Genomic DNA, 57,671 nt, shown 5'->3' with positions numbered 1-57,671 from the left:
CGACCTGGGTGCGCTCCAGCACCTCAGCCAGTCGACGCGCGTCCAGCACGTCCTCGTCGGCGATCATCACGCAGCAACCGCCATTGAGCAGCGGCGCCCACAGTTCGAAACTGCACGCATCGAACGCCGGGTTGGACAGGCAGGCGAAGCGGTCCGTCGGGCGAATCTCGATATAGCCGTCGGTGTGCGCCAACCGCAACAAGCCACGCTCGCCAACCTCGACCGCTTTTGGCGTGCCGGTGGTGCCCGAGGTGTAGAACAGGAACATCACCTCGGCAAAGTCTTCGGCCAGTGTTTGCGGCGGAGCGTCCGGCTGATCGAGCAAGGCCTCGACGCTGGTTTGCCACAGTGAAGGCGACCACGCCGATTCTTCGCCCAGGGTAATCAGACCGACACACGCCGCATCCGCCAGCATCAGTTCCCGGCGTTTGCGTGGGCTGGCGCGATCCAGCGGCACCACCACCGCGCCGACTTTCAGGGCGCCGATAATCGCTGCCAGCCACTGCCAGCAGCGCGGCATGCACAACGCCAGCGACTGGCCGGGCTCGACGCCGCGCGCCAGCAACCCTCGGGCGATGCGCTCGCTGGCGCTGGCCAGTTCGGCGTAAGTCAGCGTGACCGATTGATCGATCACCGCCGAGGCTTGCGGATTACCCGCCACTTGCTCGGCAAAACGCGCGAGCAATGGCCTGTCATTGGACGCACTCATCATTTCGCCTCCTGCGCGTCGAAGCGTTGCAGCTCCCGACGGATGATTTGCGAGACCCGGTGGATTTCCGCGCTTTCAAGCATGTCCCAGTGCCCGCCGCTGACCAGTTTCGCCAGATAGCCGCTGCCCGCGCGGCGACGCCAGAAGCCACGCAGTTCATGCAAATGATGGCGGCTGAAATCTTCCCGCGCCTGGATCAGCACCACGCGACCGGCGCGCGGCGCGCACTCATAGGCGGCCATGGCCAGGCGGTTGTGGTTGTAGATGTTGAAGTAGCGCTCGACCTGCGCGTCCTCGATGCCGGGGTACATGCCATTGAAACGCACCAGTTTGTCGCGAAACTCGGCCATGTCCACGGTGCCGATCTGTTCGCGGAAACCCGGATCGTCGCTGCCCTGGGTGTCGAGCAGCACCACCGTCACCTGACGATGTCCCGCCGCCGTCAACCGCCGCGCCATTTCATAGGCCACCAGGCCGCCGAACGACAGTCCGGTGAGGATCAGCGGTTGCTCCGTCAGCGGTTCGATCTGGCGCAAGTAGGCTTCGGCCATCGCTTCGACCGTCGGCTCGGTGCTTTCCCCCGGATTCAGCCCCGGCGATTGCACCCCGTACACGCCGGTTTCATCCGGCAGCACCTTGGCCAGCGACAGGTAACAGAACGCCGTGCCGCCCGCCGGGTGAATGCACACCACGTTGTGCTGGCCGCTGCCGCGACGGAATTCGATCAGGTTGCTCTGGGCCAACGCCGGATTCGCCCCGACCCGCAGCCAGCCGCCCAGCGCCTCGATGGTCGGGTAGCTGAGCACCACGCGCACCGGCACTTCGACCGCGAACTGCTGGCTGATTTCATGAGCCATCTTGATCGCGGCGATCGAGGTGCCGCCGACGTTGAAGAAGTTGTCACGAATGCCGATCTGCGGCGCCAGCAACAGGCTTTTCCAGATCTGGTACAGCGCCAGTTCGATGTGATCGCGCGGGCTGCTCAGGTTGACCTGACGATTGACCAATTCCTCGTCCGCCAATGCCGTCAGCGCAGTGCGATCGACCTTGCCGTTGGCAGTCAGCGGCAACACGTCGAGCCACAGATAGCTGCCGGGGATCACCGCTCTGGGCAAGGTTGTCGCCAGATGGGCGTGCACCGCTGCTTCGTCCACGGGTTCGGCCAGCACGCAACAGGCCACCAATCGTTGATCCTGCGCCGCTTCGCCGACCATCAGCACCACGGCGCTGCGGATGCCGGGAAATGCTTCGAGCCGGGCTTCGATCTCGCCCAGTTCCAGGCGCACGCCGCGCAACTTGACCTGAAAATCGTTGCGACCGAGAAATTCCAGCTGACCGTCCGGGCGGTAGCGCGCCAGATCGCCGCTGCGATAGAGCCGATCCCCCACGACAAAGGGGTTGTCGATAAAGCGCTCGGCACTGAGCTGCGCCAGCCCCAGATAACCGCGGGCCACACCGACGCCGCCTATGTGCAGATGCCCGCTCACACCCACCGGCACCGGCTGGTCGTGGTCATCGAGCACGTAAAAACGGTTGTTGGCAATCGGCCGACCGATCGGCAGTTGCCGGGCCGGCACCTCGGCGCCGGGCTCCAGGGTCCAGATGCTGTTGATCACCGTGGTTTCGGTCGGGCCATAGACGTTGTGCAGCCGCGCATGGGGCAGGCGCTCCTGAAAGCGCCGGGCCAGGGCTGGCGGCAGCTCACCGCCGCCGCTGAACACATCCGTCAGCGAAGTACACAGGCTGACTTCCTCGACCTCCAGAAACAGCTGCAACATCGCCGGCACGAACACCAGCGCCGTGACCTTCCGTTCGCGCACCTCGCGCGCCAGATAGGCTGGTTCGTAATGCCCGCCGGGTCGCGCAATAACCAATCGCCCGCCGGTTGCCAACGGCCAGAAGGTCTCCCAGGCCGAGGCATCGAAACCGAACGGGATCTTGTGCAGCATCGCCCCTGCTTCGCCGCAGACCTGCAAACACCACAGCAGCAGATTGCTCAAGCCACAGTGGGCGACCATCGCGCCCTTGGGCAACCCGGTAGTGCCGGAGGTGTAGATCACGTAGGCGAGATGGTCCGGGGTGACGCCGACATGGCGCGGATCAAGATTGTCGGCCGGCAACGACGCCCAGCTCGCGGCATCTTGTTCGAGGTCGAGGATCGGCGCTTCCCAGGTCGAGCCTTGCACGGCTTGGCGCAAAATCCCGTGCGCCGGGCCGAGGGTCAGCAGCACCGCCGGCGTGCTGTCGCCGAGCATATGACTCAGGCGCCCCAGCGGATAATCCGGATCCAGCGGCACGTAAGCGCCGCCGGCCTTGAGCACCGCCAGCAACGCAACCGGCAACTCCAGCGAGCGCTCGATGCACACCGCCACGCGCACGTCCGGGCCAACGCCCAAGGTGCGCAAGTGCCGCGCCAGCCGATTGGCCTGGGCATTGAGCTCGGCGTAGCTCAGGGATTCGCCCTCGAAGACCACTGCGCAGGCCTGAGGGTTGCTCGCGGCCTGCGCTTCAACCAGTTGATGCACGCAGGGCGCCGTTTGCGTCAGCGGCGCGGCGCGGTTGAAGTCGACCAGCACCTGCTGACGCTCCGCCTCGTTCATCAACGGCAAGGCATTGATCGGTTGCTTGGCGTCGGCGGCGATCTGTTCGAGCAAATGACGGTAGTGCCCGCTCAGGCGTTGGATGGTCGCGACGTCGTAGAGGTCGGTGTTGTATTCCACCAGCAAGTCCAGCCGCCCTTCCCGCTCGACCCATTCGAATGCCAGATCGAACTTGGCCGTGGCACTGCTGGTGCCGTACGGCGCCAGTTCCAGGCCGGGCATCTGCACTGCGTTGCCCGGGGTGTTCTGCAGCACCAGCATCACCTGGAACAACGGCGAATGACCGGGATCGCGCGGCGGGTTGACTGCCTCGACCACGCGGTCGAACGGCACGTCCTGATGGGCGTGGACGTCGAGCATCTGGCCCCGGACTTCACGCAACAGCTCGGCGAAGGTCTGCTGCGGATTCAGGCGCTGACGTAGCACCAGCGTATTGACGAAATGGCCGATCAGCGGCTCGACTTCCGGGCGATTGCGGTTGGCGAACGGCGTGCCGATGCACAGATCCTGCTGACCGCTGTGGCGCCACAGCAGCACCGCCAATGCGCCCAGCAGCACGTTGAACAGCGTGCCCTGGGTCTGCCGGCTCAGCGCCGTGAGTTCGCGCAAGGTGCCGCCATCGACCGAGGAACTGAACGTGGCGCCGACATAACGCTGCACCAGCGGTCGTGGCCGGTCGGCGGGCAACGTCGACAACAGCGGCGCGTCGTCCAGGGTGCGCCGCCAGTAATCGAGCTGAGCGTCCAGCGCCGCACCGCCGACGCGCTGTTGCTGCCAACAGGCGTAGTCAGCGTATTGCACCGGCAACGGCGCAAGCGTCGGGGTTTCGCCACGCAGATAATCGCCGTACAGCGTGGCGACTTCGTGCAGGATCACGCCCATCGACCAGCCGTCGGCGATGATGTGATGCACGCTGTAAAGCCACAGGTATTCATCGTCGGCCACGCGCAGTAACGACGCCCGCAGCAGCGGCCCGCTGGCCAGATCGAACGGCGCCCGGGCATCCTGTTCGACGGCGAATCGCACCTGTTGCTCACGCTCGTCGGCAGGCAATTGGCGCAGATCCGTCACCGACAACGACAGCGGCATCGACGGGTGCACCACCTGACGCGGTTCACCGTCGACGCGGCAAAACGTCGTGCGCAGGACTTCGTGGCGGGCCACCAGTTGGTTCAGCGCCCGCTCCAGCTGCACGACGTCCAACTGCCCTTTCAGCGTTACCGCCGTCGGCACGTTGTAGAACGGGCTGCCGGGTTCCAGTTGATCGAGAAACCACAGTTGCCGCTGCGAGAAGGACAACGGCCAGGACGTGTGCGTGCCGGATCGGCGGGGAATCGCCGCGTCATCGTGCCCGCCGAGCAAGGCGATCAGTTCCTGTTTGTGACGTTTGAGCGCCAGGGTCAGTTCTTCGGTGAGAAACCCGCGCGGCGCCTTGCAGCGCAGCCTGTCACCGTCCACCTCGAGCACCACGCCATGGCGAGCGAACAACGCCAGCAATTGATCGGCATTCATACTTCGAACTCCTCCATGTCTTCATCGTCCAGGCTGGCGGTCGCAGGCTCGCTGGCAAACACCTCGACTGGCGCGCGGTGTTGTTCATCGGCCGTGCGCAGGCCGCCGATCATCGAGTAGATCAATTCATGGCTCGGCCCGAGATCGAACAGCGTCTTCAGTTGTTGTTCCTCGACCGAACCGATGCCGCACAGGCCCAGGCCGTGCTCGACGGCGGTCATGCTCAGCAACTGGGCCATGGCGCCGCTTTCGATGTGGCAGAAGTCGCGGCTGCGCTCGCCGTACAACGGACGAATCGCCGCCATGTCGGCGATGAAAAACAGCGAGAACGCGGCGTTCTCATACACCGGACGGTTGACGAAATAGTCGTAGGTGTCCGGGTCGAGCGCTCCGCTCTGGAGCGCCAGCAGACGATGCTGGCGGGGATCGTAGTAATACGCGCCGCCGGGCACGCCGAGCACGCGATCCGCTTTGATGTAGAGGTAGGCCTGAATCGGGTACAGCCCGCCCGCCGACGGGAACTGGTATTTCACTTCGCCGTCGAGTTGCCCCTGGGCCAGCGCTGCCAGTACGTGCGCGAAGGCCTGGGTGGCGATCGGTTGCCGATCGTATTGACGCACCGAGCGGTAATCGCTCAAACGTCGGGCGAAGGCCGGGTCTTGCGGCAGGTCCAGCGCCAGCGCCGGCAGGGTCTGAGCGAAGTCGCGGCGTCCGCGCTGTTCAGCCTTGAACTGCGCCCGCTGCTGGGGATCTTCGATCATGTCCTGCGCGGGCTCCGGAGCCTGCTGCACGTTGCCGAGCAGATCCTGACGCGCCCGGTTCTGGCGGTACATGCCAAGCAGATGCAGCAACGTCGGTTGGGCCAGCAATTGCGCCACGTGCGGGCGGAACTTCAAGGCGCCGGACAACGCGTTGCTGATCCTGACGATATCGATCGACGTTGCGCCGAGGTTCAGCAGATTGGCGTTGGCGGCAATGGAATCGCGCTTGAGCACGTCCTGCACGATTTCCACCAGCCGTTGCTCCTGCGGGCCCTCGACTTCGAGCGCCGGCCCTTGTTCCTCGATCTGCTCCGGTTCCGGCAGGCGTTTCTTGTCGACCTTGCCGTTGGACGACAACGGCCACGCTTCAACAAAGGTGAACGACGGCGGAATCATGTAGGCCGGCAGTTTGTCGCTCAGGTACGCGCTGAAATCGCTGGCCTGCAACGCCGGATCGGCCTTGAGCACATAACCCGCCAGGCGCTTCTCGCCCAGCGTGCTGCCCAGAATCCGCACCACCGCGCTCTGCACGCCGGGATGGCGATTGAGCGCGGCCTCGATCTCACCCAGCTCGATGCGATAACCCTGGACCTTGACCTGATTGTCTTCGCGACCGAGGAATTCGATGTTGCCGTCCGGCAGCAAGCGTCCCAGGTCGCCCGTGCGATACAGCCGCTCGCCGGTCAGTGGATGATCGAAGAAACTGCCGGCGCTGAGTTTTTCATCGCGCCAGTAACCTTTCGCCAGGCCGATACCGCCGATGTACAGCTGCCCCGCGACCCAGGTCGGGCGCACTTGCAGCGCTTCGTCCAGCACATAGAAACGCTGATGATCGAGGGCCTTGCCGTAGGGAATGCTGCGCCACGCCGGGTCGACGTGCTGTACCGGGTAACAGATCGACCAGATCGACGCTTCGGTGGCACCGCCCAAGCTGATCAGTTGCAAATCCGGCTGCAAGGCCCAGGCCCGCTCGGGCAGGGTCAATGGAATCCAGTCACCGGACAGCATCACCACCCGCAGGCTGGCGGGCAACGTGCCGCCCTCGCCCTCTACGTACTCGACCAGCATGCCGAGCAGCGCCGGCACCGAGTTCCACAGGCTGACCTGATGACGCTTGATCAATTCGAGCCAGTGCGCCGGATCGAGTGACAGTTGCGGTTCGAGGATGACCACCGCCGCGCCCACCGCCAACGTGCCGAAGAAGTCGTAGACCGACAGGTCGAAACTCAGCGACGAGATCGCCAATACCCGGTCAGTCGGGCCTACGGCAAAGCGCCGATTGATGTCGAGCAAAGTGTTGACCGCACCGCGATGGTCGATCACCACGCCTTTCGGCTGGCCGGTGGAGCCCGAGGTGTAGATCACGTAAGCGAGGTCGCTTTCGCTCACCTGCACCGGTTGCAGCAGTCCATCGTTTGAAACTTCATCGGTCACGGCAATGGTCGTGACTTGCGCCGGCCATTCGATTTTTTCGAGCAGCGCCGGTTGGGTCAGGGCCAGACTCGCCTCGGCCCGTTCCAGAATATGCCGCAGCCGTTCCGCCGGTTGCGTCGGCTCGATAGGCAGGTAAGCGCCGCCGGCATACAGAATCGCCAGCGTTGCGACCACCTGCTCCCAGCCGCGCTCCATCACCACCGCGACCAAGCGGTTCGGCAGCACGCCCTGCGCTTGCAGTCGGGCGCCGAGTTGTCGGGCCTCAAAACGAAGCTGGGCGTACGTCAGTTGCCGCGTACCAATCACCGCCAGTGCATCCGGTGTGGCGAGGGCCTGACGTTCGAACAGTTCGTGCATCAGCGGCAGGGTTTGCTGATTGTCGACCGGTGCCGGCAAGCGTGCCTGCGGCAGCAGTTGCGGCGTGTTTGCGCCCCAGGCTGCCGGCTCGCAGAGGCTGTCGAGCAGGGTGTTATAGGCGACGAACATCTGCTCGATCATGCCTTGCGGGAACAGTTCGTCGATGCTGTCCCAGTTGAACAGCAGGCGCCCTTCCAGCTCCAGCAACGTGTGGTCGAGCCACACTTGCGGGGTCTGGGTGATGCTGTGCATGTGCTTGGCATTCAATGCGTCGGCCAGGTTGAATTCGGCCAGTTCCGGCGCCGCTTCCGACAGCGTGCTGTTGAACACGATCGGCATCGCCGTCTGCTGCACGCCCCGGGCCTGGGACAATTCGCGCAGTACCCGCACACCGCTGACCACCGAATGGTCGATGTCGCGCCACAGTTGCGCCTGCACCGCGCGGGCCTTGTCGGTGAAACTCTGCGAACCGTCGATACCGACCTCCAGCAGCACCAGCGAGGTGAAGTCGCCAATGATTTCATCGACATCCGGGTGCAGCGGCATGCGGTTGAACAGCGGCAGGCTCAGGGTGAAACGTGGGGTGCGGCTCCACAGCGCCAGCACTTCGCTGAACGCGGTCAGCAGCATCACCGATGGCGTCACGGCAAACTGTTTGGCCACGGCTTTGAGCCGCGTCCACTGCGCCGCCGACATGTCGCGGTCGCGGCGGGTGAAGTGCGGGTTGGCGATGCTTTCCGGCTGGCGTACCAGCGGCAGGTCCGGCGCCGGGGCCAGAGTGGTCACCCGCTCACGCCAGTAGCCCAGCGCCTGCTCGTAACGGCGGCCATTGCGCAGCTGTTGTTCGGCCAGCACATAGTCGCGGAAAGTCAGGCCAGGTGCCGCCAGTTCCAGGTTCGGATCGACGTAGAACGCCATCAGTTCGCGGGCGAGAATCTGCGTGCTCGCGGCGTCGACGATCAGCGCGTCGAGGCTGATGTGCAAATGGGTGATGCCGTCATCGAGCAACGACAGGCTGAACTCGAACAGCGGCCAGCGACTGGCATCCAGCACCTGATGGGACTGGCGTTCGCGGGTCGCTTCCAGCGTGCGCTGCGCCTCTTCGGCGGGTAAACCGCGCAGATCGCTGCGAGGCATGCGATAGGTCGGCACCTGCGCCAGCACTTGTTGCGTGCCGTCGCTGAGGAACACCACGCGCAGCATGTCGTGGCGCTGGATCATGCGATTCAAGGCGTGTTCGAAACGTTCGGCGTCGAACTCGGGAATGCGCAGTTCTTCGTAGCCGTGAGCGCTGACGCCACCGAGGCTGACCGTGGCCTCGCGCCCGAACCAGTAGGCTTGCTGGATATCGGTCAGGGGGAACGGTTCATGTCGATTAGCGCGATCCGGTTCGATCTGAATGAACGCCGGTTCAACGCTCTGATCTTCACGCGAGACCTGCGCCGCCAGATCCAGCAACACCGGAGTCTGGAACAGACTGCTCAGGGACAGTTGCGCGCCCATGCGCTGGTTGATCGCGTAGATCATCCGCGTCGCCAGCAGCGAATGGCCGCCGAGGTCGAAGAAGTTGTCGTGGATGCCAACCCGCTCGCACTTGAGCACTTCGGCCCAGATCTCGGCCATTTGCCGTTCAATGTCGTTGCGCGGCGCTTCGTAAGTCGCGCCGGCGCTGCGTTCCGGTGCCGGCAGCGCCTGGCGGTCGAGCTTGCCGTTGCGGGTCAGCGGCAATTGCGACAGGCGAACCCAGGCACTCGGGATCATGTGTTCGGGCAACTGGCGTTGCAGTTCGGCACGCAGGCATTCAGGGGTCGCGGTGCCGACCACATAGGCCACCAGACGCTTGTCCCCGGCCACGTCTTCGCGCAGCAACACGGCGGCTTCCTGCACGCCGGGTTGTTGGTGCAACAGGCTGTCGATCTCACCGAGTTCGATGCGGAAGCCGCGCACTTTCACCTGTTGGTCGATGCGTCCCAGGTACTGCACGTTGCCGTCGGCCTGGAATTTCGCGAGGTCGCCGCTGCGGTACATCCGTGCGCCCGGCTCGGCACTGAACGGGTCCGGCAGGAAGCGTTCGGCGGTCAGGTCCGGGCGGTTCAGGTAGCCCCGGGCCAGGCAGGCGCCGGCGATGTACAACTCACCCGCCACGCCGACCGGCACCGGATTCAGATATTGGTCCAGCACATACAGCCGCGCGTTGGCGATGGGACGGCCGATGGGCGGCGCGTCCGGCCAGGATTCGGCCTCGTTGCAATCGAGGCTGAACTGGCTGACCACATGGGTTTCGGTCGGCCCGTACTGATTGTGCAGTTGCGCGCCACCGAGCCCACGGACAAAACCACGCAGCTCGTCATTGATTTGCAGGGCTTCACCGGCGGTGATGATTTCGCAACCACCGGCCGGCATCGGTGCATCGGCCTCGGTCAGGCCGGCGAGTTGCTGCAACACGGCGAACGGCAGGAATGCCCGCTGCACGCCTTCGGCCACCAGGGTCGGGCACAACGCGGCGAGGTCCTTGCGGCTGTCTTCGGTCATCAGCAACAGGCTGCCGCCCTGACACAGCGTGCTGCAGATTTCCTGGAACGAGACGTCGAAGTTCAGCGAGGCGAATTGCAGGACGCGCTGCGGTGCGATGCCCTGATCGAGTTGCCAGGCGATCAGGTTGTCCAACGCGCGACGGTTGTGGGCCACGCCTTTCGGGCGTCCGGTGGAGCCGGAGGTGTAGAGCACGTAGCCGAGGTGGTCCGGGCTCACCGTGACCTGCGGATCATCCGTCGGGTGTTGTGCCCATTGCGCTGCGTCGGTGTCCAGGCAGCAGATTTTCGCCTCGTTGGCCGGCAGCCCGGCCATCAGGCTCGATTGCGTCAGCAGCAAGGTCGGCGCCGCATCGCTGAACATGAACGCCAGACGCTCGCTCGGGTAAGCCGGGTCGAACGGTACGTACGCCGCGCCGGCCTTGAGGATCGCCAGCAGGCCGATGACCATTTGTGGCGAGCGTTCCAGGCACAGGCCGACGCGATGCTCTGGGCCTACACCTTGGTCGATCAGGTAATGCGCTAGGCGGTTGGCCGCGCGATTCAGTTCGCCGTAACTAATTTGCTCACGATCGGCGAGCAGCGCCACGGCGTGGGGCGTTTGCCGGGCAAGGGTTTCAAAACGCGCCACGCAACCGGGCAACGACACGGTATCCCGCGCGGTGCGGTTCCAGTCGTGAACGATCTGCTGGTGTTGCTCGGCGTTCAGCAGCTTGATCGCGGCCAGCGACTGCTCGCTGCCCTCGACCATCTGCGTCAGCACCCGGCGCAGGTACTCGCCGAACTGCTCGACGGTGCCGCGCTCGAACAGCCCCGAGGCATATTCCAGACCGCCGACGATCTGCCCGTCACGCTCACTGAGCGCCAGTTGCAGATCGAACTTGGCCACGTGGTGGCTGCTCTCGACCGGCGTAATGTCGAGCCCGGACAGCAGCAGGTCGGAATCCTGATCCTGCTCCCAGGCAAACAGCACCTGGAACAAAGGACTGTGGGCCAGGCTGCGCGGCGGGTTGAGCAATTCCACCACTTGCTCGAACGGCAGGTCCTGATGTTCCTGAGCCTCCAGCGCCACTCGCCGTGCCTGTTGCAGCCATTGCGCCACGGACGGCGTCCCGGACTGAGTCATGCGCAGCGCGAGGGTGTTGACGAAGAAACCGATCAGCCCTTCCAGTTCCTGCTGCGGGCGGTTGGCCGATGGCACGCCGATCACCACGTCGCTTTGCCCGGAAAGACGCGACAGCAGCAGTGAAAAACCGGCCAGCAAATTCATGAACAACGTGGTGCCTTGCTGCATGCCCAGGGCTTTCAGGCGTGCGGTCAGGGCGGCATCGAAGACCAACGGAACAAAGCCGCCGAGGTAATCCTGCACGGGCGGGCGCTTGTGATCGGTCGGCAACTCCAGCAGCACCGGCGCGCCGCTGAGGGTTTCGCGCCAGTAACGGCTTTGCTGCTCCAGCACGTCGCCGGACAGCCATTGCTTTTGCCACACCGCGTAATCCACGTACTGCACCGGCAAGGGCGGCAGCGGATCGTCGCGATCCTGCAACGCCGCTGCGTACAGCTGACCGAGCTCGCGGGTGAGCACACCCATCGACCAGCCGTCAGAAATGATGTGATGCTGGGTCAGCAGCAAGACATGGTCATCCGCCGCCAGCCGCAGCAGGCTGACCCGCATCAGCGGGCCCCGGCTCAGGTCGAAGGGTCTGGCGCCTTCCTCGTCGATCAAGCGGCTCAGGCGTTCTTGCGCATCGAGCCCCTGCACGTCAGTCACCGTCAGCCGGACACTGTGCGCAGGCGGCGAAACCAACTGCCGCCCTTCCCCTTCAACGGCGATGAACGTCGTGCGTAACGCCGCATGGCGCGCCACCAGTTGATTGAAGCTGCGTTCCAGTGCCGGCACGTCCAGCGAACCGCGCAAACGCAGGTTCAACGGCATGTGATAGGCAGCGTTGCCACCCTCCATTTGTGCCAGAAACCACAGGCGCTGCTGAGCAGACGACAACGTTTGCGCGCCCGCGCGTTCAAGGGCCGTGATGGCCGGGCGAGCCGCCGCCTGACTGGCTTGCAGCCGTTCGGCGAACGCCGCCAGAACCGGTGCGGCAAACAGCGCCGAGGGCGCCACTTCCAGCCCCAGCGCATGACGAACCTGCGCCAGCACGCGCATCACCAGCAGCGAGTGACCGCCGAGGGCGAAGAACTGATCCTCACGCCCTACCCGCTCCACGCCGAGCACGTCGGCCCAGATTGCGGCGAGCGCGGTTTCCAGCGGGCCTTGTGGTGCCTGGTACTCCTGCTGATCGAACGCCTCGACGTCCGGCGCCGGCAGATTTGGCCGATCGACCTTGCCGTTGGCGGTCAGCGGCAGTGCATCGAGACGCACAAACGCGGTCGGCACCATGTAGTCCGGCAGGCTGATTTGCAGTTGTTCGCGCAGTGAGCGCGGGCTCAGCGTTGAGTCTGGTTTTTCGCAGTAGTAAGCGACCAATCGCGGTTCACCGGGACTGTCCTGGCGCAGCGACACCACGCTTTCGCGCACGCCCGGAATGTCCGCCAACCGGGTTTCGATTTCCCCCAGTTCCAGACGCAGGCCGCGCAATTTGGCCTGGGAATCGTTGCGGCCAAGGAATTCCAGTTGGCCGTCGGTCCGGTAACGCGCCAGATCGCCGGTGCGATACAGACGCTCGCCCGCCACGAACGGGCTGTCGATGAAACGCTCGGCGGTCAGTTGCGGCAGGTTCAGATAACCGCGCGCCACGCCGACGCCACCGATGTACAGCTCACCGGCGACACCCTCGGCAACTGGTGCGCCGTCAACGTCGAGCAGGTAAATCCGGGTGTTGGGCAGTGCCCGGCCGATGGGCAGCACTGGGTCGATCTGGCTGTTTTCGGTGAGCTCGAAACAGGTGCTGTCGATGCTCGCTTCGGTCACGCCGTAGGCCTGGACGATCTGCACGCGATCACCGCAAAGCCTGCGCAATTGCCGGGCGCTGTGGGCGGTCCAGATGTCGGAGCCGCAGACCACGGTGCGCAGGAACGACAGGTCGTGGCCGGTCTCTTCGACCCACGCCAACAGTGGATTGAGCAGCGCCGGGACGAAGTCGGCAAAGCCGATGCGCGCGTCACGCATCAGGCGATAGAGGGCCGGCGGGTCCATCAGGGTGTCCCGTGGGCAGAGCACCAGCGTGCCGCCAAAACCCAGTGCACGGATCAGGTCGGCGCTGAACACGTCGAAGGAAAAACCGGCCATTTGCAGGTGGTTGATCGGCTCGCCCAACTCATAGAGTTGCGCCCAGTCAGCGCTCACCGCAACCAGCCCGCGATGCTCGACCATCACGCCTTTCGGGGTGCCGGTGGAACCGGAGGTGTAGATCACGTAAGCCAGGTGACGGGGTGTCAGGCCGATCGCATGCGCGTCGGGGTTGTCAGCCGACAGCGCAGCCCAATCGCGGGCGTCGGCCAGATCCAGCAGCGTCGGGGTGGTCGCCGACTGTTCGAGCGCTGCCCGCAAAACACCGCGCGCCTGGCCGTGGGTCAGCACCACCGGCGGTGCGCTGTCGGCCAGCATGTGCGCCAGCCGCGCCTGCGGATAGGCCGGGTCCAGCGGCACATAGGCGCCGCCGGCCTTGAGCACCGCGAGTACGCCGATGAGCATCTCCAGCGAACGCTCCAGACACAGCCCGACCCGCACGTCTGGCCCGACCCCGAGTTTGCGCAGCTGATGGGCCAACCGATTGGCGCGGGTGTTCAGTTCACGATAACTGAGCGCCTTCTGCTGCCAGCGTGCGGCGATGGCCTCGGGGTTGCGCAGCACCTGCGCCTCAAACAGGCCGTGCACGCACAGGTCTGCATGGAACGATTTCAAGGAGCAAACGTCGGGCTGCGCGGAATTCGTCCCACGCAAGGAAGTGTTATCGAGCATCGGAGGCTACCGTCCATGACTACTTTATTTTTGTGATCAGGCCGGGACAGAAATGCCCCGCCAGTCAGGCCCCGGCATCAGATGCCGGCACGGTCATTCGAATTCAGGAGGATGGCGCGGCGCGCGCGTGCAGACTCGCGTTGAACGCGGGCACACGGAGAAATTCGGGGGGAGACAGGCTGGAGAAAAACGCCACCGCGCGGTCGGCGCAGGCAACTGGAAAGTGGGCCGGATCGTTGGCGACAGACGTCGCCCCGTTCATTGCATCGACGATTGCAAACCGCGTGACCAATTGAAACCTCGACTTCCATTTGAGGGTCAACGACGAGGAACAACCTGCGCGGGGATGACAGCGCCAGGGTGGTCCCGATCGGCTGCGACTGCCGGGTCTGTAGACACACGGCAATCTTCTGGCGCCGGGTTTGTGACCCGAAGCGCCGGCGGATAATAACCACGTTTTTTGTTAGGGAGGCAAACAAAATGTAGGAATTCGGTGAAATAAATATCAGCTGTTTCCTACGTCATTGTGACGGTGGCAAAGAGACAGGGATGTCAAAAATGCTCGTACACCGCCCCGCCATTTCTTACAGGCAAAGGGCATGAAAAACCCGCGCAGAGCCTTGATCGGCCAGCGGAAAAACCACCCTTTCAAGCACTGCAACAGACGGGCGCTAACAAGCGCTAACAACGCATAACTGGCAGTCATTCGGCTGTGAAGGCAGGCTTGAACCTCACCGCTGAACGCCGGCCCACCCGCAAATCTTTCCGGCAGCCGCGCTCAGTCGAACGATGGTTTTGCGAGGGATTCGACCATGGCTGAAGGTTATCGCCACACTTGCCTGTGCGAGTCAGACCGGCTCGGCAACGACGAATTGTATGCCTTGGTCGCGGGCGCCGTCCGGCATGGCCGGGGTGAGGCGCAACAGCTGTTCGCGACGGTGACACCGTTGCTTATCGCCTTCTACGAAGGTCAGGTGCAGGCCGGGCGGATCCGTCGCGAAGACACCGGCAGCCTCGTTCAGCAAGCCTTCAGGGCGCTCTATCAGGAACAGGCCGCCCATGACCCGAGCTTTCCGTTTCGCGCCTGGCTGATCGAGATCGCCCGCTCGACCCTGCTCGACAATCTTGGCCATCGCGGCGCTGAAGTCGTGCCCACGGCCGACGGGCTGGCGGGTGCATCTGCACGCGAATGTCATGAACCCACGCGGGCCACATGAACCGCCCTCCACGCTGTGAAATGCTTTTCAGGGAATGCCCATGATCGATATCGAAAAAACCCTCTACTCCGCGCATACCTGCACCACAGGCGGCCGCGAGGGCACAGGACGCAGTGACGATGGCCGACTGGATCTCAAGCTGTCGCCCCCGGGTGCGCCCGGCTCCGGAACCAACCCCGAGCAATTGTTCGCCGTGTGCTGGTCAGCCTGTTTCCTCGGCTCGCTGCGCCACGCCTGCAATGCGCGCAAGATCGTTTTTCCGGCCATGGCCGGGGTGGATGCTCAAATCGACCTGGTCCACGGCGAGCACGGGTTCTTCCTGCAAGCGAAACTGGCGGTGTCACTGCCGGAGATCGAACCGCAAGTGGCGCAGCAACTGATCGACGCGGCACACCAGAACTGCCCCTACTCCAAGGCCACGCGCAACAACATCAAGGTCAGCATCACCCTCGCCTGATCTGTCCCCCGCCGACACCAGAACGCACCGTCTTCCAACCACACCTTCGTACTATCCGGCGACACCATGGTGCAATAGATCGCGCCCGGGGCTTTTGATGTGATGGCGGGAAACCGACAAAAGCCAGGAGTTGCGCATGAACAAGCTGACGACTGCCGCGGGCGCGCCCGTGGTTGATAACAACAACGTACAGACCGCCGGCCCCAGAGGCCCGATGCTGTTGCAGGACGTATGGTTGCTGGAAAAACTGGCGCACTTCGATCGGGAGGTCATTCCGGAGCGGCGCATGCACGCCAAGGGTTCCGGTGCGTTTGGCACCTTCACCGTCACCCACGACATCAGCCATTTCACCAAGGCCAGACTGTTTTCCAGCGTGGGCAAGACCACCGATGTGTTCGTCCGCTTCTCGACCGTGGCCGGTGAGCGTGGCGCGGCAGATGCCGAGCGCGATATCCGTGGATTCGCCATCAAGTTCTACACCGAACAAGGCAACTGGGATCTGGTGGGCAACAACACGCCGGTGTTCTTTCTGCGCGACCCGTTGAAATTCCCCGACCTCAACCATGCGGTCAAACGCGACCCGCGCACCAATATGCGCAGCGCCCGCAACAACTGGGATTTCTGGACGTTACTGCCGGAAGCGCTGCATCAGGTCACGATTGTCATGAGCGATCGTGGCCTGCCGCGCACCTACCGCCACATGCACGGTTTCGGCAGCCACACCTTCAGTTTCATCAGCCCGGCGAACGAACGTTTCTGGGTGAAGTTCACCTGGAAAACCCAACAAGGCATCGAGAACCTGACCGATCAACAAGCCGCGACACTGATCGGCGATGACCGCGAAAGCGCCCAGCGCGACCTGTACAACGCCATCGAAGAAGGCCACTTCCCGCAATGGAAGCTCTACGTACAAGTGATGCCGGAGCTGGACGCCGAGACCTACCCGATCAATCCGTTCGACCTGACCAAAGTCTGGCCTCACGCGGATTACCCGCTGATCGAAGTCGGCGTGCTCGAACTCAACCGCAACCCGGACAACTACTTCGCCGACGTCGAACAGGCGGCCTTCAACCCGGCCAACGTGGTGCCCGGCATCAGCTTCTCACCGGACAAAATGCTCCAGGCCCGGCTGTTCTCCTATGGCGATGCCCAGCGCTATCGCGTTGGCGTCAATCATCACCAGATTCCGGTGAACGCGCCGCGCTGCCCGGTCAACAGCTATCACCGGGACGGCCAGATGCGCACCGATGCGAATGCGGGCAGCACAATCGGCTACGAGCCCAACAGCTATGGCGAGTGGGCCGAGCAACCGGATTTCAGCGAACCACCGCTGGCCCTGAAAGGCAGCGCCGGGCACTGGAACCACCGCGAGGACGACGACTACTTCTCGCAACCTGGCACGCTGTTCCGGGCCATGTCGCCCGCCCAGCAACAGGTTTTGTTCGAGAACACCGCGCGCTCGATCCATGGCGCCAGCGCCCAGACCCGGCAACGCCACATCGATAACTGCACCCAGGCTGATCCGGCGTACGGTGCGGGTGTTGCACAGGCCATCGAAGCACTGGGCTGATCCGCAATGACGTAAGCAGGGCAAGCAGGATTGATCCTGTTTGCCCTGCTGCCGTGGTCAGTCCTCGACGATGCTTTTCGCCTCAAGAAACGCTTCCAGCCCCGACACCCCGAATTCCCTGCCGATCCCCGACTGCTTGACCCCGCCAAACGGTGCCAGCAGCTCCGGTGCGATCCGGTTGATCAACACCGAACCGGCCTCCAGGCGCGCAGCGATGCGTCGGCCCCGTCCCGCCTCGCGGGTGAACACATACGCCTGCAAACCGTAGACGCTGGCATTGGCGATGCGGATGGCGTGTTCTTCATCGTCATAGGCGATGATCGACAGCACCGGGCCGAAGATCTCTTCCCGGGCAATGTCCATGTCATTGCTGACGTCGGCAAACACCGTGGGCTTGACGAAATAGCCCTGGCTCAGCCCGACAGGCCGGCCCTCCCCGCCGACGATCAATCGCGCGCCCTGCTCCAGCCCGCGCCGGATAAAACCCTGCACGCGATCAAACTGCGCCTGGTTGAACAACGGGCCGATGGCGGTCGCCGGATCATGGGGATTACCGACCACTATGGCGTCGACCAAGGCTCTTACCCGCTCGATCACCTGCGGCAAGAACGCGCGCGGCACCAACAGCCGCGTGCCGGCGACACAGGCCTGACCGTTATTCATGAAGGCGGCATTCAGGGCCATGGGGATGGCCGCTTCGAGATCCGCGTCGTCGAGCACGATGGACGCCGACTTGCCGGTGAGCGACAGGCTCAACCGCTTCATGGTCTCGATACCCGCGCGGGCAATGAGTTTTCCGGTGGCGGTGGAACCGGTGAACGAAATCTTCGCGATGTGCGGGCTGGTGCTGATCTCGTCGCCCACTTCGCCGCCACGGCCCGAGACAATATTGATCACCCCGTTTGGCAGTTCCGCACGGTGCAAGGCGAGCGCGAGCACCTGGGTCTGTAACGGGCTGAGTTCGCTCGGCTTGATGACCGAGGCGCAGCCGCCGGCAATCGCCGCCGCCAGTTTGCTGCACACCGTACCGGCGGTGCTGTTCCAGGGCGCGAACAATGCCGATACCCCAACCGGTTCCATCACGACGCTTGCACGACCCACAGGCCGCACCAGCTCGTAGTTTTCGAGAATCTGCGCCGCGTTGGCGAAGGATTGCGAGGCGTACTGGCTGACCCATTGCGCACGGGCCAACGGTGCGCCGTATTCCTCGATGGCGGTGTCGCGTATCTCCTCGGTGCTCTCCAGCACCGCCGCCTGCAGGCGCTTGAGCATGTCGATGCGCTCGGCTTTCGAGGTGCGGCCCATCGTGACTTGCGCACGCTGGGCGGCGGCGATGGCTTGCCTGGCATCGTCGCGATTGGCCAGGGTGACCGTTCCGATGACGGACTCCGTCGCCGGGTTGATGCATTCGATCGTTTCGCGGCCCTGAACGGGCACGAACGCACCATCGATGTAGCTGTGCTTGATAGTCCACATGGCGATTTTCCCAAGGGTTGAAACAGCAACGCCCGGAACATCCGGGCGTTGGTCAGGGCGACGGCTCAGTCAGGTAGTGATTCGCGGCTGAAGGCTTGCACCTCCTGCACCAGACCACGAGCGGCCATTTCCACCAGTTGCCGACCCTTTTCCGGCGAAGCCTGGGCCGGGTCCGAGCCCATGCGGCCGTCCGGATGACGGGCACGGAAATCCGCCGCTTCCCGGATCGGCCCCCAATTGGCGATCTGCGGCGAGTAGTCGGCCGACTTGATGGAATCGGGGTAGGCCCATTGGGTCACGGCGATTTCCGAAGGCGTGGCATGAATGCCGTGGCCGGTCGGGAACTGCTCGCGCGCCAGCTCGTTCACCCCTTCCAGGTCCCACCAGTTGCACAGCTTCAGGGCGAACCCGGCCTTGCGTCGGGCGAAACTCGCTTCGGCGTACAGCTCCGAAAACGCCGCTTCGATTGACGCGATGTTGCCGCCGTGGCCATTGAGGAAAAAGATCTTTTCAAAGCCGTGGGCGGCCAGCGAACGGGTCCAGTCGGCGATGGCGGCGATGAACGTCGAGGGCCTGAGCGAGATGGTGCCGGGGAAGCCGAGGTGATGTTGCGCCATGCCGATGTTGAAGGTCGGGGCAATCAGGATGTCGGCGTTTTTCTGCGCTTCATGGGCGATGATTTCCGGGCACATCCAGTCGGTGCCCAGCAGGCCGGTCGGCCCGTGCTGTTCGTTGGAACCGATCGGGATGACGATGGTGCGGCTGCGTTCGAGGAATTGGGCGATTTCGGACCAGGTCGATAGGTATAAAAGCATCAGGATTCTCACTCTTCGAAGGTTCCTCGCGGAACGAGGCTGGGTGTTCAGTGCACCTGCAACAGCAGTGTCATTGATACCACCCGCCTCCCTTCGACGACAGAATACGAAGGTATCGGAATCGCCGGAACGCGCTAATCGCGGACGAGAAATTCACGGGGCGATTCGCCCATCACCCGTCTGAACATGGCACTGAAGGCACTCTGGCTGGCGTAGCCCAGATCCCGGGCAATCACCCCGACGGATTGCCCCTTGTCGAGCCGGTCGATGGCGGTCGCCAGCCGCACCTGCTGCAGCCAGTGGCGGAAATTCAGGCCGGTTTCATTGACGAACAGACGTATCAGCGTGCGCGAACTGGCACCGACCCGGTCTGCCCAATAGCCGATCGAATGGTCTTGTCCGGGGTCTTGCAGAATCGCCTCGCACACCGTGACCAGTCGCCGGTCGACCGGCCATGGCACTTCGATCGGCAACGTCCGCGCCGCCTGCAACTCACTGAGTATCAATGCCACGATGTGCGCGTTGCGGCCTTCCTGCGGGTATTCGATCGGCTGCTCGGCCAGGGCCAGAATCAACTCGCGCAGCAGTCCGGGGATCTCCAGTACTTTGCAGTGATGGCCCAGCCCTGCGCAGACCTGCGGCTCGATGTAGATCGAGCGCATCTTGACCGCGCTGAGCATCAACTGGTCGTGGATCATTCCGGGCGGAATCCACAGCGCGCGCTTCGGCGGCAGGATCCACAAACCGCGCTCGGTGGCTACCCGCATCACGCCGTTCGAGGCATACAGCAACTGCCCGTGCCGATGCACGTGCGGCTCGTTGTATTCGCCGGTGGCCTGATCGCGGACCAGCACGGTCATCACTCGCGGCACGTCCTGATAATCGGGATAACGTTCGCTGCGCGGCGCGGAATCACGCTGGGCGATGATCTTGCGCACCTCCTGTTTCATCGCTGGAGTCTCCTGAAAACAGACCTTGATCGTGTTAAAGCGGCGATTGTCACTTTGGCGACAAACCCTGGCATTTGCCATGGCCGGCCCATTGTTAGCCTTGCGCTCATTGTTCATCAATGAGGCCTTTCCCATGGCAATCACCCGCAATCTCTCCGGCCACCAGCAGAGCGTCACGGCGGTGATCGGCCTGCTGATCCTGTCCATCGCCCTGCGGCCGCCGATCATTTCGGTGGGGCCGATTCTGCTGTTGATCCAGCAGCACTTTCAGTTGAGCTACACCCAGGCCGCGCTGCTGACTTCGATTCCCGACATCTGCATGGGCGTTTTCGCGCTGGTGGTTCCGAGCCTGGCCAGACGCTTCGGGATCGATCGCAGCGTGGTTGTCGCCCTGACGTTGTTGGGTGCCTCGACCTTGTTGCGGGCAATCTCGCCGAATGCATTCTTCCTGCTCGGCAGTACGTTCTTTGCCAGCATCGGCATCGCGGTTGCCGGCGCGATGACCGGCGCGTGGATCAAGACTCACTTTGCGCAACGCCCGGCGCTGTTCATGGGCATCTATGCCGGCGGCTTGAGTCTGGGCGCGACCCTCGCGGCGGTGCTCAGCGCACCGATTGCCGAGCTGGCGCAAGACTGGCGAGTCAGCGCCGGAGTCTGGAGCGTGCTGTGCCTCACCGCCATCGCCAGTTGGGTGTGGATGGCACGCCGTTTTGCGACACCGGCGCCCACCGTGAAATCGCCATCGAGCCCGAGCAAACGCCTGCCCTGGCGCAATCCGCAGGCGTGGCTGATCGCGTTGAATTTCGGGGCCGGGCAATTCGTGGTCTACGCCCTCTTCGCCTGGATGGCACCAGCGTCGGTGGAAGCGGCCACATCCAGTGTTTCCCCGGGCGTCCTGCTGGGCATTTTTACTGCAGTGTTCGCCGTGGCCAGCGTGGGTGCGGGCCTGATTCCGGGCAAGGCCCACGACCGGCGCGGTTTGCTTGGGCTGTCGGCGTTGCTGGCCCTGCTCGGGGTGGGCGGCATGGCGTTCCTGCCGGCGTACTGGCCGATGCTGTATGTGGTGCTCGCGGCCATCGGGCTGGGCATGGGCTTTACCGTGGCCATGACCTTGCCGCTGGATCACGCCCGCACCAGCGAACAGGCCGGATTGTGGACGGTGTTCATGTTGTTCATCGGTTACCTGATCGCCGCGCTCGGGCCGCTGCTGTTCGGTGCCCTGCGCGAATACACCGGACACTATGGCCCGGCGTACACCTTGCTGTTCGCGGTACTGCTGTTGATGCTCGGCATCACCCCCCTGCTCAGACTGGCACCGGCAACTTCGCCGCAGGTGTCCGTTGCCTGAGCGGGGGGTGACAGACCTGCGACGCGCCTCGGCACGTCGCAGGGTTTCAGTTGGCCGCCGCGGCTTTTTCAATCAGCCGGGCCACCGGTGCCGGATTCGACACCATCACCACGTGCGACGCGCCCTTGACCACCTCAACCGCCCTGGCATCTGCACGCTTGGCCATGAACGCCATCGCCTGGGGCGGGATGTTCTTGTCCTTGTCGCCGTAGATGTACCACGACGGAATGTGCTTCCAGGCCGGCGTTCCGGCCTGCTCGTTCAGCGCCGCTTCGGTGACCGGACGTTGAGTAGCCGCCATCAGCGCCGCTTGTGCAGCCGGGACGTCGGCGGCGAATTGATCGTGGAACTTGCTCTGCTGGATGTACAGGTCCTTGCCGCCGTCGGCCAGCGCAACCGGTGGCGCAAGCGTTGGTCCGAGGGTGCTGCCGGGAAACTTGCCGGCCAGCCCGGCAACGGTTTCACCGGCCTCGGGGGCAAAGGCGCTGACGTAGACCAGCGCTTTGACATTGGCATGATCGTTGGCCGCATCACTGATGACGTTGCCGCCATAGGAGTGACCGACCAGCACCACCGGCGACTGGATGCTGCTGAGCAACGCCGATACCGCTGCGCCATCGCTCTTGACGCCGCGCAGCGGATTGGCGGCGGCGATCACCGTGTAGCCATCCTTCTCGAGAATCTTCGCCACGCCGTTCCAGCTCGACGCGTCGGCAAATGCGCCGTGCACCAGCACCACCGTGGGTTTGGCGGTTTGGGCGAAGGCATTGGCGCCCAGGCACAGGCCCGCAGCGATGCTCAGTGCAATCAGTGTTTTTTTCATCGGGATGTTCCTCGTATGACGGATTCAGGGAGCGTATCGAGTGAAGACAAAATCGTGGTTCTGCACCCGCGCCTGATGGCAGGCAAAGCAGGTCTGGTGCTGGGCTTCGTCGGCGGGTTTGCCGTTGATGAAACGGCCGAATCCCCAGCCACCGGTCGAGGCGTATTTGCGCGAGTCCTTGACCATCACCTGAACGGTGGTGGCCGCTCCCGGAATCGAGGCCGGCTCGAACTCCGGCGACTGCACGTGTTTCCACGCCAGCTTCACCAGCACCGTGCCGTCGGGAAACGGCAGCGTCTTGCTCTGGTAAGCCTTGATCGCCCGGTCATTGCCCAACACCGCGCGCAGTTCATCCAGCGGCGCGGCTTCCTGGGCCGGGGCAATCAGCGCCCACTGCCGATAGTTTTTCGGCAGCTTCACGCCGTAGATCGGCGAGGCGTCGCCGTCATCGGCCTCGCCCAACGCGATACCGGTGGCCGCCAGTGCCGCGAGCGCAATGGCCGCTGGCAACACGGCCCAATGGTTGAATTTCATGGTCGGATCCCCTTCGGCCGGCAATCAGAGATGATCGGCATCGATCACCGCCTGAGCGAACGCTTGCGGCGCTTCCTGCGGCAGGTTGTGGCCGATGCCGCCGCTGATCAGCCGGTACTCGTACTTGCCGGTAAAGCGTTTGGCGTAGGCCTCGGCCGGTGGGTGCGGCGCACCATTGGCGTCGCCCTCCAGAGTGATGGTCGGCACGCTGATCGAGGGGAATGCCGCGAGTTTTTTCTCCAGCGAATCGTATTGCGCTTCCCCTTTGATCAGCCCCAGGCGCCAGCGGTAGTTGAAGATCGACACCGCGACGTGATCCGGATTCTGCAACGCGGCGGCGCTGCGCTCGTAAGTCGCGTCGTCGAAGGTCCACTTCGGCGAGGCCAGCTGCCAGATCAGTTTGGCGAAGTCGTGGGTGTTCTTTTCATAGCCCAGACGGCCACGCTCGGTCGCAAAGTAGAACTGATACCACCACTGCAACTCCGCCGCCGGCGGCAGCGGCGTCTTGCCCGCCTCCTGGCTGCCGATCAGGTAACCGCTCACCGCCACCAGCGCTTTCACCCGCTCGGGCCAGAGCGCTGCAACGATGTCGGCGGTGCGCGCGCCCCAGTCATAGCCGCCAAGCACGGCCTGTTTGATCTTCAGGGCGTCCATGAAGTCGATCAGGTCTTTGGCCAGCGCCGCCGGCTGGCCGTTGCGCACGGTTTTGGCGGACAGGAAACGCGTGTCGCCATAACCGCGCGCGTAGGGGATCAGCACCCGATAGCCCTTCTGCGCCAGCGCCGGGGCGACGTCGGTGTAGCTGTGAATGTCGTAGGGCCAGCCGTGCAGCAGGATGACCACCGGACCGTCGGCCGGACCGACTTCGGCGTAGGACACGTCCAGCAGTCCGGCCTTGACGTGTTTCAGCGCGCCGAACGAAACATTCGTGCCGGCGGTAATGGCGTCAATCTTGCCGGCGGGCACTTCGGCGGCGCTGGCGTATGCCGAAGCGATGCCCAGCGCAAGCGCCAGGATCGAACCGGCGAGCACGCGCCGGGATGGGGTTACAGCGTTAGAGTCAGTCATGCCGGGTCTCCCTCGTGAACCGCCGGGCGGCGGTTCCGGGCTTTGGATTGAAGGGCTTGCGGATTGCAGGGCTAGCGGGCTGCCTGCGCAGCGGTTTTCTGCGCGGCGGCGCGCAGTGGCCGGAAGGCTTCGCGCAGTTCTTCGCTGAACAGTTGCGGTTGCTCCCATGCCGCGAAGTGACCGCCCTTGCTGACTTCACTGAAGTAGGCCAGCGACGGATAGGCGCGCTGCGACCAGACTTTCGGCGCCCGGTAGATTTCGTGGGGGAACACGGTGATCGCCACCGGCACCTTGATGTCGGCAGTCTTCTGCGCGGCGGCGCTGAAGTTATTGTTGTTGTTCTCCCAGTAGAAACGGGAGGACGACGCCCCGCTGTCGGTCAGCCAGTACAGGCTGATGTCGTCGAGCATTTCATCGCGGCTCAGGACCTTCTCGGGCTGACCGTCGCTGTCGGTCCACGCGGCGAATTTTTCATACATCCACGCGGCCGTGCCGGCGGGCGAGTCGGCCAGCAGATAACCGATGGTCTGCGGCCGGGTCACCATCATTGCGCCATAAGCGGCGTTGCGACCGAAGAACTGGCTGAGCGAGTTGAAAGCCGTCACCTCCGGCGCGGTCAGCCCCGCCGGGGCCGGGTCGCCGCTGTTGATCGGCTTGACCAGTTCCGGCGGCACGGTGGCCGGCATGTTCAGGTGGATGCCCAACAAACCGGGCGGTGCCAGGCGACCCAGCGCATCGGAAATCACCGAGCCGTGATCGCCGCCCTGGGACACGTAATGGCTGTAGCCCAGACGTTTCATCAACACATCCCAGGCCTTCGCCACCCGGTCAGGGCCCCAGCCGAGCTCGGTCGGTTTGCCGGAGAAACCATGGCCGGGAATCGACGGGATCACCACATCGAACGAGTCCTCGACCTTGCCGCCATAGGCCACGGGATCGGTCAGCGGGCCGATGGTCTTGAGGAATTCGAACTGCGAACCCGGCCAGCCGTGGGTGAGGATCAATGGCATCGCATTGGGGTTGCGCGAACGCACATGGATGAACTGGATGTCGACGCCGTCGATGGTGGTCACGAACTCCGGCAGGGCGTTGAGCCTCGCTTCGGCCTTGCGCCAGTCATAACCGTCGCCCCAATACTTCACCAACGCCTGGACCTGCGCCAGTTGCACTCCCTGGGACACGTCGCCGACCGTTTCCTTGTCCGGCCAGCGAGTGTCGGCGATGCGTTTGCGCAGATCGCTCAACTTCGCTTCGTCCACATGGATGGTGTACGGGCGGATGGTTTGCGACGGATCCGCGGCCCAGACGCCGCTACTGCCCGCGAGTACGGCAAGGCCGAGCACGCCGCCCCTGATGGATGACGCCAGGCAATGGCGCCAGGTAAGACCGGACGAAACCGCAACCATGATGGATCTCCTTGTAGTCATTATTCGAAAGGCATCGCCAATCGGATCAGACCACTGCGTTGGCACCGGGGCGATTACACGATGGTGTCGGTCGATACCTTGGTATGACGCGCAGGCCTGGCGCACAAAATCGCGCTCGAATTCAGCAGCGGTTAACGGGCAGAATGCGGCGGGGAAACGGCCCAATTGAATGACAGACCTGAACAAGGATTGCGGATGCGTGGGGAAACAGCGCTCGAACGCCTGAGCAGTACGCCATCGACCACTTCGCCGTGGTGGGTGATCGGGCTGTGCATGCTGTTCAACGTGATTGACGGACTCGACGTGATGGCCATGGCCTTCACCGCCAGCCGGGTTGCGGCCGAATGGGCGTTGAGCGGCGCGCAACTGGGCCTGTTGTTGAGCGCAAGCCTGGTCGGGATGGCGCTCGGTTCGCTGCTGGCCGCGCCCAGGGCCGACCGCTTCGGGCGCAGGCCTTTATTGCTCGCTGGCCTGCTGCTCAGCGGCCTGAGCATGTTGCTGTCGTTCTGGAGCCCGGATCATCACGTGTTGATGCTTTTGCGACTGCTGACCGGTATCGGCACGGGGGCGGTGCTGGTGGGGGCAAACGTGCTGACGTTCGAACACGCTAGCCCGCAGCGGCGCAATCTGGCCATCGCCCTGCAATCCCTCGCCTTCGCCATGGGCGCCAGCCTGGGCGGGGTGCTGGCGCATGTATTGAATGATTTGATGGGCTGGCGGTATGTCTTTCTGGCGGGGGGTTGCATCACGCTGGCGGCGGCATTGGTCGGTGTCTTCTGGCTGCGAGAATCGCCGTCATTTCTGGCACTTGAACACCGCGCGCCTATTCCTCCCTTGTCGCCTGACGACGTCAGCCGGCCGTTTTCGCCCGGTCAATGGCAACAGACTCTATCGCTGGCACTGGCACTCTTTCTGTTGATGTTCTGCTTTTACTTCGTGATGAGCTGGACGCCGGCCCTGTTGGTCGACAATGGCTTTACCGACCAACAAGGCGCCCGGATCGGGATGCTGTTGGCGCTGGGGGGCATGCTCGGCGCCCTGCTTCTGGGTCTGGCGGCCAATCGTTACGGCTGCCGACGTTTGCTATCGGCTTTTCTGCTGCTCAACGCCGCCCTGCTGCCATTGATGCTGCCGGCCACTCGCGTCCCCGGTCTGGCGACGCTCGTGGCGGTCACGCTGGGGCTGATGCTCAATGGTGCAGTCGCGGCTCTGTATGTCCTGGCCCCTCAAGCGTTCTGCACATCGGTCCGTACGACCGGCGTCGGCGTGGTGCTGGCGACGGGGCGTCTGGGGGCGATCATTTCGCCGGTGGTCGCCGGGTTTCTGCTGGATGCCGGATGGACCGCACAACACCTGTTCACGTTTTTCGCCGGTAGCCAGGTGTTGGCGGCCCTGCTGATCTGGCGTGGCGTCAAGGGACGATGATCAGCTTGCCCGTCGTGTTGCGCGACTCGATATCGCGATGGGCCTGTTGCGCATCATCCAGTGAATAACGCTTGCCAATCACGGCTTTCAGTTTGCCGGCACTGACCCATGCGAACAGTTGCCGGGATTTTTCCAGCAGCACCTCGCGGTTGCGCACGTAGTGCATGACCGAGGGATACGTCAGCTTGATGCTGCGCGGCATGCTGAAGATATCGATCGGCGGGGTCGGGTTCATGAACGGTCCGTACAAGGCCAGGGTGCCGAAATAATCCAGCAGCTCCAGCGAGTCGGCAAACCCCTCCGCGCCCGTGCCGTCGTACACCACATTCACCCGCTGCCCGTCGGTCAGGCGCATGACCTGGGCGGCAATGTTTTGCGCCCGCCCGATCACCACATAGTCCGCCCCCGCCGCGAGCACCGCCTCGACCTTGTCGGCATGAGAAACCCGGCCTATGACCTTGCCGCCCAGCAGCTTGATCAACTGGGTCAGCATCAGCCCCACGCCCCCGGCCGCCGCATGCACCAAGGCTACGTCGCCCGGCTGGATCGTATGCACCTTGTCCACCAGATTGCTGGCGGTCAGGCCCTGCATCATCAGGCTGGCGGCGGTGGCGAAGTCGATATCGTCCGGCAGCGGCACCAACTGGCTGACCGGGGCGATCAGCTGTTCGGCGTAGCTGCCCGGCACGTAATGCCAGGCCACGCGGTCACCGACAGCGAACTCCGTCACCTGCGGGCCACTGGCCAGGACGACGCCGGCGCCTTCTGCACCCAGCGTCAGCGGCAGCTCCCAGGCAGCGCCGAGCCCGCGTCGGGCACCGGTGTCCATGAAATTGATACCCGCCGCCATGACCTTGACCAGGACTTGTCCGGGCCCCGGTTCTGCCAGTTGAATGTCCTGCACCGTCAACACTTCGGGCCCGCCAAAGGCCTGGATAACCACTGCTTTCATAATGTTCTGCCCTGTCATCGGGACGACCGGTCCTGCTGCCTTTCGGGTGGCAGGAGCGCGGACGTCACGTTGCTTTCACTCAACGTCGAAGGACGTTGAAACCAGGGCCAAGGCTGCGCGGCGGATGTATCCCGGCGGTTTCGCCAACCCGGCGCTGTGCATGCTTGTATGGCTAGAGTGGGCGTAGATACAGTGGCTTACAAAAGCGCCACTGTGGTGCCCATCGCAGTGTGCAATGTCGGCCGATATTCGCCACGGGCGACACCAAAGTATGATGGGCGAGTGCCATCCGAAGGCGCATCTTTGTTCAACGGTGACTGCACACAATGAGAATCGGTATGACGAACGAGCAGGAGCGCGTCATCGAGGACGGTCCAGGCCGCGCGGGTGACGCGGTCATGCCGGCGCCGGGGATCGACTCGATCATCGACAGCATCCCGGCCATGGTCGCCTTCATGACGCCGTCCGGTGAGCTGGAACAGGTGAACCGGCAAATCATGGAGTACATCGGCGCCCCGCTGCATGAACTGAAAAACTGGCAGGCCAGCGAGACCGTGCACCCGGAAGACCTGCCCTCGGTCATCGCTGCCTGGATGCACTCGGTCAGTACCGGCACGCCCTATGAAAACGAGCACCGGATTCGCCGCGCCGACGGTGTCTATCGCTGGTTCCATGTGCGCGGCCTGCCGATCAGAGACAGCGAAGGCACCATCACCCGTTGGTGCGTGCTGCAGGTCGATATCGATGAGCGCCGGCGGGACAAGGCCTTGATCGCCAGTGCCCTGGCCGAAGTCAGCGCGTCGGAAGAACGTCTGCGCGGGATCATCGACGCCGTTCCCGGTTTTGTCTGGAGCGCCTCGCCGGAAGGCAACGTCGGCTTCGTCAATCAGCGCTGGTGCGACTACACCGGCATGTCCGTCGAACAAGCCTGCGGTGACGGCTGGACGGCGTCCATCCACCCCGACGACGCGCCGGGCCTGGCGGTTTATTGGCAAGGGATTCTGCAATCGGGCAGCGCTGGCGAGTACGAGGCCCGACTGAAGCGCTTCGATGGCGTTTACCGCTGGTTCCTGATCCGCGCCGTGCCCCAGCGTGATGACACGGGGCGGATCGTGCGCTGGTATGGCGAAAACACCGACATCGAAGACCGCAAACGGGCGGAAGTCTTTTTGGCCAAGGCCCAACGCCTGAGCGCCACCGGTACGTTTTCCTGGCGGGTGAGCACCGACGAGATCACCTGGTCGGACGAGGTCTACCGCATCCTCGAACTGGACCCGGACACGCCGCCCGGCTTCGAGGCGATCTATCGCCGCGTGCATCCGGACGACATCTCCAGCCATCGGGAAATGATCAAGCGCCAGCGCCGCAAGGGGCGTGACTTCGAACACGAACATCGGCTGCTGATGTCCGACGGCACGGTGAAATACGTTCGGCTGGTGGCGCACTCGATCGCTCATGCGCCGGACGGCTTCGAATACATCGCCGCCCTGCAGGACATCACCCAGCGCCGGCTCGCCGAAGAGGTCCTGAGCAAGGCGCGCTCGGAACTGACGCACCTGGCCAGGGTCGCCAGCCTTGGCGCGGTCACGGCGTCGATTGCCCACGAGGTCAATCAACCGCTGGCCGGCATCATCACCAACGCCAGCACCTGCCTGCGCATGCTCGGCGCCGACCCGCCGAATGTCGATGGCGCCAGGGAAACCGCGCGCCGCACCATTCGCGACGGCAACCGTGCGGCCGATGTGATCAATCGACTGCGGGCGTTGTTCTCGAAAAAAAGCATCACCCTTGAAAACGTCAATCTGAATGACGCGGCACGGGAAGTCATCGCCATGCTGCTGGGCGAGCTGCAACGCAACGGCGTGGTGCTGCATCCGCAATTTGCCGAGTCCCTGCCGCTGGTCAGAGGTGATCGGGTTCAGCTTCAACAGGTGATCCTTAACCTGATCATGAATGCCGCCGAGGCCATGAGTGCGATCCACGGCCGGCCCCGGCAATTGATCGTCAGCACCGGTCTGGGCTCGGACGAGAGCGTTTACCTGGCGGTGAAGGACAGCGGCAACGGCGTCGATCCGCAGGACATCGAACGCATTTTCAATGCGTTCTACACCACCAAAAGTTCGGGCATGGGGGTCGGTCTGTCCATCAGTCGCTCGATCATCGAGCGCCACGACGGCAAACTCTGGGCCAGCGCCAACGACGGCCCGGGTACGACGTTTACCTTTGCCATCCCGCATTCGACGGACTTGCCGCAAACCGATAACCGCGACCTCGCCGATCGCACCGTGGAGAATGATTGATGGGTACGCATTTGCTCGTATCGGTGGTCGATGACGACGAATCGGTTCGTGAATCACTGCCTGACCTGATCAAGGAGTTCGGCTTCGCCGTCCAGGCGTTTGCCTCGGCGCAGGCGTTTCTGGCATCGCCCTATCTGGACCTGACCCATTGCCTGATTCTCGACGTGGCCATGCCCGGCATGTCGGGACCTGATCTGCAACGGGAGCTGCTGCGCCGTGACTATCGCATTCCGGTGATTTTCATCACCGCGCACGGCGACGCCAGCGAACAGGCGAAGCTGTTGAACAGTGGCGCGGTGGAGTGCCTGTTCAAACCGTTCAGCGAAGCCCAATTGCTCAAGGCCCTGAGCGCCGCCCTGCCCCTCGACTGAGCGTGAAGCCGAACAGAACAAGGAATCGACATGTTGAACGCGAACAACTCAATCGCCCCTTCCCGTGGAGCATTACCGATGAGTGATGTCACGCCCGTCGTATTCGTTGTCGATGACGACATTTCCGTGCGCGAGTCGCTGGAGCTGATGATCCGCTTCGCCGGATGGCAGCCACGGCTGTTCGAGTCCGCGCAGGATTTTCTCGACGCGCCCCGGGCGCTGGTGCCCAGTTGTCTGGTGCTGGACATCAACCTGCCCGACCTGAACGGCCTGGACCTGCAGACCGCGCTGGCCGATGAGCGCCACAACATGCCGATCATCTTCATCACCGGCTACGGCGATATTCCGCGCACGGTGCGGGCCCTGAAGGCCGGTGCGGTGGAGTTTCTGACCAAGCCGTTCAACGACGAGGTGATCCTCAGCGCCATGGCCGATGCGCTGCAGAGCAGTCGCGTGGCGCTTGAGGGGGAAAAGAATCTGCGCGCACTGCTCGCGGCCTACAAGACCCTGACGCCGCGCGAGCAGGAGATCATGGCTTCTGTGGTCAGCGGGCGGCTGAACAAACTGATTGCCGCCGATCTCAACATCAGCGAAATCACCGTCAAGGCCCATCGCGGCAAGGTGATGCGCAAGATGAAGGCCCGCTCGCTGGCGGACCTGGTGAAAATGGCCGCCCTGATTACGCCGGAGTAGCAGGCAGGCTCTGCCAGAAGCTTTCCAGCCGACGCAAATCAAGGCTGTCGAAGCCTTCCGACGCCCGCTCGCGGCAGGCACCGAGCAACGCCCGGGCCTGATCCGGTTGCCCCTGTTCCAGCCAGAACCGGGCCAGATCCATCGATGACCGCAACTCCCACGCCCACGCGCCCTGCTCGCGACTCAGCGCAATGGAATCCTCAAGAACCGCCAGCATGGCCTGAACATCATCGGCCTGGATGACCTTGAGAATACCGGCCTTGATGCGCAGCAACTCCGGCAATGCGAAGGCATCACCGCTTCGGCGGCAGTAATCGATAGTGCCGTTGACCAGGGTCATTGCCTTTGAATGTTGGCCCACCAGCATCAGGCCTTCGGCCAGTGCGATTTCGAATGAGGTCGTCAGCAGTTCGTAACGCATGCCACGCAACCGCGCCAGACTTTCCTCCAGCATGGCAACTGCTTCGCCGGGTTCCTCGGCGCGGATGGCGATCGCCGCGCGCAACCCGTGGCAGGCGGCAATGTAGGGGCCCAGTGCGTTGGTTTCGGCGACAGCACTGAACCGTTCGAGACTGGCAGTTGCCTTGGCAAGATCGCCGGTCCAGATATAGATGCACAGAATCCAGACCATGGCGATGCAGTAGGTAACCGGATGCTGCAGCGCCGAGGCTTCGGCCTCGATCTGCTCGGCCAAGCGCCGGGCCTGATCGGGATAGCCCTGCAGCCAGAGTGACCGCGCCAGCGCCAGCCCCGTGCGATTGCGGTGATCGAAGCCGTAGTAAATCGTGTTGCTGGGATGGGACGGCAAACTGTTGCGCAACGAACTTTCCAGTTCCTGGCGAGCCAGACGCTGATTGCCGAGCAGATGATGGGAGATGCCGGTCAGCGATGCGGCAATCGCGATGGCGGCGGGCTCGTTGAGGATGTTGCCGACCGCCGCGGCCTGCTCCGCCCAGGCCAGCGACGAAGGGAAATCACCGATGCGCTCATAGAAAATCTGCAAGCGGCCCAGCAGCCGCAATTGTGAGCCGTAGTCGTTCAGCGCAACGGCAATGTCCTGCGCTCGGAGCAAGGCTTTTTCGGCGGCCTCACTGTTGCCACGGGTGAACATCAGGACCAGGCCGAGTGCGGCTTGCAGTTCCATTTCGGTGGGCGTGCCGTAGTACCCCAGTTCCAGCAGTTCCACCGCCCGGGAACACCAGGTACGGCACTCGACCAGCAAGGAAAAATGCAGGAACAACGGCGCACTCGCGGCCGCCAGCGGCAACGCCAGTCCCGGATCGCCGTGGGGCCCGAAGCTCCATTCCAGCGCACCGCGAACGTTGCCCAACTGGCTGGCCAGACGCGCCGAATGACGGAAAATTTCGTCGGGCGCAGTCCCCAGATGGCCGAGCAAATCCATGTAAAACGCCGCGTGCCGGAACGCCAGCGCATTGACCTCGGCTTCTCCCCGCGCCGCCAGTTTTTCCCGGGCGTAGGCACGCGTCATCTCCAGCAAGCGATACGAATCCGTCGAGTCGCTGTGATCGACCGTGACCAGCCCCTTGCACACCAGGTCGTCGAGAATCGCAGCCGCCGCTGCGCTCTCGTGTTGCGATTCGGCCACCACCTGAGCGGCGGCTTCCTGGGAGAACGGCCCGACGAAGACCGAAAACCGCTCCAGCGCCAGACGCTCCTGCGGCGACAGCAGGTCATAGCTCCAGTCGAGCATGGCGCGCAGGGTCTGATGGCGGGGAACGGCGGTCCTGCGCCCCGACCAGCCCAGGGAGAAGCGCTCGCCGAGCAGCGCGTGGGTGGCCTTCAATCCGTGGCTCGCGACCCGCATCGCCGCCAGTTCGATCGGCAGCGCCATGCCCTCCAGCCGCTGGCAAATGTCCGCAATCATTTGCCCTCCGCCCGCTTCCAGCAACAGCGCGGCATTGCTCGACGACGCGCGTTCGACAAACAGCTTGATGGCCGGAAATGCCAGCAACTCCGCAACCGAGAGGTGTTGCGGCTCACGGGGAAATTCCAGCGGATTGAGCCAGTGCACGTATTCGCCACGCACCCGCAGCGGTTCGCGACTGGTCGCCAGAACACCAACATCCGGCGCGGTATCGCTGATCTGTTCCAGGAGGGTCGACACCGCGTCGATCAGGTGTTCGCAGTTGTCGATCACCAGCATCAGCCGCTGCTCACGCAAATGCGCGAGCAGGACAAACAGCGGGTCTTCCGCCTGCACCGGGATGTCCAGCGATCGGGCCAGTGCCGACGGCACCAGCGCGCAGTCTTCCACTTGCGCCAGATCGACGAAGCTGACGCGCTCATAGCCCTGGGCGGCGATGCGGTGCGCCACTTCGATGGCCAGGCTGGTCTTGCCGACGCCGCCGGGGCCGACGATGGTGAACAGCCTCGGTTGCTGCATATGGTCGATGACCAGTTGCAGGTCGGTCTCGCGGCCGATCAGTTTCGCCCGGGGCGGCAGACTGCAGACGCCCTCGGCAGTTCGGGTCGCGATGGGCGCCGGTTGCACAGCGGCCTGTTTTCTTTCCAGCGGCGCGACGAAGGCATAACCCACGCCCACCTGGGTCGCGATGTAACGCGCCTGTTCCTCGCCATCCCCGAGAATCCGCCGCAGGCCGGTCATATGAAAGCGCAGGCTGCCTTCGGCCACCACGCTGTCGGGCCACACCTTGTCGATCAGGTCGTACTTGGACAGCACCCGTCCCGGTTGCTCGAGCAAGGCGATCAACAGATCCAGCGCCCGCCCGCCGATCTCGACCGCCACCCCGTTGCGGGTCAGCAGCCGTTTGCCTGGAACGACACAGAACGGACCGAAAATGAATTGGGTCGTGAGGGATTCGTGCAATGCGTCCGGAAAAGACTCCACGAGGATCGATCTCTCTAAAAACGTAGGGGGCGCCGCCGGTTACAAGCCACCGACGCAGGCCCTTTGCATGATAGGAGTTTTGCATGGTCGTTCAAGCGCGATGAGCGGCGCTCGGTGATTGACCTGAACCTGCAGCCCCTCAATGTGATCGATAAGTGGCAGAATCCCCGCAACTGATGAATTCGGAGACCCCCAATGCTTCGCCTGTTTGAACAACGGCTCGACCCCTTCCCGCCCGACGAAGCGCCGCCACCGCCGGTCGGTCTGGCACGGTTCCTGTGGGCCTGCACCCGCGGCGCTCGCGGTTATATCCTCGCGCTGGCGCTGCTCAGTGCCGGTGTGTCGATCTACGAAGCCTGGTTGTTTTCCTTTCTGGGTCAGGTCGTGGATCTGCTCTCGACCTGGCAGGCCGGCGGTGATGCAAATGGCCAGGAGAGCCGCGTGCTGTGGGGCATCGGCCTCGTGCTGCTGACCAGTGTCGGGCTGGTGGCGCTGCGCACCATGGTTCAGCATCAGGTCTTGGCGATCAATTTGCCGTTGCGTCTGCGCTGGGATTTTCATCGGCTGATGCTGCGGCAGAGCCTTTCATTCTTTTCCGACGAGTTTTCCGGCCGGGTCACGACCAAGGTGATGCAGACCGCACTGGCGGTGCGCGAAGTGCTGTTCACCGTCATCGAGATCGCACCGGGCATTGGCGTCTATTTCATTGCGATCATCGCCCTGGCCGGCGGTTTCGCCCTGAAACTCATGCTGCCGTTCATTGCCTGGGTCGCGCTGTTCGGGCTGGCGATGCTGTATTTCGTACCGCGCCTGGGCCAGGTCGGACAAGAGCAGGCCCATGCGCGGTCGTCGATGACGGGCCGGGTTTCGGACGCCTACACCAACATCACCACCGTCAAACTGTTCTCCCACTCCAAACGTGAAGCGCACTTTGCGCGCGCGGCGATGGAGGATTTCAAGCAGACCGGTTTCCGCCAGATGCGTCTGGTCAGCCAGTTCGAGATCGTCAATCAGGCGCTGGTGGTCGGGCTGATCATGGGCGCCGGCGGCTACGCCTTGTGGCTGTGGCATCAGGGCGAAGTCGGCACCGGGGCCGTGGCGGCGATCACGGCCATGGCGCTGCGCATCAATGGCATGTCGCACTGGATCATGTGGCAGATGACGTCGCTGTTCGAAAACATCGGCACGGTGCAGGACGGCATGGGCACCCTGACCCGTGGCCCCAAGGTGCAGGATGCGCCGGACGCCGGCGTATTGGTGCCTTCCGGCGGCGCCGTGGAATTCGACAACGTGAGCTTCAACTACAACGGCGAACGCCAGGTGCTCGACGGCTTGAGCCTGAGCATCCGACCGGGGGAAAAAATCGGTCTGGTGGGCCGCTCCGGCGCCGGCAAATCCACACTGATCAACCTGCTGCTGCGCTTCTATGACGTGGATCGCGGCGAGATTCGCATCGACGGCCAGAACATCGCGCAAGTAACCCAGGACAGTCTGCGCAGCGCGATCGGCATGGTCACTCAGGACACCTCCCTGCTGCACCGCTCCATTCGCGACAACATTGCCTACGGCCGACCGGACGCCACCGACGAACAGATCCAGCGTGCTGCGTCGAACGCCCAGGCCGCCGGCTTCATCAACCAGCTCAGCGACCGCCAGGGCCACACCGGCTATGACACGCTGGTGGGCGAACGCGGCATCAAGCTTTCCGGTGGCCAGCGCCAACGCATCGCCATCGCCCGGGTGATGCTCAAAAACGCGCCGATCCTTCTACTGGACGAAGCGACAAGCGCCCTGGATTCCGAAGTCGAAGTCGCCATTCAGGAAAGCCTCGATGAAATGATGCAGGGCAAGACTGTCATCGCCATCGCCCATCGACTGTCGACGATTGCGGCGATGGATCGACTGATTGTCATGGATGAAGGGCGCATCATCGAGCAAGGCACCCACACCGAACTGCTGGCCAAGAACGGCACCTATGCGCGACTTTGGCAGCATCAGAGTGGCGGGTTTCTGGGTGAGGATCAGGGGCTGACCGAGGCGATGGATCAGGCGTAAACGGTGCTGCCCCGGTACTGCCGGGGCAGAAGACGAGGGCTCAGGCGCTCGGGTGGGTGTGGTAGATCTTGCTGACGATCGTCCACTTGCCGTCTACCTTCAGCAGGTTGAAGAAGTCGGTGAAACGGAACCCCGACACGTTGTCGGTATCGACCCGGGCACTCGCAGCCGTGCCGACGATATCGATGCGAACGATGGCGGCTTCGGCTTCGGGGGATGGACGGAACGCGCTGTCGATGACGTCATACAGATTCTGGATCGCGCCGCCGACGAGCTTGCCGTCGTCAACCCCGAACATGGTCGCCTGCGCATTGAACGCGGGCTTCATCAAGGCGCTGTCAGCCTTTGCTCCACCTTCGTTGTACTGGCTGAGCACTTCGACGATTGCGTTGTATTCCTGCACGTAAGTTGGATGACTCATGATGAACTCCTGTTTGCTGTGAATGTTTTTTCAATCAATCCGCCCTGCGCCGATCCGGTTCAGGGCGCACAAATCAATGGTCAGCCGTTGGCCAGTCGGTGTAGCCCTTGGCGCCGCCGCCGTAGTAGCTCTCGCGTGGCGCGATGGTCAGTTCGGTGCCCCGACGCAGGCGCTCCACGAGGTCGGGGTTGGAAATGAACAGGCGCCCGAACGCCACCGCGTCAATCCGGCCCTGCGCCCGGCGCTTCAATGCCATCTCGAGGTCGTAGTTGTTATTGCCTATGAAGGGGCCTTCGAACTGCGCGCTCAATGCATCCAGATCAACGCCATCAGGAACCGTGCGCGAGGTCGCGGTGGCGCCTTCGACGAAGTGCAGATAGGCCAGATTGAGTCGGTTGAGCTGCTGAATCAGATATCCGTAAGTCGCCATGACATTGCTGTCGGGAGGCGTGTTTCCGGCATCGGGCGTGACCGGCGAAAGACGAATGCCGACGCGGTCGCTGCCCCAGATCGAAATCACCGCTTCAGTGACTTCAAGGGTCAGTCGGGCGCGGTTCTCAATGGTGCCGCCGTACCGGTCAGTGCGCTGATTGGTCGAGTCACGCAGAAACTGGTCGAGCAGATAGCTGTTCGCCGAATGAACCTCCACGCCATCGAAACCGGCACGCCTGGCATTTTCAGCGGCGCGCTTGTATTGCTCAATGATGCCGGGAATCTCCGAAGTCTCCAGCGCCCGGGGCGTCGACACTTCGACAAAGCCGTTCTCGGTGTAGGTGCTGCCTTCTGCCTTGATTGCCGAGGGCGCAACGGGAGCGGCACCGTCGGGCTGTAACTCGACGCTGGAAAAACGCCCCACGTGCCACAACTGGCTGACAATCCTGCCACCTGCGGCATGGACGGCGTCCGTGACTTTTCTCCAGCCCGCCACCTGCGCGTCCGACCAGATCCCCGGCGTCATGGCGTAGCCGCGCCCCTGCGCCGAAATGTTTGTCGCTTCGGCAATGATCAAGCCGGCACTCGCGCGCTGTGCGTAGTAAGTAGCGTGCAGTTCGTTCGGAACACCGTTTTCAGCCATCCGGCTGCGGGTCACGGGCGCCATGACAATCCGGTTGGCCAATTGCAGGGCGCCCATTTGCATGGGAGAAAAAAGATCCGTGTTGCGACTGTTATCACTCATGTTGCATACCTTCAATATCAGACCGGTCGTCTAGTAACTTGATGAAAAAAATCGCCTGTACATCAGCAGGCGTTTACTCGTGCAGCGCCGTCAGTGCTCCTTGTGATCGTCAGGCCTTTTGTGCGTCCGGGCGGGTGCGCGAAGGCTCAAGGGTCGCCCTCTCCCATTTGGCGATCACCAGGGGCGCAATCGCATTGCCCAACACATTCAGGGTGGTGGTGCCGCTGTCGATAATCCTGAAGATACCGGCGATCAGTGCCACGCCCTCCAGCGGAAGACCGGCAGACGCCAATGTGGCCGACAGGATGACGATGGCGAATCCAGGCACCCCGGCAGCACCTTTGGAGGTCAGCACCATGGTCACCACCAGCAGGATTTCCTGAGAAAGCGACAGATCGATTCCATAAAGCTGGGCGATGAAAATTGTCGCCACGCCGAGGAAGATCGACGCGCCATCGAGGTTGAACGCGTACCCCACTGGCACCACAAAACTGACAATTCGCCGTGGCACGCCATAGTTCTCCAGCTTGCTCATCAACTGCGGCATGACCGCTGCGGAGGCAGCACTGGAGAAGGCAAGAATCAACTCGTCGCGGAAATACCTGATCAACTTGAAGATGTTCTCGCCGATCAGGTAACTGATTCCTCCGAGCACTACCAATGCGAAGACGATGAGCGCCAGATAAACCACTCCAATCAACTTGAGCAGGGGCAACAATGAGGCAAAACCGAAGGTCGCGACAGTCGCACCGATCATGCCGAACACCCCAATCGGGGCATAGGCCATGACGATCGAGACGATCCTGAACATCGCATCTGAAATGCCTTGGACCAGCGCAACCACAGGTGCACTTTTCTCCCTGGGCAATGCGTTGAGCGCGACACCGAACAACACCGCGAAGAACAGCACAGAAAGCAACTTCGCCTCGGACATCGCCACCAGAACGTTATCCGGAACGATGTTTTGCATAATCACGAGCGCGCCCTTCGAAGGCTCCATCGTGATGGCGGCAGCACCGTGTGCGATGCCCGAAATATCGGTGCCCGTACCGGGTTCGAAAAGGTTCGCGAAACACAGGCCGATCACGATGGCCAGACCGGTGATCGCAAAGAAATAGCCCAGCGACTTGATGCCCATCCGGCCGAACGACTTGTTATCCCCGCCTCCGGCGATACCCAGGATCATGCAACAGAACACGATAGGCACGACCACCATCTTCATCATCTTGATGAAGATATCGCCAAGCGGTTTCAGGATCTCCGTGCTGACCCACGACTGATACTGCGGATGGGTATTGAAGTACCAACCAACGAGCACGCCAAGCAACAGCCCGGCAACGATTTGCCACACCAGGGGAATACGTTTCATGTCTAGCCTTCTTGTTGGAATGAAAGGACTGCATCAATCGGCAGTTGCTAGAGTCATGAGCTTCCAGCTCACTTGAGATCAAATGGCACAACGCCGTTGTGCCACTGCGCTTTTTACTTGGCGAAGAGCTGGCTCATATCCTTGAAGGCCTTGAATTCGAGGGCATTGCCGCAAGGGTCGAACAGGAACATGGTGGCTTGCTCGCCAACCTGTCCTTTGAATCGAATGTAAGGTTCGATCACAAATTCGGTACCGAAAGACTTGAGGCGCTCTGCCAGCGCTTCCCACTCTTCCCATCCCAGGATGATGCCGAAGTGAGGAACAGGAACGTCGTGCCCGTCGACCGGGTTGCTGTGAACGCTTTCCTGAGACGCGGTTTTCGGGTGTTCGTGAATCACCAGCTGATGCCCGTAAAAGTTGAAGTCGACCCATTGATTGCTGGAGCGACCCTCTTCCAGGCCGAAGACCTCACCGTAAAAAGTGCGGGCTGCAGCCAGGTTGTAAACGGGGATGGCGAGGTGGAATGGCGAAAGGCTCATCAGGACTCCGATACGGTTTTTGTGGTTGGTGAGCACATCGTAGGGCGACACTGACAGCAAAAAAATCAATATATATTTCTCAGAAACACAACTAATATTTGTGAATGATAAAAGAACTCAAGACCCTCATTGCCGTCGCGCGGGAAGGCACTTTCGCGGCTGCCGGCAACCGGATAGGCCTCACCCAGGCGGCGGTGAGCGCCCAGATTCAACGTCTGGAAGCCGAGCTCGGCTTTGAAATATTCGACAGAAAAGGACGCTCGGCCCACCTCAACAGGATGGGCCAGCAAGTCCTGCTTCAGGCGCAGGAGCTGCTTCGTCTTTACGACAACCTGGGATCGACCACCGTCGGTCTTTCCACCAGCATTCTGGTCAACGTCGGCGCAATCGCCTCAGTCCAGCGATCGTTTCTCCCGGACGCACTCGCCAGGTTTCACCAGCAGTGCCCGGAATGCCGAACGCGTGTCGTGCCCGGTCTTTCCATGGAGCTGGTGAACCTGGTGGATACTGGCGAAATCGACATGGCGGCGATCATTCGGCCGCCCTTCTCGCTTCAAAGCGATCTGCGCTGGACCACGCTGGCGCTTGAGCCCTACCGTCTGATCGTGCCCAAGGACGTACCGGGAGAAGACTGGATCGAACTGCTCTCAAGCCTGCCGTTCATTCGCTATGACCGCTCCTCCTTCGGCGGCAGGCAGGTCGATCGTTTCCTGCGACAGATGCATTTCACTTTGCGTGAAGTCTCTGAGCTGGATGAGCTGGAGGCCATCATCAGGCTGGTGGAAAATGGCGTAGGGGTCGCGCTCGTGCCGCAGACGGCCACCCATCAGCAATGGCCGTCAGGTGTGCGGGCGCTTGATCTCGGCCAACACACCTTCCATCGTGATATCGGACTGGTGCACAGGCCTCGGCGAAGCTTCACCGAGCCTGTCAGGACATTGGCTGAACTTATTCTCGAGCAATTCAAGGTGGCGGCTGAGTGAGGGTCGATGGCTTACCCCTCAACAACCCGCCCCGCAACCCACGCACGACTATACCCAAGCACTTTCCCCGCCAACCCCAGCGGAAAATGAATCACCCCATGTGCGGTTTCCGGCAACAGATGCACCTCCACTTCCGCCGCCCTGCCCCAACGCTCAGCCAACTCAAGCGTGTCATCCCTGAGCGGATCCAGTTGCGCAGCAAACATCAACGCTGGCGGAAAACCGGTGAAGTCACCGTACAGCGGTGACAACGGCGCCTGCCGGCGTTCTTCATCGTTCAATCCCGGAGTGAGCATTTGCAGCGCTTCAACCATCCCCGGCCCGTCCAGCAGCAAGGTATCGGGCCCGGCGTTGCGTACGCTGGGGGTTCCGCTCAGGTCGTAGACGCCGTAATACAGCAGCGCCCCGCTCACCCGTTCGAGCAGGTCCGGCCACTGTTTGAGTTGCAGCAGGGTCGCGGCGGCGAGGTGGCCGCCTGCCGACTCGCCCACGACGATGACGGGCAGGTTCGCAAACTCGCGGCAGTCATCGCTCAGCAGCCAGCGGGCCGCCGTGAGGCAGTCCTGCATGACGCCCTCGATCGGAGTCGAGACCACAAGCCGATAGTCGACCGAGATCACTGCTACGTCGCAGGATTTCACCATGGCGATATTGAGGGGGTCGTTCATCTGCGCGTTGCCGATGACCCAGCCGCCGCCATGGAAATCCAGCACTACGCCTTTGGCCTTTGTCTTTGGCCGAATAATCCGCACCGGCACTGATGCGCCGCCGACACCCACCACTTTTCGTTCGGCCTCGAGCCCGTGCTTGAGCAACTTTCTTGCGCCGCCCAATTGGCTTAGCCGCAACAGCAACTGAATCGCCCGTGGCGTGATGCGATTGCGGATGCGAAATCGCGGCAGCCGGGCAAGTTTGCGGTTGAACGCGCGCAATTGCGCCAACTCGTTATCGTCTGCGGGCCAACGGGTTGATGTCTTCATTTCGTCCTGGCTCATCGGCGGTTGTTGCGCAGGATATCAGCGGTTGCAGTCTGTTCCAGCCTGGATGCCTGGAGCTACGCAAAAAGTTCATCGGCCGTCATCTCGCCCCGTTGATAGGAATAGGCAATGATCAAAGACAAACCGACATAGGTGAGTGTTTCTTCGATGGATACCATGAGCTGAAACCGCATTCACTGGAGCCCGTCATGACCACCACCAAAACCCTCTTCATCACCGGCGTCAGCAGCGGCTTCGGCCACGCGCTGGCCAAGGAAGCGCTGGCTGCCGGCCACCGCGTCATCGGCACCGTGCGCAACGAAGCCGACCTGCAAGCCTTTCAGGCGCTGTCCAGCGGCAACGCGTACGGCGTGCTGCTGGATGTCACGGACTTCGACCGGATTGAGGGTGTCGTGGCGACTGTGGAAGCGACCCACGGTCCGGTCGATGTGCTGATCAACAACGCCGGCTACGGCCACGAAGGCATTTTCGAGGAGTCGCCACTGGAGGACATGCGCCGCCAGTTCGACGTGAATGTGTTCGGCGCCGTCGCCGTGACCAAGGCGTTTGTGCCGTTCTTTCGCCAGCGGCGGGCGGGCCATATTCTCAATATCACGTCGATGGGCGGCACAATCACCATGCCGGGTATCGCGTACTACTGCGGCAGCAAGTTTGCGCTCGAAGGCATCTCCGATACCCTGAGCAAGGAACTGGCGCCGTTCAATATCTTCGTGACCTCCGTCGCACCGGGTTCATTTCGGACCGACTGGGCCGGTCGTTCGATGCAGCGCACGCCGCGCAGCATCGCCGACTATGACGCCAGTTTCGATCCGGTGCGCAAGGCCCGCGAAGACAAAAGCGGCAAGCAACTCGGTGATCCGCGCAAAGCGGCGCTGGCGATGTTGCAGATCATCGCCAGCCCTGCTCCGCCAGCGCATCTGTTGCTGGGCAGCGATGCATTGAACCTGGTGCGCGACAAGTTGAAACGCGCCGCCAGCGAGATCGATCAATGGGAAACGCTGAGCCGCTCCACCGACCATTGAACGGCCCACAGAGAGAACCCGATGAAACAGGCCGACCCAGGCACGTCGCGCATGGTGCAGCTCATGGAGACGCTGGCACCGGTCGAGGGCTATAACCTCAGTGCGTTGGAGGGCGTGCGCTTCCTGCGCTCGAACCGACCACTGACCCGCACGCCGGTGCTGTACGACCCCGGCATCGTGATTCTCTGTCAGGGACAGAAACGCGGGTATCTGGGCGATGACGTTTACGTCTATGACGCCCAGCATTACCTGGTGGTATCGGTTCCGATCCCCTTCACCATGGAGACCGACGCCTCTGAAGACGAGCCAATGCTCGCGATCTATATGCAACTCGATTTCCAGGTGGCCAGCGAGTTGATGCAGCAAGTGGATGAGGTTCACGGCCCGAGCGATGCTCAACCAAAAGGCATGTTCGCCTCGCCGATGGACGACCGCCTGCGCCTATCGACACTGCGCTTTCTCGAAGCCATGAACATTGCGGGTGAGGCGCAGATATTGGGGCCGTCGCTGTTGCGGGAAATCTACTACCGCATCCTGACCGGCGAACAAGGCGGCTCGATGCGCGCCGCACTCAATCGACAGGGCCACTTCGGCAAGGTGACGCGGGCGATCCGCAAGATCCACAGCAGCTATCAGGAGCGTCTTGACGTCGAGCAACTGGCGCGCGAAGCGAGCATGAGCGTGCCCAGTTTTCACCTGCATTTTCGCAGCGTGACGGACGCCTCGCCCATGCAATACCTGAAGTCGACACGTCTGCATCAGGCGCGACTGCTGATGTTGCGCCACGCCATGACTGCGTCAGCGGCGGCGTTCAGTGTCGGCTATGAAAGCGCTTCGCAGTTCAGCCGCGAGTTCAAACGTTTTTTCGGCCGAACGCCGCAAGCAGAGATCGAGTGGATGAAGGCAACGTATGCGTTGCCTGCGCCGACGTCGGCCTCGGATTATGTTTCGTCGCATTAGCCGATCAAGCCTCTACAGGTGACTGCGGGCTGTCGGGGTCCAGTTGCCGACGGCGGAACTGTCCAGGTGGCTGGCCGTGAATCTGGCGAAAACGTCGGGAGAAATAAGCTTCATCCGCAAAGCCGCACAGCCTCGCCACCTCGCCCACTGGCCGGGTTCCATTGAGCAGGTAATTGCGTGCCGCGTGCATTCTGCGCTCCAGCACCAGCTCGGTGAAGGTCTTGCCGATTTCCTTGCGCAGCCAGTGCGTGAGATAGGTCGGTGACAGATAGGTCGCCGCTGCGACCTTGATCAGATTGAGATCGGGGTCGGCAATGTTCTTGCGCAGGTACTCGAACATCCGGCTCAGTGCATCCCGTCGACTGGCCTGTGCTGCGTTTTCTTCCGCCAGGCGCTTGAGCGGTTCGGCATACAGGACGCACACCTTGCCCACCAGTTGCAGCAGCAATCCCTTGAGCACTTCGCGTGTACCGAACTGACGATTCTCGTCCAGTCTGCGCATCTGTTCGATCAAGCCACAGACCTCGTTGAAATCCTCATTCCCCAGAATGAAATCCAGATGTTCCTGAAAGCGGAACGGCGACAGTTCGGGAGCCAGGAGAATCGATACCTCCTCCAGATCCATCGGGTCGCACTGCAAATGCGGCAACAGAAAGGTCTGGGAAAAGTTGATCACCATGAAATTGCTGTCCGCCGGATGCGGAATCACGTGCACACGGTGCGGCAGGATGAATGCCAGTGCGTTACGCGGAAATGGTCGAACCGCGTTGCCAATGTGCTGCACCGTGTCGCCGCCGAGGTTGATCTGGATCTGGAAGTATTCGTGTCGGTGCGGGCCAGTCTCGGCGCGGCGACCTTTTTTGTCACGAATGTAGAAATCCATCATCTCGCTGCGTTGCTGCATGACGTAGGTGGGCACACGGCATTGTGACGTCATTTGTTGAGCATCCTCGACAGGTACTTGGGCAGGTTTTCCTGGCGTTGCCGAGTAATCGGCGTGGTTCATCTTGAAGGTTCGTCGCCGACCCTTCAAGCAGTCATACGATGACACCAGACTCAGTGTTTTTTCTACACCGCCACTGCCAATGATCACTGTCCAAAAAACGCGACCGCAAAGTCATTGTTTTTTCCGTTTAAAAACAGTCGGATAGAAGACAAACCAGAGAGCATCTGGAAAATTCACTGTGTGGATTTTTTTGGACAGGTTTATCCGACGCGCCCTTCTCCGGAAAAAATGATCTAACACCTTGATTGATTTCGAGAGGTTGTACGACCACTGTATTTCCCACGCCCAACCTCTTTCAAAAACAACAGAAGGTGCGCACGTCATGAATCCGCTATTGCTCCCCGCCGCCCCTCCCCAGCCTTTACCGACGATGCCAGCCGGAAGACGTCCCTGAACGTCTGACCCTGGCCGTTTGTGCCATTCGTTTCAACTTTCGATTGCCTTGCCTGCGGACAGCGGGCAACGGCGTCGGCTGTCCGCAAACAACTCGACACTTCTAACAATAACGAGGTCCACTCATGTCGAATTCGCACACCTCTCAAACCACCGCGCCCCCCTTGATTGCCGCCGACAGGGACGCCGTGTCATCCCGGCGACTGCCGACGCGGCGACGCTGGTTCATGCTCTCGCTGCTGCTGATTGCGACGATCATCAATTACATCGACCGGGTGAACATCTCGATCGCCGCCCCGTTCATGGCCAAGGACCTGGGCCTGGACAAGATTGAAATGGGGCTGATCTTCTCTGCCTTTGCCTGGACCTACGCACTCGCTCTGGTGCCGGCCGGATTTATCGCCGACCGCTTCGGCTCACGCTTCACCTATGGGGTTTCACTGATCAGTTGGTCGACCGTCACGGTGTTTCAAGGCTTCGCCACGGGATTCGCTTCGCTGTTCGGCCTGCGCCTGGCCGTCGGGGCGATGGAAGCGCCGGCATTTCCGGCCAACAGCCGTGCGGTAACCGTGTGGTTCCCGGCGCGGGAACGGGGCCTGGCCAGCAGCATTTACGTCTGCGGGCAGTACCTGGGAACGGCACTGTTTACCGGCGCCCTGCTGTGGCTGGCCACAACCTTTGACTGGCGCCATGTCTTCTACAGCACCGGCGCGCTGGGCATCGTCTTCGGTGTGCTGTGGCTGTATCTGTATCGCGATCCGCTGAACTGCAAGAAAGTCAGCAAGGAAGAGTTGAAATACATCGAGGCCGGCGGCGGACTGGTCAAGAGCAGCCAGGAACGCACTCGTTTCAACTGGCGGCAGATCGCCGAGCTGTTCAGCTACCGTCAGGTCTGGGCCATTTGCATCGGCAAGTTCGCCAGCACCTCGGCGCTGTACTTCTTCCTCACCTGGTTCCCGACCTATCTGATTGAAGAACGCCATCTGACCACGATCAAGGCCGGGATCTTTGCCGTGATGCCTTTCGTGGGCGCAACGGTCGGCATCCTGCTCGCCGGCATCGTCTCCGACCTGCTGATCCGTCGTGGCTACTCAATGTCCTTCGCCCGGAAATTGCCGCTGGTGGTCGGGTCGATGCTGGGCATGTCGATCGTGCTGGTGAACTTCACCGACTCGAACGTCATCTGCATCGCCGTGCTGACCATTGCCTTTTTCGCTCAGGGCATCGCGTCGTCCTCGTGGGCGGCGGTGTCGGAGGTGGCGCCCAAGGAACTGATCGGGCTGACCGGCGGGATCACCAGCCTGGCCGCCAACATCGGCGGCATTGTGACCCCGATCGTGATCGGCGCCATCGTCCACGCCACCGGCTCGTTCGCCTGGGCGTTCTGGTTCATCGGTGCCGTGGCGCTGATCGGCACTCTCTCCTACTCATTGCTGCTCGGTCGCCTGTACCGCATCGAGTTGAAAACGCGCTGAAGCCAGAACAACTGTTTTCTCCAATTGGAGGCGGCTTTCGTCCAACTTCGCCAGCGATTGCCGCCGTACGCTGCACTCTCACACAGGACTTTCAGCAGGATGAACATGACCGAATACGTCTTTACCCCGGATCTGCCAGTGACCTTGCCGGTTGTCGGCAGCGAGCAACGCTTTCCCGTCGGACGCGTGTTCTGCGTCGGCCGCAACTACCCGTGGCCGGACACCCTGGGCCAGCCGCGCCAGCCACCGGTGTTCTTCATGAAACCGGCAAGCAGCGTGGTGGACGCTGCCGGCGAAGTGATCTTCCCGTCACTGACCGAAGAGTTTGCCCATGAAATCGAGCTGGTCGTGGCCATCGGCGAAGGCGGCGCGCAGATCCCAGAGAGCCAGGCGCTGGCCTATGTCTGGGGCTACGCCGCCGGACTGGACCTGACCCGTCGTGACGTACAGCGCCTGGCCAAGCGCGACGGCTTGCCATGGGAAGGTGCCAAGGTGTTTGACGGCGCCGCACCGATGACCGCCATTGTGCCGGTCACCCGGACCGGTCGGCTCGAAGGGGAATTATGGTTGAGCGTGAACAGTGAAGAACGCCAGCGCGATCGTCTCGACAGCCAGATCTGGTCGGTGAGTGAAGTCATCAGCCGTATCTCGCAATCCGTAACACTCAAGGCCGGCGACCTGATCATGACCGGCAGCCCCGCCGGCGTCGATGTCTTGCAACCCGGCGACGTCATCAGCGCCGGGATCGACGGCATTGGCCAACTCGAAATGCGCGTCGGCCCACGGCCTTGAGTCTGTCCTTAAGTGATTGGAAAAAAGGAGAACAACAAGATGTCTGACACTCAATCCTTGAAAGTTGCCCTGGTGACCGGCGCCGGCAGCGGGATCGGCCGTTCCGTAGCCCTGGGCCTGCTGGCCGACGGATACACCCTGGTGCTGGCCGGGCGCCGGCCCGAACCCTTGCAGGCCTTGGTTGATCTGGCGGCCAGCGAAGGCCGCGAAGCGCTGGCGGTTCCCACCGATGTACGCGACCCCGCCAGTGTCGATCAGCTGTTTGCAACCATTGCCGAAGTCTACGGACGCCTGGACGTGGTCTTCAACAACGCCGGGGTCAATGCCCCCGCCGTGCCGCTGGATGAACTGACGTTCGAGCAGTGGCGAAACGTGATCGACACCAACCTCAACGGGGTTTTTCTCTGCGCCCGTGGCGCGTTCGGGCTCATGCGCCGGCAACAGCCCCAAGGCGGACGCATCATCAACAACGGTTCGATTTCGGCACACACCCCGCGTCCTTTCAGCAGCGCATACACCGCCAGCAAACACGCGGTATTGGGATTGACCAAATCACTGGCGCTGGATGGTCGGGAATTCAATATCGCCTGCAGCCAGATCGATATCGGCAATGCCTTGACCGAAATGTCGGTGCGCATGACCAAAGGCGTGCGCCAGGCCAATGGCAGCATCGCCGTGGAGCCGATGGTCGACGTCAAGCATGTCGCCGACGCCGTGCGCTACATCGCCGGGCTGCCCCTGTCGGCCAACGTCCTGAACATGACCGTCATGGCCACTGCCATGCCGTTTGCCGGCCGCGGTTAAGCCGGCTTTTTTATTGCGTAAGTGAGGTTTACATGAAGCCAGAAGTCTTGCAGCTGAGCCCGATCCTGATTCCGCAAATCAATGCCCGTCTCGGCGAACTGTTCACGATCAGGCGTTATTTCGAGCAGGCCGACAAAGCGGCGTATTTGCAGGAACACGGCGCCAACATTCGCGGCGTCATCACGGGTGGGCACACGGGCATCAGCCAGGCGTTGATGGCGCAATTACCCAAACTGGAAGTGGTGGCGGTCAACGGTGTCGGCACCGATGCGGTTGATCTGGCCTACGCCAGGGATCGCGGAATCCGCGTGACCGCGACCATCGGCGCACTGACCGAAGACGTGGCCGACCTGGCCATCGGCTTGCTGATCGCTGTGTGCCGTGGGCTGTGTACCAGTGACCGTTACGTGCGCTCGGGCCAGTGGCCGCAGAGCCCGACGCCACTGGCCCCGCTGCCTTTGGCGCGGCAGGTGTCCGGCATGCGGATCGGCATCGTGGGCATGGGTCGGGTCGGCCGAGCGGTCGCCACCCGGGCGGCCGCGTTTGGCTGTCCGATCAGCTACACCGATCTGCAACCGATGAGCGATGTCAGCCACACCTTCATCGCCGACCTCAAGCAACTGGCCCGCAACAGTGATGCGCTGGTTCTCGCGGCGGCCGCCGACAAGGCCGAAGCCATCATCGATGCCTCCGTGCTGCAGGCCCTGGGCAAGGGCGGCTACCTGATCAACGTGGCGCGCGGCAAACTGGTCAACGAAACCGATCTGGTGGCGGCCCTGACGGCCGGTGAGATCGCGGGTGCGGCACTGGATGTTTTCGTCGATGAGCCCAACGTGCCTGAAGCCTTGTTTGCCCAGGAACAGGTGGTGCTGCAACCACACCGCGCCAGCGCGACCCTGCAGACCCGCACCCGCATGGGCGAGATGGTCGTGGCGAGCCTGGTGGACAGTTTTGCCGGAAAGACTCCGCAAGGGTGTGTGACCGGCTGAGCCTCACAGTCATCGGGGGCCGCAGCCCCCGATGACAGATTCCAGCCCCCAACTACAACGTGTAAGAAATGCCGACCTGCACCGTTCTCGGTGCCCCCGGATAGGCGTAGACGTTACCGAATGCGCCCTCGTCGTAGTCCCGGTCAAACAGGTTCTTCAGGTCGAGATTGACACGTACCTTGTCATTGACCTTGTAGTAGCTGAGCAGGTCGACAACGGTATAGCTCCCCATCGAGAACGCGGTGTTCGCCGTTTGCCCCGCGCGCTCATCGACATATTTGAGGCCTGTTCCCAGACCCAGACCACTGAGGGCACCGTCCTGGAACTCATAGACATTGAGCAGGCTGAAGCTGTTTTTCGGGATGTTCATCAGTCGCGTGCCGGAGCGGATCACGTTGTCCTTGGTCACCTCGGCATCGACGTAGGCGTACCCCCCGATGACACGCCACTCGGGGGTCAGGTTGCCGGCAACATTGAGGTCAAATCCTCGGCTGCGCACTTCCCCGGCAGCCACGCTGAAAGTCGAGTCCACCGGGTCAGTGGTCAGGACATTGCGCTTTTCAATCTGATAGATCGCCGCGTCGACGCTCAACTGATGATCCAGCGCCTCCCATTTGATCCCCATCTCCCAGGATTTGCCTTTCTCCGGTTCAAAGCCGCCACCCTGGCGACTCGCACCGGTATTGGGTTTGAAAGAACGCGCGGTGTCCGCGTAGACCGCGAGGGTGTCGGTCAGGTCGTAGGTCACACCGACGCGGGGCGTGACGGCATTGTCACTGGCCTGCCAGTTTTTGCCGCCGGGCACGTAGGTTTCGTAGTCGTGCTCAAAGCGCTCGAAACGTGCGCCAGCCAGGGCTTTCAGCCGATCGGTCAGGGCCACTTGGTCCTGTACGAACGCGGCGTAGGTCTTGAGATTTTCCTTGTCGTGGGTCGGGGTGCGCGTCAGTGCCGGACGGGGCTGCCCATAGACCGGATTGAAGATGTCGATCGGATACGCACTTACCGCGCCGCTGGAGCGCTGGATGATCGACTGGTAGTCGTAGTCCTCGTATTCGATACCGGTCAGCAGTGTGTGCTGCAGGCCGCCCGTGGAGAAGTGACCGGTCAGGTTGAGTTGGGTGTCCTTGTCCGTCCACTCCAGCTTGCGGTAGTTGAAATTTCGTCCCAGGGTCCGGCCGTCGGCGGCAATGCCGTTGAATTCGATGGCATTGCCCTGCAAGGTTCCGTCGAGCCACTGGAAGCCACCGCCAAGCGTCCAGTCTTCATTGAGCACATGCTCGAAGCGCAATTGCGCCATGTTGTTGTCGTTGTGCAACTTGCCAGCGTCCGGTTCACCGAAAAAGGTGTCGCGGGAGGCGGTGCCGATCTGCCGTGGATAACGCGTCGCGCCCCGGTCCAGCGGATGGTTGTTGCGCATGAAGTCACCCTCGAAGATCACTCGGGTGTCATCGCTGGCTTGCCAGGTCAGTACCGGGGTCACGCCGTAGCGTTCGGTTTCGACGTGATCGCGGAAGGTATCGCCGCCCTCGCCCACCACGTTCAGGCGATAGGCCAGACGCCCCTCTTCATCAAGCGGGCCGGAAGCATCCAGGGTACCGCGGCGCATGCCTTGGTCATTCAACTGGCTGCCGAGTGTGACCGTGCGCTCGGGCAACGGTTGTTTGGAAACGACATTGAAGGTCCCGCCCGGATCGCCACGACCGTAGAGCATGGTCGCCGGCCCGCGCAGGACCTCAAGACGCTCGATGGTGTTGGCATCCGGCATGTTCGGATAACCCCGGTTGATCGGGAAACCATTGCGGTAGAACTCGCCGGTGGTGAATCCGCGCACGGTGAACGTGGTCAGTCCCTGGCCGCCGAAATTGTTGGCTCGCCCTACTCCGCCCGCGTAATCCAGTGCGTCCTGCAGCCGAGTGGCGCCGATGTCTTCGACCGCATCTTTGGTGACGACACTGATCGACTGCGGGGTTTCATGGATAGAGGTATCGGTCCGCGTGGCACTGGCCGAACGGGTCGCGCGATATCCGTGTACCGGACCGTCCGCTCTTTCGTAATCCGCGGTACCGACCACATCGGTTGCCTCCAGCTCCAGCGCTGACGCCGTTGAATCGGATGGCTCGGCCCACGCAAAGGGAGACAACGTTTGCAACACACAGATGGACAGCAGAGTTCGACGCATGGGGGAGAACCTTACAGATAGGCCAGAACGAAGGGGATAACTGCCAGCAAAACGCGGCGGATGGTATACCACCCGCCGCGCAATTGATAGGCATTCCCATTCGTTTGCGCAACTGACTCTCGACCGCTTGCGTCTATTGCTTTCTCACACGCTCAACAGGCGTTTCGTAGTCGCCATCGACGTACTCAACGACTGTCCTGTGCGTTGCAGTTTGTTCAGCAAACTGGCCCCCAGCCACAGCTGATACAGCGTTTCGGCCAGTTGTCGGGCATCGCCCTGTGGCAGGCTTTTTTCGACCTGGCCCTGTTCGATGCACTCGGTGATGCGCGCCACCACTCGCTCGGCACCATCACGCAAGGTCAGGCGCATGGTTTCGGAAAGGTCAGCCACCTCGGCACTGAGTTTCACCACCAGGCATTCGTCGCCATGGCCTTCCAGGGTGCAGCGATCCTGCCAACCCTGCCAGTAATCCATCAGCCGTTCGTGGGCGCTCAGGCCGGGCAGCGTCAGGCGTCGCTCCATGTCGGCCAGATAGTCGACGAAGTAATCCTCGAGCAAGGCCTGGCCGTACAGTTCCTTGGATTTGAAGTAGTGATAGAACGAGCCCTTGGGCACGCCGGCGGTCTGCAGGATCTCGTTCAGGCCAACACTGGTGAAGCCTTTCTCGGCCATCATCCGGTGGCCGGTGTCGAGCAAATGTTGGCGGGTGTCGTCGTAGGTCGGTTTCATGGGGCACGAATTACCAGGCAATAGACCAGTCGTTTATCTCAAAGGAACGCGAGTTTGCCACACCTGTCCATGAAAAAGCTTTAGAGAAAAAATTACTAGACGACTGGTCTAATTGGAAACTATGCTGCGCCCCGACAAACCTTTTCCCGGTGTCGATCCTGCGCGAACCCCTTGCTCATGAACGCCGCCAGACCTACCCAGGGTGCTCTATGAAAATCTTGATGGTTTTGACTTCCCACGATCAACTCGGCAACACCGGCAAGAAAACCGGCTTCTGGCTCGAAGAGTTCGCCGCCCCCTACTACGCCTTCAAGGACGCCGGCGCCGACGTCACCCTGGTTTCGCCCGCCGGCGGTCAGCCACCGCTGGATCCGAAGAGCGACGAGCCCGATGCTCAGACGGCTGAAACCGATCGCTTCCGCCAGGATCCTGCGGCCCAGCAGGCACTGGCGAACACCGGCCGCTTGGCCGATGTCCGCGCCGAAGATTTCGATGCCGTGTTTTATCCAGGTGGCCATGGCCCGCTCTGGGACCTGGCCGAAGACAAGCATTCGATTGCCCTGATCGAAGCCTTCGCGCGCAGCAACAAGCCCCATGGCTTCGTCTGCCATGCGCCGGGGGTGCTGCGTCATGTCGTCGACGCAGAAGGTAAACCGCTGATCCAGCACCGCGAAGTGACCGGTTTCACCAATTCCGAAGAAGCAGCCGTCGGTTTGACGGACGTAGTGCCGTTCCTGATCGAAGACGAGTTCCAGCGTCTTGGCGGTCGCTATTCCAAAGTTGCGGATTGGCAGGTTCATGTGGTGACTGATGGAAAACTGGTCACCGGCCAAAATCCCGCCAGCTCGGCGGCTGTCGCCGAACAACTGTTGAAACTGCTCGGCTGAGGCGTCACTCCGCTCCTTCAACTTGATCCGAACACCGTGTGCGTGTTGCACGGTGTTCTTCTTTTCGCCCATTAAATAGTCGACTGGTCTAATAAACCCTTTGGACAGGATGCATCCATGAACAACAGCCGTTTCTTCACCCCGGCCACCCTCGGCCACCACACTCTGAAAAACCGCATAGTCCTGCCGCCCCTCACCCGCCAGCGCAGCACTCAACCGGGCAATGTCGCCAATGAATTGATGGCCGAGTATTACCAGCAGCGGGCCAGTGCGGGCTTGCTGGTGACTGAAGGCACCCAGATCGAACCCCGTGGCCAGGGTTACGCCTGGACTCCAGGCATTCATACTCCCGAACAAATCGCCGGGTGGCGCAAGGTCACCGAGGCTGTCCACGCCAGTGACGGCGTGATTTTCGCGCAGCTATGGCATGTCGGTCGCGTATCCCATACTGCCCTGCAACCCAATGGCGACGCACCGGTGTCGGCCTCCGCCATCGCCACCGACCGGGTCAGTGTGTTCATCGAAACGGCGCCCGGTGTGGGCGCTCTGATTCCGCCGTCCGCGCCTCGAGCGCTGACCACCGAGGAAGTCCAGGAACTGGTTCAGCTGTACATCCAGGCGGCGCGCAATGCCATGGACGCCGGTTTCGACGGTATCGAACTGCATTGTGCCAATGGTTATCTGGTGAACCAGTTCATCTCCGCCCACAGCAACCTGCGCACCGATCAATACGGCGGTTCGCTGCATAACCGTCTGCGCTTTCTGCGCGAAGTGGTGGGCGGCGTCGCCGAATGCATCGGCAAGGAAAAGGTCGGCGTGCGCTTTGCGCCGCTGTTCACCACCACCGATGAAGCGCGGACTTATCTGGGTATGGTCGAGGAAGATCCTCACACCACCTACATCGAAGCGATCAAGGTGCTGCAAGACGTCGGCATCGCCTACCTGTCCATCGCCGAAGCCGACTGGGACGACGCGCCAGTGATGCCGGAAACCTTCCGTCGAGCAGTACGCGACACCTTCAGCAGCGCGATCATCTACGCGGGCCGCTACAACGCCGAAAGCGGTGCGCGGTTGCTTGAATCCGGACTGGCGGACCTCGTGGCTTTCGGTCGCCCGTTCATGGCCAACCCGGACCTGCCCGCGCGCATCGCCAATGACTGGCCGCTGAACTCGCTGAACCCGGCCACGGTGTATGGCGGCCATGCCGAAGGCTATGTGGATTACCCGGTGTACGGAGAGTAGCTTTCGCTGGCGACACTTTTGGCGAGCTGATTGCGGCCCGCCCCTTTGGCTTGATACAGCGCCTGATCTGCCGCAGCGATCAGGCCTTGTACCGTGTCCAGTTGCGATCCGGTGGCGGCCGCGATGCCGATACTCACACTCACTCGGCCGAATGGACTGGTCCGGTGAGCGATAGGCTCTTGCGCCAAGCGTTTCAGGATCATTTGCGCCACGACCGCTGCGCCGTCACTATCGGTATCGGGCATGATCACCGCCATTTCTTCCCCCCCGTAACGCGCCACCAGGTCCGATGGTCTGCGCACGCAGGTCTCAAGCACCTTGGCCACCTGCTGCAGACAGGCATCGCCGGCAATGTGCCCTTCGGCGTCGTTGAACAGTTTGAAATAGTCGAGATCAATCATCAGCAACGCCAACGAAGTTGCGTCACGCTTCGCCCGGCGCGCTTCCATCGCCAGGGTCTGATCGAAACATCGCCGATTGGCCAGGCCTGTCAGCGCATCCTTCATTGCCAACAGCTCAAGTTGCCGGTTCGTGCCGAGCAGCTGTTGTTGAGTATCGCGCAACTCACCTTCCACCTGCGTCCGGCGACGAATATCCAGAATCAAAAACCAGCCGATAACACCGGTGAGACCCAGCAATGTGGTAACCACACCGATCGACAACAGCGCTTCAAATCGCCACGCCGCCAGGGCTTCGCGCTTACCGAGCGCAACCGTAGTGATCAGCGGCAGCGTTTCACTCTTGCGAAAGGCATAGAGCCGTTCCACGCCGTCGAGACTGGACGTGAAGGATGCAGTGCCAACCGATTTGTCCACCAGGTACTTCGCATAGATCGGCGAATTGGAGAAGTTGCGCCCCATGTCCTGTTCACGGAAAGGGTAACGGACCAGCAGCGTGCCATCGGTGTAGGACAAGCCAATGGCGCCCTCCTGCCCTATATCGAGCTGGCCGAACAGACGCAGAAAGTTTTCCACCCCAAGGGTGACCGACACCACACCGGCAAACTCTCCGCGATCGTCATTGAAACGCCGGCTGATCGTGATCACCCACTCCTGATTCGAACGACTGCGGATGGGCGGGCCGATGAAGGGCTCGCGAGATGGATCGTCACGGTGATGAATGAAATAGGCTCGGTCACTGCTGTTGGCACCGACAGGAATCGGCCGGTTGGATGACATCAACCAGTGACCTTTGTTGTCGTAAATAGTGATGCCACTGAGCTGCGGCATCAGCGGTCGCTGCCGGTTGATCAAAGTCTTGAGCCGTTCGATTTGCGCTGGGCCACTGCCTTCGGTTTCCAGACGTTCGACGAGTCCGAGCAGAAGCAGCGAGCTCTGCCGGACAATGCCCTCGGAATACGTCGCAAGTGCCTGCGTCAGGTTCAACCCGTGGACATTGACTTCATCCAGTGCTCGATCCCGAGAGCCCAGTATCTTCCAGATGGTCAGCGATGCCAGGGAACAGCCGATTACCAACAGCAAGAGCATTACAAGGTGAGTATCACGCTTCACTTCAGTACCTATGGAAAGTCCAGTTTCCGTCACCGCTATTATTTGATCGGGGCATTACATCGACCGCGCGTCCTTGTCAGCACGTCAGCTGCGGTGCTGTCGCTCTGGTTTTGCGCAAGAATCCGAAATGCCCCGGACGACGGCAGGCAACGCGAGGGTGTCTTGCCGTCCCTCGTCTCGACTAGACGATTTTCAAAGCCTTGAGAATCACCAGCGTACTCTCGGCAAACGCTTGAGCCTGCGCGGTCAATTCGGCAAGGTTTTCTTCCGCGGTGGTCAGGGCCCTGCCGTCCTTGAGGAGACCTTCGCCCTGGCCGCCAATGATGCCCCATGCCAACTGCGCCCATTCAGCCGGGTGCTTTTTGCCCTGCTTGATCGATATCAGAAACAGCTGCTGGAAGCGACTGACCGTCACCCCACCTCCGGTCACCGGACTCGCCAAGGTCTGAATCTTGTGGCCATACAACGAACGCTTGCACAGCTGCAGGTTGAGGGTATTGCAGCGGGCCTGCACCAGTTTTTCGGCTGCTTCGCTCTGACACGGCGCCACGGCCCCCATGCCGATCAATACGTTGAGAGCCTGTTCCACATCGCCATAAGCCAGCGAGGGCAAAAGATCCAGCAAATGCCGCAAGGTCTTCGGCACATAGGCGTCATCCGCCAGTGCTGCGAGTACCGGGCCATAAATCTCTGCCTGCAGCGTCGCTGCGCCTGCCGGACCGGTGACGTTGGCCGGCACGCTGTCGGCTGCCTGCAACAGGACGAAGCGCGTGCTGAGCATACGCTCGCGGTGCTCGGTAGCAGATAGTCTGTTGGCGCCGCGCACATAAAGGTCCCGGCGGAAACTCTGGTTCACAAAATAGTCGCGCGCCTGCTCACGCATGACCGGGTGCTCAATGCCTTCCAGAAAGTCCATGCCTTCGGCGGTCAGGTTGAGCGGATCGACGGAGTCCAGCGGCACGGCTGTCGTAACGTAATCAAGCTTGGCGGGGGCCAGGGCATCCACCACGTCGGTGAAATACATGCAGTTCCAGTCGCGGTTGAAATACTCATGGGCGACATACTGGCGATCCTGGCCCTTGATGCTCTGCAGCTTGGCGTCCAACCCTGGCGCCGAGTTGGCATATTTAGGATTTGCAGCCAGCAGCGCTTCGGAAAACTGCAGCGCAGCCTCGATACGTTGATCAGGACGTGCAGAGGCCTGGCTGGCGAAACGGTCGTGCAGACTGAACAGTTGGCGCAAGGGTGCCTGAGGCGACCAGCCCGGGAAGCAGTTGTAGCTGACGTACAGCAGGCCACCAGGCTTGAGATGACGACGGGCGAATTCGACGATCAACTTGTGGTTATCGCGGCTGACCCAAGTCCAGATGCCATGCAGGCTGATACTGTCGAACTGAGGCAAATCATGACGGGCCAGCAACTGCTCGAAGCTGTCGTCATACAGTCGCGCATCGCTGCCCCAGTCGCTGGCCAGAGCAATGGCATGGGACGCCTGACCTGGGTGAAAGTCGGTGCCGACATAAGAGCCCGGATTACCCGCCGCATGGATGTTGATCGAAACACCCTGACCAAAACCCAGCTCACAGTGGTAGCCATCGCTACTCTCCAGCGTGGCGAAGCCGCGCAACAGCAGACAATAACGCTGGAAAACCGGATTGATTTCCCGGCTATAACTATAGGTGTAGCCTTCGTCCGTGAAATATCCCTCGTTCCAGGCATTGCTCATGCGTGCATCCTTTTTCTTATATCGGAAGTGAAAGTCGCTCTTATACGGGGTAGCCATGGCGTATCACAAGAGGAAAGTGATCAGGCAAACGCCCTCCTGGATAAACACCTGCAGCGTCGCTTCCTCAAGAATCTAAATCGAGAAATGGCCGAGCCTTTTCCTGCAGGCAAAACAAAACCCCAACTGCTTTCGCAATTGGGGTTTCGGAATTTAATCTTGACGATGACCTACTCTCACATGGGGAAACCCCACACTACCATCGGCGATGCATCGTTTCACTTCTGAGTTCGGGATGG

40 protein-coding genes (1 of these 40 running past the window's edge) are annotated in these 57,671 nt (G+C 62.1%); 18 read left to right on the top strand and 22 right to left on the bottom strand.

Features of this window, described 5'->3' with window-relative positions:
- The 3 genes in view from CAG25_RS26660 to CAG25_RS26650 are tightly spaced (each overlapping or abutting the next) and all read right to left on the bottom strand, a layout consistent with a single transcriptional unit that may run on beyond the window.
- On the bottom strand, positions 1-712 hold the beginning of the coding sequence (locus CAG25_RS26660) for a non-ribosomal peptide synthetase (protein ID WP_085643965.1). Its footprint begins 8,384 nt before the window's first position; the window shows 712 of its 9,096 coding nt (coding positions 1-712); it begins with the start codon at positions 710-712; its stop codon lies off the left edge, out of view.
- On the bottom strand, positions 709-4,821 hold the full coding sequence (locus CAG25_RS26655) for a non-ribosomal peptide synthetase (protein ID WP_085610219.1): 4,113 nt from the start codon (positions 4,819-4,821) through the stop codon (positions 709-711). The genes CAG25_RS26660 and CAG25_RS26655 overlap by 4 nt, the downstream gene beginning before the upstream one ends.
- Complete coding sequence (locus tag CAG25_RS26650) at positions 4,818-13,823, bottom strand: non-ribosomal peptide synthetase (RefSeq protein ID WP_085610218.1); 9,006 nt, start codon at positions 13,821-13,823, stop codon at positions 4,818-4,820. The genes CAG25_RS26655 and CAG25_RS26650 overlap by 4 nt, the downstream gene beginning before the upstream one ends.
- An 812-nt stretch (positions 13,824-14,635) precedes the next feature.
- Here CAG25_RS26650 and CAG25_RS26645 point away from each other — a divergent pair.
- From CAG25_RS26645 to CAG25_RS26635, 3 genes are all read left to right on the top strand, one after another.
- Positions 14,636-15,040: a hypothetical protein gene (locus tag CAG25_RS26645; RefSeq protein ID WP_085610217.1), complete on the top strand. Its 405-nt coding sequence runs from the start codon at positions 14,636-14,638 to the stop codon at positions 15,038-15,040.
- A 40-nt stretch (positions 15,041-15,080) separates the two neighbouring features.
- Positions 15,081-15,497 (top strand): organic hydroperoxide resistance protein, encoded by a 417-nt coding sequence (locus tag CAG25_RS26640; RefSeq protein WP_085610216.1) that lies wholly within the window; start codon positions 15,081-15,083, stop codon positions 15,495-15,497.
- Positions 15,498-15,633: 136 nt separating this feature from the next.
- On the top strand, positions 15,634-17,067 hold the full coding sequence (locus tag CAG25_RS26635) for a catalase (protein WP_085610215.1): 1,434 nt from the start codon (positions 15,634-15,636) through the stop codon (positions 17,065-17,067).
- Between the two features lie 57 nt (positions 17,068-17,124).
- Here CAG25_RS26635 and CAG25_RS26630 read toward each other — a convergent pair whose 3' ends face one another.
- From CAG25_RS26630 to CAG25_RS26620, 3 genes are all read right to left on the bottom strand, one after another.
- Positions 17,125-18,543, bottom strand: a complete 1,419-nt coding sequence (locus tag CAG25_RS26630) for an aldehyde dehydrogenase family protein (RefSeq protein ID WP_085610214.1) — start codon at positions 18,541-18,543, stop codon at positions 17,125-17,127.
- Between the two features lie 65 nt (positions 18,544-18,608).
- Complete coding sequence (locus CAG25_RS26625; RefSeq protein ID WP_064595644.1) at positions 18,609-19,358, bottom strand: creatininase family protein; 750 nt, start codon at positions 19,356-19,358, stop codon at positions 18,609-18,611.
- 134 nt (positions 19,359-19,492) lie between these two features.
- Positions 19,493-20,308 (bottom strand): helix-turn-helix transcriptional regulator, encoded by an 816-nt coding sequence (locus CAG25_RS26620; RefSeq protein WP_064595641.1) that lies wholly within the window; start codon positions 20,306-20,308, stop codon positions 19,493-19,495.
- Between the two features lie 133 nt (positions 20,309-20,441).
- Here CAG25_RS26620 and CAG25_RS26615 point away from each other — a divergent pair, with 133 nt between their 5' ends.
- Positions 20,442-21,656, top strand: coding sequence for a CynX/NimT family MFS transporter (locus CAG25_RS26615; RefSeq protein WP_085610213.1), 1,215 nt, complete (start codon positions 20,442-20,444; stop codon positions 21,654-21,656).
- Positions 21,657-21,702: 46 nt separating this feature from the next.
- Here CAG25_RS26615 and CAG25_RS26610 read toward each other — a convergent pair whose 3' ends face one another.
- The 4 genes from CAG25_RS26610 to CAG25_RS26595 all read right to left on the bottom strand — a co-directional run bounded on the left by CAG25_RS26610 (position 21,703) and on the right by CAG25_RS26595 (position 25,487).
- Positions 21,703-22,479, bottom strand: a complete 777-nt coding sequence (locus CAG25_RS26610; RefSeq protein ID WP_064595637.1) for an alpha/beta fold hydrolase — start codon at positions 22,477-22,479, stop codon at positions 21,703-21,705.
- A gap of 24 nt (positions 22,480-22,503) precedes the next feature.
- Positions 22,504-23,013 (bottom strand): cytochrome P460 family protein, encoded by a 510-nt coding sequence (locus tag CAG25_RS26605; protein ID WP_085610666.1) that lies wholly within the window; start codon positions 23,011-23,013, stop codon positions 22,504-22,506.
- Positions 23,014-23,037: 24 nt separating this feature from the next.
- On the bottom strand, positions 23,038-24,081 hold the full coding sequence (locus tag CAG25_RS26600) for an alpha/beta fold hydrolase (protein WP_085610212.1): 1,044 nt from the start codon (positions 24,079-24,081) through the stop codon (positions 23,038-23,040).
- 71 nt (positions 24,082-24,152) lie between these two features.
- Entirely contained in the window at positions 24,153-25,487 is a 1,335-nt protein-coding gene (locus tag CAG25_RS26595) for an epoxide hydrolase family protein (protein WP_085610211.1), read from the bottom strand.
- A 216-nt stretch (positions 25,488-25,703) separates the two neighbouring features.
- Between CAG25_RS26595 and CAG25_RS26590 the strand changes: the two genes are divergently transcribed.
- Positions 25,704-26,933 (top strand): MFS transporter, encoded by a 1,230-nt coding sequence (locus CAG25_RS26590; RefSeq protein ID WP_085610210.1) that lies wholly within the window; start codon positions 25,704-25,706, stop codon positions 26,931-26,933.
- Here CAG25_RS26590 and CAG25_RS26585 read toward each other — a convergent pair.
- Positions 26,920-27,885, bottom strand: a complete 966-nt coding sequence (locus CAG25_RS26585) for a quinone oxidoreductase (protein ID WP_178076434.1) — start codon at positions 27,883-27,885, stop codon at positions 26,920-26,922. The two genes, CAG25_RS26590 and CAG25_RS26585, sit on opposite strands and share 14 nt — an antisense overlap.
- Positions 27,886-28,223: 338 nt before the next feature.
- On the opposite strand from CAG25_RS26585, the gene CAG25_RS26580 reads away from it, so the two are divergent.
- The 3 genes from CAG25_RS26580 to CAG25_RS26570 all read left to right on the top strand — a co-directional run bounded on the left by CAG25_RS26580 (position 28,224) and on the right by CAG25_RS26570 (position 31,249).
- A complete protein-coding gene (locus CAG25_RS26580; RefSeq protein WP_256575428.1) occupies positions 28,224-30,185 on the top strand; it encodes a PAS domain-containing sensor histidine kinase in 1,962 nt (653 codons plus the stop codon).
- Positions 30,185-30,556 carry a response regulator gene (locus CAG25_RS26575; protein ID WP_039771030.1) on the top strand — a complete coding sequence of 124 codons (372 nt, stop codon included), beginning with the start codon at positions 30,185-30,187 and terminating at the stop codon, positions 30,554-30,556. Before CAG25_RS26580 ends, CAG25_RS26575 begins: the two co-directional genes overlap by 1 nt.
- Before the next feature lie 78 nt (positions 30,557-30,634).
- Positions 30,635-31,249, top strand: a complete 615-nt coding sequence (locus tag CAG25_RS26570; RefSeq protein ID WP_085610207.1) for a response regulator transcription factor — start codon at positions 30,635-30,637, stop codon at positions 31,247-31,249.
- Here the strand turns inward: CAG25_RS26570 and CAG25_RS26565 are convergent.
- Positions 31,236-34,118 (bottom strand): winged helix-turn-helix domain-containing protein, encoded by a 2,883-nt coding sequence (locus tag CAG25_RS26565; protein ID WP_085610206.1) that lies wholly within the window; start codon positions 34,116-34,118, stop codon positions 31,236-31,238. The two genes, CAG25_RS26570 and CAG25_RS26565, sit on opposite strands and share 14 nt — an antisense overlap.
- Positions 34,119-34,313: 195 nt before the next feature.
- Between CAG25_RS26565 and CAG25_RS26560 the strand changes: the two genes are divergently transcribed.
- Entirely contained in the window at positions 34,314-36,173 is a 1,860-nt protein-coding gene (locus CAG25_RS26560) for an ABC transporter ATP-binding protein (RefSeq protein WP_085610205.1), read from the top strand.
- 40 nt (positions 36,174-36,213) lie between these two features.
- Here the strand turns inward: CAG25_RS26560 and CAG25_RS26555 are convergent, their stop codons facing one another.
- The 4 genes from CAG25_RS26555 to CAG25_RS26540 all read right to left on the bottom strand — a co-directional run bounded on the left by CAG25_RS26555 (position 36,214) and on the right by CAG25_RS26540 (position 39,679).
- Entirely contained in the window at positions 36,214-36,594 is a 381-nt protein-coding gene (locus CAG25_RS26555; RefSeq protein ID WP_039771019.1) for a nuclear transport factor 2 family protein, read from the bottom strand.
- A 73-nt stretch (positions 36,595-36,667) separates the two neighbouring features.
- A complete protein-coding gene (locus tag CAG25_RS26550; protein ID WP_085610204.1) occupies positions 36,668-37,771 on the bottom strand; it encodes an alkene reductase in 1,104 nt (367 codons plus the stop codon).
- A gap of 109 nt (positions 37,772-37,880) precedes the next feature.
- Positions 37,881-39,140: a cation:dicarboxylate symporter family transporter gene (locus CAG25_RS26545; RefSeq protein ID WP_085610203.1), complete on the bottom strand. Its 1,260-nt coding sequence runs from the start codon at positions 39,138-39,140 to the stop codon at positions 37,881-37,883.
- A gap of 113 nt (positions 39,141-39,253) precedes the next feature.
- Positions 39,254-39,679 (bottom strand): VOC family protein, encoded by a 426-nt coding sequence (locus CAG25_RS26540; protein ID WP_011333668.1) that lies wholly within the window; start codon positions 39,677-39,679, stop codon positions 39,254-39,256.
- 104 nt (positions 39,680-39,783) lie between these two features.
- On the opposite strand from CAG25_RS26540, the gene CAG25_RS26535 reads away from it, so the two are divergent.
- Entirely contained in the window at positions 39,784-40,662 is an 879-nt protein-coding gene (locus CAG25_RS26535) for a LysR substrate-binding domain-containing protein (RefSeq protein ID WP_064595608.1), read from the top strand.
- Positions 40,663-40,673: 11 nt separating this feature from the next.
- Here the strand turns inward: CAG25_RS26535 and CAG25_RS26530 are convergent, their stop codons facing one another.
- Positions 40,674-41,657, bottom strand: coding sequence for an alpha/beta hydrolase (locus CAG25_RS26530; protein WP_085610201.1), 984 nt, complete (start codon positions 41,655-41,657; stop codon positions 40,674-40,676).
- Between the two features lie 191 nt (positions 41,658-41,848).
- On the opposite strand from CAG25_RS26530, the gene CAG25_RS26525 reads away from it, so the two are divergent.
- Positions 41,849-42,682 (top strand): oxidoreductase, encoded by an 834-nt coding sequence (locus CAG25_RS26525; RefSeq protein ID WP_085610199.1) that lies wholly within the window; start codon positions 41,849-41,851, stop codon positions 42,680-42,682.
- Positions 42,683-42,703: 21 nt separating this feature from the next.
- Positions 42,704-43,642 carry an AraC family transcriptional regulator gene (locus CAG25_RS26520; protein ID WP_085610197.1) on the top strand — a complete coding sequence of 313 codons (939 nt, stop codon included), beginning with the start codon at positions 42,704-42,706 and terminating at the stop codon, positions 43,640-43,642.
- Positions 43,643-43,646: 4 nt separating this feature from the next.
- On the opposite strand, the gene CAG25_RS26515 is transcribed toward CAG25_RS26520, so the two are convergent.
- Entirely contained in the window at positions 43,647-44,579 is a 933-nt protein-coding gene (locus CAG25_RS26515; protein ID WP_085610196.1) for an AraC family transcriptional regulator, read from the bottom strand.
- A 587-nt stretch (positions 44,580-45,166) separates the two neighbouring features.
- On the opposite strand from CAG25_RS26515, the gene CAG25_RS26510 reads away from it, so the two are divergent.
- From CAG25_RS26510 to CAG25_RS26495, 4 genes are all read left to right on the top strand, one after another.
- Positions 45,167-46,516 carry an MFS transporter gene (locus tag CAG25_RS26510; RefSeq protein ID WP_064595597.1) on the top strand — a complete coding sequence of 450 codons (1,350 nt, stop codon included), beginning with the start codon at positions 45,167-45,169 and terminating at the stop codon, positions 46,514-46,516.
- 99 nt (positions 46,517-46,615) lie between these two features.
- Positions 46,616-47,308 (top strand): fumarylacetoacetate hydrolase family protein, encoded by a 693-nt coding sequence (locus CAG25_RS26505; RefSeq protein WP_085610194.1) that lies wholly within the window; start codon positions 46,616-46,618, stop codon positions 47,306-47,308.
- A 39-nt stretch (positions 47,309-47,347) separates the two neighbouring features.
- Entirely contained in the window at positions 47,348-48,112 is a 765-nt protein-coding gene (locus CAG25_RS26500) for an SDR family oxidoreductase (RefSeq protein ID WP_085610192.1), read from the top strand.
- Between the two features lie 32 nt (positions 48,113-48,144).
- A complete protein-coding gene (locus CAG25_RS26495) occupies positions 48,145-49,101 on the top strand; it encodes a 2-hydroxyacid dehydrogenase (protein ID WP_085610190.1) in 957 nt (318 codons plus the stop codon).
- A 52-nt stretch (positions 49,102-49,153) separates the two neighbouring features.
- Here the strand turns inward: CAG25_RS26495 and CAG25_RS26490 are convergent, their stop codons facing one another.
- Complete coding sequence (locus tag CAG25_RS26490) at positions 49,154-51,280, bottom strand: TonB-dependent siderophore receptor (RefSeq protein ID WP_085610188.1); 2,127 nt, start codon at positions 51,278-51,280, stop codon at positions 49,154-49,156.
- Between the two features lie 144 nt (positions 51,281-51,424).
- Complete coding sequence (locus tag CAG25_RS26485) at positions 51,425-52,009, bottom strand: TetR/AcrR family transcriptional regulator (RefSeq protein ID WP_085610186.1); 585 nt, start codon at positions 52,007-52,009, stop codon at positions 51,425-51,427.
- 209 nt (positions 52,010-52,218) lie between these two features.
- Between CAG25_RS26485 and CAG25_RS26480 the strand changes: the two genes are divergently transcribed.
- Together CAG25_RS26480 and CAG25_RS26475 are read left to right on the top strand one after the other, a co-directional pair.
- The gene (locus CAG25_RS26480; RefSeq protein ID WP_085610184.1) at positions 52,219-52,896 is read left to right on the top strand and encodes a type 1 glutamine amidotransferase domain-containing protein; all 678 of its coding nucleotides are present in this window, start codon (positions 52,219-52,221) and stop codon (positions 52,894-52,896) included.
- Between the two features lie 117 nt (positions 52,897-53,013).
- A complete protein-coding gene (locus CAG25_RS26475) occupies positions 53,014-54,138 on the top strand; it encodes an alkene reductase (protein WP_085610182.1) in 1,125 nt (374 codons plus the stop codon).
- Here CAG25_RS26475 and CAG25_RS26470 read toward each other — a convergent pair.
- Together CAG25_RS26470 and CAG25_RS26465 are read right to left on the bottom strand one after the other, a co-directional pair.
- Complete coding sequence (locus CAG25_RS26470; RefSeq protein ID WP_085610180.1) at positions 54,117-55,649, bottom strand: sensor domain-containing diguanylate cyclase; 1,533 nt, start codon at positions 55,647-55,649, stop codon at positions 54,117-54,119. The two genes, CAG25_RS26475 and CAG25_RS26470, sit on opposite strands and share 22 nt — an antisense overlap.
- A 181-nt stretch (positions 55,650-55,830) precedes the next feature.
- A complete protein-coding gene (locus CAG25_RS26465; protein WP_085610178.1) occupies positions 55,831-57,375 on the bottom strand; it encodes a class I SAM-dependent methyltransferase in 1,545 nt (514 codons plus the stop codon).
- Positions 57,376-57,671: the final 296 nt, after the last annotated feature.

This window comes from Pseudomonas sp. B16(2017), from assembly GCF_002113205.1.
GTDB classification, from domain to species: domain Bacteria; phylum Pseudomonadota; class Gammaproteobacteria; order Pseudomonadales; family Pseudomonadaceae; genus Aquipseudomonas; species Aquipseudomonas pharyngis.
Note: the sequence above shows the minus strand (reverse complement) of the source record. Positions and strands in the feature narration are given on the sequence as shown.

Excerpts from the sequence above, each read along its gene's own strand:
- CAG25_RS26490 (WP_085610188.1), bottom strand. The coding sequence starts at position 51,280 with ATGCGTCGAACTCTGCTGTCCATCTGTGTGTTGCAAACGTTGTCTCCC.
- CAG25_RS26590 (WP_085610210.1), top strand. The coding sequence starts at position 25,704 with ATGCGTGGGGAAACAGCGCTCGAACGCCTGAGCAGTACGCCATCGACC.
- CAG25_RS26485 (WP_085610186.1), bottom strand. The coding sequence starts at position 52,009 with ATGAAACCGACCTACGACGACACCCGCCAACATTTGCTCGACACCGGC.
- CAG25_RS26610 (WP_064595637.1), bottom strand. The coding sequence starts at position 22,479 with ATGAAAAAAACACTGATTGCACTGAGCATCGCTGCGGGCCTGTGCCTG.
- CAG25_RS26505 (WP_085610194.1), top strand. The coding sequence starts at position 46,616 with ATGAACATGACCGAATACGTCTTTACCCCGGATCTGCCAGTGACCTTG.
- CAG25_RS26550 (WP_085610204.1), bottom strand. The coding sequence starts at position 37,771 with ATGAGTGATAACAGTCGCAACACGGATCTTTTTTCTCCCATGCAAATG.
- CAG25_RS26475 (WP_085610182.1), top strand. The coding sequence starts at position 53,014 with ATGAACAACAGCCGTTTCTTCACCCCGGCCACCCTCGGCCACCACACT.
- CAG25_RS26545 (WP_085610203.1), bottom strand. The coding sequence starts at position 39,140 with ATGAAACGTATTCCCCTGGTGTGGCAAATCGTTGCCGGGCTGTTGCTT.
- CAG25_RS26465 (WP_085610178.1), bottom strand. The coding sequence starts at position 57,375 with ATGAGCAATGCCTGGAACGAGGGATATTTCACGGACGAAGGCTACACC.
- CAG25_RS26585 (WP_178076434.1), bottom strand. The coding sequence starts at position 27,885 with ATGAAAGCAGTGGTTATCCAGGCCTTTGGCGGGCCCGAAGTGTTGACG.
- CAG25_RS26655 (WP_085610219.1), bottom strand. The coding sequence starts at position 4,821 with ATGAATGCCGATCAATTGCTGGCGTTGTTCGCTCGCCATGGCGTGGTG.
- CAG25_RS26515 (WP_085610196.1), bottom strand. The coding sequence starts at position 44,579 with ATGACGTCACAATGCCGTGTGCCCACCTACGTCATGCAGCAACGCAGC.
- CAG25_RS26480 (WP_085610184.1), top strand. The coding sequence starts at position 52,219 with ATGAAAATCTTGATGGTTTTGACTTCCCACGATCAACTCGGCAACACC.
- CAG25_RS26510 (WP_064595597.1), top strand. The coding sequence starts at position 45,167 with ATGTCGAATTCGCACACCTCTCAAACCACCGCGCCCCCCTTGATTGCC.
- CAG25_RS26580 (WP_256575428.1), top strand. The coding sequence starts at position 28,224 with ATGACGAACGAGCAGGAGCGCGTCATCGAGGACGGTCCAGGCCGCGCG.
- CAG25_RS26615 (WP_085610213.1), top strand. The coding sequence starts at position 20,442 with ATGGCAATCACCCGCAATCTCTCCGGCCACCAGCAGAGCGTCACGGCG.
- CAG25_RS26555 (WP_039771019.1), bottom strand. The coding sequence starts at position 36,594 with ATGAGTCATCCAACTTACGTGCAGGAATACAACGCAATCGTCGAAGTG.
- CAG25_RS26645 (WP_085610217.1), top strand. The coding sequence starts at position 14,636 with ATGGCTGAAGGTTATCGCCACACTTGCCTGTGCGAGTCAGACCGGCTC.
- CAG25_RS26500 (WP_085610192.1), top strand. The coding sequence starts at position 47,348 with ATGTCTGACACTCAATCCTTGAAAGTTGCCCTGGTGACCGGCGCCGGC.
- CAG25_RS26600 (WP_085610212.1), bottom strand. The coding sequence starts at position 24,081 with ATGACTGACTCTAACGCTGTAACCCCATCCCGGCGCGTGCTCGCCGGT.
- CAG25_RS26540 (WP_011333668.1), bottom strand. The coding sequence starts at position 39,679 with ATGAGCCTTTCGCCATTCCACCTCGCCATCCCCGTTTACAACCTGGCT.
- CAG25_RS26520 (WP_085610197.1), top strand. The coding sequence starts at position 42,704 with ATGAAACAGGCCGACCCAGGCACGTCGCGCATGGTGCAGCTCATGGAG.
- CAG25_RS26620 (WP_064595641.1), bottom strand. The coding sequence starts at position 20,308 with ATGAAACAGGAGGTGCGCAAGATCATCGCCCAGCGTGATTCCGCGCCG.
- CAG25_RS26635 (WP_085610215.1), top strand. The coding sequence starts at position 15,634 with ATGAACAAGCTGACGACTGCCGCGGGCGCGCCCGTGGTTGATAACAAC.
- CAG25_RS26530 (WP_085610201.1), bottom strand. The coding sequence starts at position 41,657 with ATGAGCCAGGACGAAATGAAGACATCAACCCGTTGGCCCGCAGACGAT.
- CAG25_RS26525 (WP_085610199.1), top strand. The coding sequence starts at position 41,849 with ATGACCACCACCAAAACCCTCTTCATCACCGGCGTCAGCAGCGGCTTC.
- CAG25_RS26630 (WP_085610214.1), bottom strand. The coding sequence starts at position 18,543 with ATGTGGACTATCAAGCACAGCTACATCGATGGTGCGTTCGTGCCCGTT.
- CAG25_RS26650 (WP_085610218.1), bottom strand. The coding sequence starts at position 13,823 with ATGCTCGATAACACTTCCTTGCGTGGGACGAATTCCGCGCAGCCCGAC.
- CAG25_RS26625 (WP_064595644.1), bottom strand. The coding sequence starts at position 19,358 with ATGCTTTTATACCTATCGACCTGGTCCGAAATCGCCCAATTCCTCGAA.
- CAG25_RS26560 (WP_085610205.1), top strand. The coding sequence starts at position 34,314 with ATGCTTCGCCTGTTTGAACAACGGCTCGACCCCTTCCCGCCCGACGAA.
- CAG25_RS26640 (WP_085610216.1), top strand. The coding sequence starts at position 15,081 with ATGATCGATATCGAAAAAACCCTCTACTCCGCGCATACCTGCACCACA.
- CAG25_RS26570 (WP_085610207.1), top strand. The coding sequence starts at position 30,635 with ATGAGTGATGTCACGCCCGTCGTATTCGTTGTCGATGACGACATTTCC.
- CAG25_RS26535 (WP_064595608.1), top strand. The coding sequence starts at position 39,784 with ATGATAAAAGAACTCAAGACCCTCATTGCCGTCGCGCGGGAAGGCACT.
- CAG25_RS26575 (WP_039771030.1), top strand. The coding sequence starts at position 30,185 with ATGGGTACGCATTTGCTCGTATCGGTGGTCGATGACGACGAATCGGTT.
- CAG25_RS26605 (WP_085610666.1), bottom strand. The coding sequence starts at position 23,013 with ATGAAATTCAACCATTGGGCCGTGTTGCCAGCGGCCATTGCGCTCGCG.
- CAG25_RS26595 (WP_085610211.1), bottom strand. The coding sequence starts at position 25,487 with ATGGTTGCGGTTTCGTCCGGTCTTACCTGGCGCCATTGCCTGGCGTCA.
- CAG25_RS26495 (WP_085610190.1), top strand. The coding sequence starts at position 48,145 with ATGAAGCCAGAAGTCTTGCAGCTGAGCCCGATCCTGATTCCGCAAATC.